The sequence below is a fragment of the Sphingobium sp. S6 genome, from assembly GCF_905120495.1.
Lineage (GTDB): Bacteria > Pseudomonadota > Alphaproteobacteria > Sphingomonadales > Sphingomonadaceae > Sphingobium > Sphingobium agri.
The window spans coordinates 255,240-311,665 of the sequence record NZ_CAJHOG010000001.1; the positions used below are offsets into that span (position 1 = coordinate 255,240).

The window sequence follows — 56,426 nt, forward strand, 5'->3', positions numbered from 1 at the left end:
TCGGCTATCAGGACCGCTGAACTGGCCACGCGTTCCATAACGATAGCTGCGGTCATCACGCCAGTCGCGCTGGCCTCGATAGCGGTCCGAGCCGCGATCCCAATCGCCGCGAGTCCTGTCATCGCCTCCATAGCGGCGTCCGCCTTGATAGCCCATGATACTTCTCCTTGGCTGCTGTTGCTACGGCCTCACAGCCGTTGCCTCACCAATGAGTGGAAAGGCGCATCGTTCCGGCCGTTACGTGGAGGTAACATCCGCCTTTGGAACCGAGCGGTCGGTCGGGCTGGCACGGGCAGATATGAGAAAAAGCCCGTTGCAAGGCAAAAGCGGCTCGCTTATAGGCAGCGCTCCTTGGGGCCGTAGCTCAGCTGGGAGAGCGCGTCGTTCGCAATGACGAGGTCAGGGGTTCGATCCCCCTCGGCTCCACCATCCTTTCTGAACGAAGGGGTGCTCCTGAAGGACTTTACCGCCAGCCTGATGCGCGCCTATGGCGGATTTCATGACATCATCCAGCATTGAAGGCCGCTCGGCTGCGACCGCGATCATCGTCCGTGACATGCCCGATGGTCCTCCGCACATCCTGATGATGGAGCGGGCAGGGACGATGGCTTTTGCGGCGGGAGCATTGGTATTTCCCGGCGGAGCTGTGGACGACGCAGACCGCGAACTCGCGTGCGCCATGGGGGGCTCGGCGGATGTGGAAGAGACCGCAGCGCGCCTTGCCGCGATCCGGGAGACGCTGGAGGAAAGCGGCTTGGGCATCGGCTTTGCGGCCACGGCGGACCCGGCGCAATTGGCCGAGATGCGTCGGGCTTTGGCAGGAGGCGCGACCCTTTCCGCCATCCTCCAGACGCATGGGCTTGAGCTCGCGCTGGATCATTTGACGCCGTTCAGCCGCTGGCACCCGGCGGACGCTGAAATGGCCGCGCGGATTTATGATACGCGCTTCTATCTGGCGCGCGCGCCGGAGGGCCAGGTTGCGACGGCTGACGCGACTGAAAATGTCCGCCTGTTCTGGATGAGCGCAGGCGACACGATCGCCCTGTGCGACGCTGGTGGTGGCCGCATCATCTTCCCCACGCGCCGCAATCTTGAGCGGCTGGCGCTGTTCGGCAGTTTTGCCGAGATGGCCGCCCATGCCGCGTCCTTTCCCGTGGAAAAGGTCAGCCCGTGGCTGGAGGAGAGGGACGGCGTGCGCCACCTCTGCATCCCCGATCATCTCGGTTATCCCGTGACTTCGGAACCGATGGAGCATGTGCAGCGTGGTTAGCGCATGCGCCAGCTTCATATCATCCTGCGCAGGCTCCTTCTGCTTGGCGCACTCTGCGCCCTGGCGCTGATCGGCTATGCCTATCTGCGTCATCGGCCGCAGGACCTGCCCTGGACCGATCTGGACCTCGCCCAGCCTGTCGGAATGTTCACGGGCCGCAAGCTCGCCGCTCTGACCGGCGACGCCAACGGATGCCGCGCGCTGCTCGACCGGGCTGGCGTCAGCTATGTCGCGATGAAGCCTAAGGGAACCGGGCAGTGCCGCCACAGCGATGCTGTCCGCTTGCGACAGGAAGATGGCGCGGCGAGCCTGTCCCCGGCCTCCGTCGCGCCATCCTGCCCGGTCGCCGCCGCGCTCAAGCTTTGGGAGTGGCAGGTGGTGCAACCCGCCGCAGAGCAGATTCTGGGGAAGCCCGTGGAGACGATCCAGCATCTCGGCTCATACAGCTGCCGCCGCATCTACGGCCGCGCGCAAGGCAGTTTCAGCGAGCACGCCACTGCCGACGCGATCGACATCAGCGGCTTTATCCTGGAAGGCGGCAAACGCATCAGCGTTGCGCGCGATTGGCGGGGTGAGGGGAAGGAAGCCATCTTCCTGCGCGCTGTCCGGGACGGTGCTTGTCGGCTTTTCTCGACCACTCTGTCGCCCGACTATAACGCCGCGCATCATGACCATCTGCACCTGGATCAGGCGGAGCGGGGCAAGCTCGGCGGACGCCTGTGCCGTTAGAGCATCGTGCGCAAAAGTGGGAACCGGTTCTGCGTTTAAAACGATGCGACAACAAAAAACTAGAGCGCGCGACCTGCGTCCGATTAAGCGCAGCGCGCTCTAGCCTTTCTGTGGACTCGCGCAACCTGGAGGCATAGATTCGTCCCTCTTCCCGCATGGAGGTGGTCATGCCGCAGTTCGTGATAGAAAGGGAAATGCCCGGCGCAGGAAGGCTTCGGGGCGATGAACTCAGAAGCGCATCGCAAGGGTCATGCACTGTGCTGCGCGAGCTTGGACCCGACATACAATGGGTCCACAGCTATGTGACGGACGACAAGATCTATTGTCTCTATCGCGCGCCCAGCGATGAGCTGATCCGGCAGCATGCCGAGCTTGCGGGGCTTCCGGCCAACAGCATCGCGAGGGTTCGATCGACGATCGATCCCACGACCGCGGAATAGCTACTGGCCGAAGCCCGCCTGCCGGGCGAGATCGACGGCCTCCCGCGCTGCCGCGAGGAGCGCTCCGCTCTTCGCTTCGCACTCGCGCTGCTCATATTCCGGCGTCGAGTCGGCCACGATGCCCGCCCCCGCCTGAACATGCATGACGCCATCCTTGAGCACGGCGGTGCGCAGGACGATGCAGCTGTCCATGTTTCCATCTGGCCCGAAATAGCCGACACCGCCCGCATAGGCGCCTCGCGTCTCGGGCTCCAGTTCCGCGATGATCTCGCAAGCGCGGACCTTGGGTGCGCCTGACACGGTGCCTGCCGGAAACCCGGCGAAGAGCGCGTCCAGAGCGTCCTTCTCCGGTGAAAGGCGGCCGACCACGTTCGATACGATATGCATGACGTGGCTGTAGAATTCGACCGTATAGCTGTCGGTCACCGTCACCGACCCGGCAGTGGCGACCCGGCCGACATCATTGCGCCCGAGGTCGAGCAGCATCAGATGTTCGGCCCGCTCCTTGGGATCGGCGAGGAGGCTTTCCCGGTTAGCGGCGTCCTCGACAGCATTTTTGCCGCGAGGCCGGGTTCCGGCGATTGGACGGATCGTGACTTCGCCATCGCGCGCGCGCACCAGGATTTCAGGGCTGGACCCGATCAGCGCAAATCCGGGCAGATCGAGATAATAGAGGAAGGGCGACGGGTTGATCCGCCGCAAAGCCCGATAAAGCGAGATCGGCGGCAAAGTGAACGGACTGGTGAATCGCTGGGCGAGCACCACCTGAAATATGTCCCCGGCGACGATATAGTCCTTCGCGCGCTCGACCATCGCCTTGTAGCGGCCCGGCTCCAGAGCGGGCGTCACCTCGACATCGGCAATGTCCTGCGGGGCGGGGGTCTGCGGCAGGGGCGCGGCAAGACGCGCCGCCGTCGCATCTATCCGCTCCAGGGCCTGTGCAATCGCCGCGTCGGCATCGCTGAAGCTGCCCTTCCACACAGGCGCGACGAAATACAGCGCATCGGCCAGCCGGTCGAAGACAAGGATGATGGTCGGCCGCACGAACAGCATGTCGGGCAGCTCAAGCGGATTGGGTGCAGGCCGGGGCAGCTTTTCGACAAGGCCAACCGTCTCATATCCGAAATAGCCCACCAGGCAGGCGAGGGCAGGGGGAAGCGCCGGGTCAAGCTCCGCACGGCATTCCGCCACCAGCGCCCGCAAGGCATCCAGCGCGCCCGCAGTCTCCGGAACGAAGGCTTGGCGGTCGGCCGCCCACTGGCGATTGATCTCCGCCGTCTGGCCCTCCGCGCGGAAGACAAGATCAGGGGCGAGGCCGATCAGGCTGTAGCGACCCCGTACTGCGCCGCCTTCGACGGATTCCAGCAGAAAGTCACCGCGATCGGGCTCGAACAGCTTGAGCGCGGCGGAAATCGGCGTGTCCGTGTCCGCGATCTGCCGACGCCACACCAGCGCCGAATTACCAGCCGCCAGCGCGGCGCGAGCAGCCGCTATCCCGTCATTGCCTGCGCTGCTTGGCATCATCTTATTGAGCGCCGCCATTGGTGCTGGCGAGCGCCCGCTGCACGGTGGCGACAGCGGACGGGTTCCGGGTCACGCCAAGCTGTTTCTCGACCGCCCGTTCGAACTGCTGGCCATATTCCTGGCCCGCCACGTCGCTCAACTGGCTGCGGACCTGGTTGAGCAGGGCGGTCTGGCCGCCCGCGTCACCGGGCTTGATGCCGTTCAGCTGCACCACGAAATATCCGCGATCCTGACCCACCGGCAGCGTCTTCACGCTGTTCGTCGCCATGGAAAAGAGGATCGCCACTTCGGCGGGCGGACGCTGGCCTTCCCGCATGATGTCGGCGCGGCGGCCCCCCACCGTCTGGGGCGCGGGAAGGCGTACGCCAGCTTGCGCCACGGCATCGGCGAGCTTCATGCCCTTGGCGACCTTCGCCCGGATTTGCTCGGCCACAGCCTTCGCCTTGGCGTTGCCCTGCGCCAGCTTATATTGCGCCAGAACCAGCGGCTTTACCTTTGCAAGCGGCGGCGGCGCGGCGGCGCGAATCTCGGCAGGCGCGGCAAGGGCATAGCGCTGGTCAGGCGTGATCGGCACGAGTTGCGCATCATCGTCCTGGCTCATCTGGAATACGGGCGCCAGCAGCGGGCTGACATCGGCCGAAACCTGATAGGCCTGATCCTCGACCTGCTTGCCATTGGCGATCAGGAAGGGCGTCGTTTCCAGCTTCAGGCCGTTATCCTTCACCACTTCCTCGAAGCTGCCGCCATCGGCGATCTGATCTTCGACCTTGCCGGTGAACTCGCTCAGCAGGCGCTTCTGCTTCTGCGAGCGAAGCGTCGCCGCTATCTCGTCGCGCACGGCTGACAAGGGGCGGGCGGGAACGGTCTTGACGTTCGACACGCGCAGCAGAACCCAGCCCAGCGATCCACGGATCGGGCCGGCCAGTTCGCCCTGCTTGGCCGCAAAGGCCGCGTTGGCGACGGCGGCGGAGGAAGAAGCGGTAAGGCTTTCGCGGCTCTGATCGGTAAGCGTCGATGCCTCCAGTCCAGCGGCCTGCGCGGCTGCGGCGAGCGACTTGCCCCCCTTCACCTGCGCTGCGATCGTCTTGGCGGCGGCTTCACCCGGCACGATCAGCTGTTCGAAGCTGCGGCTTTCCTTGGCGGCATAGCTCGCCTTGTTCTGGTTATAGGCTGCGGCGATTTCCGCGTCGGTCGGCTGCGCGGCCTGGGCGAAGCGCTCCCCATCGATCACGGCGTAGCGAATGCGGCGCTGTTCGGGAATCGTGAAGCGCGCGGCATTCTGCTGATAATAGGTCGCGAGTTGCGCATCGCTCGGGTCCTTGATGTCGGCGAAGGCGGCGGCGGGAACAGCGGCGATGGTGCCTTGGCGAGCCTCCAGCAGCAGCGACGCATAGGGCAGGATGACGCTGTCGGGCAGCTTCACGCCAAGGCCGAGAGGCGCGAGCATCTGCCGTTCCAATATCTCGCGGGTAATGTCTTCGCGCAGCGCCTGCTCCGTAATCCGCTCGCGCACCAGCAGTTGCCGGAAATTGTCCTGGCTGAAATTGCCTGCCGCGTCCTGAAACGCCGGAATCTGGGCGATCTGGGCATCGACAAGGCGCTTGGAGATGTGGACGCCCTGATCCTTCGCATATTCCTTCAACGTCATCGCGGCGACGAGCTGGTCATAGATTTGCGCGACCGCGCCCTGCGCCAGGAAATCGCCGATCTGGAGACCCGGAGTCGCCCGTCGCGCATTTTCGAAGACCCGCTGGACCCGCTCCTGCACTTCCGTAACGCTCAGCCGCGTCCCGCCAGCCTTCGCCGCCGTCTCGCCACGGCCGCCCAGGGACGAGCCGAACTGGCCGCTGGACAAATCGCCCAGGATGAAGGCCGCCGCGATGATGCCGAGGAAAAGAAGCGCGAACAGGGCGCCGAATTTCGAATGGATGAAGCGCCGAAAGACTGAAAGCATGGAGAGAAGTCCAACAAGGAAAGACTTTTACAGGCGGCCCGCTTTAGGGGCGGATCGTCGCGGCGGCAAGTGCGCCTTGGCTGGACAAATGCCGTCCCTTTGTCCATCGGCCTGCGGAAGGGCTGGTCTGTCAGGCTGGCGAATGGACGGATGAACTGAAAGGGGTACGGATCGATGGGCAGGCGCAAGCTGGTGGTCGGCAACTGGAAGATGAATGGCCTTCGCGCGCAGCTGCCGGAAGTGGAAGCGATCGGGGCGCTTGCGGCCGAACGTCCGGTAGTCGAGGTGGGGCTTTGCCTGCCCGCGACACTGATCATGGCGGCCAGCCAAGTGAAGGGCGGCGCCTTCGTCGGCGCGCAGGACTGCCACATGAAGGACAACGGTGCGCACACCGGCTGCCTGTCGGCGGCAATGCTGGCGGAAGCAGGCGCGAGCTGGACGATCGTCGGCCATAGCGAACGGCGTCAGGATCAGGGCGAAACGGACGCCGATGTCGCGGCCAAGGCGCTCGCGGCCAGGGCGGCGGGCCTCAAGGTGATCCTGTGCGTCGGCGAAAGCCTGGACGTGCGCGACGCTGGCGGTGCGGAAGGTGTCGTCTCCGCGCAGCTGCTTGCCTCCTTGCCCGAAGGCGCGGCGGCCGATTGGCTGGCGATCGCCTATGAACCCATCTGGGCGATCGGCACCGGCCGCATCCCGACCATGGAAGCGGTCGAAGCCATGCATAAGGCGCTGCGTGCGGCGCTCGCCAGCCGGATCGGAGAGCGTGAGGCGAACGCCATGCGCATCCTCTATGGCGGCTCGATGAATGGCGAGAATGCCGCCGAACTCATGGCAATCGAAGATGTCGACGGCGGCCTCGTTGGCGGCGCAAGCCTCACGGCAGCGAAATTCGCGCCGGTGATCGCTGCCGCTGGGTGAGGTGGAAGGGGGCGGCCTTTCCGCTCTGCCCGGGATCTGATCAGCACGAGGAAGCCTAGGCCGGTTGCCCCCGCCGCCCATCGCCGCTATGGGCTCTCCAACGCACCCCATTCGGACAGATATTCTCGCATGTTCACCTTCATCCTCGTCGTGCAGGCCATCGTTGCGGCTTTGCTGGTCACCGTCATCCTGATGCAGAAGTCGGAAGGCGGCGGCCTGGGTGTGGGTGGCAGCCCGGCAGGGTTGATGTCCGCGCGGGGTGCGGCGGATTTCCTGACGCGCTCGACGACCGTCCTTGCGTCGATCTTCGTGCTGCTGTCGATCGTCCTTGCGGTGATCGCGTCGGTTCAGCACGCGCCAAGCGATATCGATACGTCGCTGGTGAAGCAGGCTCCCTCTGCCCCTGCGGGTCAGGCTCCGGCGACCGGCAATGCCGATCCGCTGGCCGGTGCGGCGGGTGCTGCGAGCAATGGCCAGGCGGCTAATGGCGCGGTTCCGCTCGCCAACTGAACTTTTTCGTTCAAATTTTCGATCTTTTTTGCTCGCGCGTGGATTCGCGCGCTTGCCCAACTTGTTTGTAAAAGGCTAAGCCTCCACTCCCATGGCGCGGTATATTTTCATCACCGGCGGCGTGGTCTCCTCGCTTGGTAAAGGCCTTATGGCCGCATCGCTCGCAGCCCTGCTGCAGGCGCGAGGTTTCCGTGTGCGTATCCGGAAGTTCGATCCTTATCTCAATGTCGATCCGGGCACGATGAGCCCGTATCAGCATGGCGAAGTCTATGTGACCGACGACGGGGCGGAGACCGACCTCGACCTTGGCCATTATGAGCGTTTTACCGGCGTTTCGGCGCGCCAGTCGGATAATGTGACGCAGGGCCGCGTCTACCAGACGATCATTCAGCGCGAACGGCGCGGCGATTATCTCGGCGCGACGGTGCAGGTGATCCCGCACGTCACTGACGAGATCAAGGCGTTCGCCACTGCCGACACCGATGACCTCGACTTCGTGCTGTGCGAAATCGGCGGCACGGTAGGCGACATCGAATCGCTCCCCTTCATGGAAGCGATCCGCCAGCTGCATAATGACCTCGATCGCGGTCAGTCGATCTTCGTCCATGTGACGCTGGTGCCCTACATCGCGGCGGCCGGCGAGCTGAAGACCAAGCCGACCCAGCACAGCGTCCGCGAACTGACCTCGCTCGGCATTCAGCCGGACATCCTGCTTTGCCGCTGCGAACATCCGTTGCCGGAAAGCGAGCGCAAGAAGATCGCGCTTTTCTGCAACGTGCGTCCCGAAGCGGTGATACCGGCGCTCGATGCCAGCAGCATCTACGCCGTCCCCGCGCAATATCACGCCGAGGGCTTGGACGAGGAAGTGCTGCGCGCCTTCGGCATTCAAGGCGCGCCCAAGCCGTCGCTCGACCGCTGGCTCGACATCATGGATCGCCAGCAGAATCCCGAAGGCGAAGTGACGATCGGCGTCGTCGGCAAATATGTCGGCCTGCCCGACGCCTACAAGTCGCTCTACGAAGCGCTGACCCACGGTGGTTTTGCTAACCGGGTGAAGGTCAACATCAAGTGGATCGACGCGGAACTCTTCGAAAAGGGCGATGACGTCGCCGCCAGCCTTGAGCCGATGCACGGCATTCTCGTCCCCGGCGGCTTCGGCGTGCGCGGTTCCGAAGGCAAGATCGCCTCGGTCAAGTTCGCCCGTGAACGCAATGTGCCCTTTTTCGGCATCTGCCTCGGCATGCAGATGGCCTGCATCGAAGGGGCGCGGAACACGGCCGGAATCCCGGACGCTTCGACCACCGAATTTGGCGAGACTTCAGAGCCGGTCGTCGGCCTCATCACCGAATGGATGAGCAGCGAAGGCCTGCAAAAGCGCACCGCCGAAACCGATCTTGGCGGCACGATGCGCCTGGGCGCCTATCCCGCCAAGCTCACCGGCAACAGCGTCGTGGCGGGCATCTACGGCACCGGCGACATCAGCGAACGGCACCGCCACCGCTACGAAGTCAACGCCGGCTATCGCGACAGCCTCGAAAAGGGCGGCCTGATCTTTTCAGGCATGTCCCCCGACGGCACGCTCCCGGAAATCGTCGAGCGTCCCGATCACCCCTGGTTCGTGGGCGTGCAATTCCACCCGGAACTCAAGTCCAAGCCCTTCGACCCGCATCCGCTGTTCGCCAGCTTCATCGAAGCGGCGGTGAAGCAGAGCCGGCTGGTCTGATCGTCTGACTTTCCAAGGGAGGCGGCGGTATAAGCTGGCTCCGTCGCCTTCACCCCGGACTTCTATCCGGGGTCCCGCTTCGATCCGCCGAACTGGGGGAGGGGCGGCTGGCATCAGGCCGCTCCTCGCGCCGAGTTTCATGATGTCCGGGCTGAACCCAGATCGTCATGAACCGCTTTCGGCAAGTTCATCGCGAAATCGAAGACCGACATATTGTTGATCAAGCCGGTCACCCGAAGCCGCTGTGCGGGCACGATAAAGCCGATCGTCCCCGCAGCGCCCATCCAGCCGAACAGGCCTTTGAACCCGCCATGATCGGCAATGCAACCGCCCGCGCCAAAGCCCACGACGCCCGGAATGCCGAGATAATCGCGCATGCTCACGCCTTGCGGCAGGAGGTTCGCGGTTCCAGCGGCCACGGCGTCCGGCGGCATGACCTCCGTCCGGCCCAGGCGTCCGTTGTTCGCCAGCATGGCCAGGAAGCGATCATAATCATGGGCCGTTGAGATGAGCCCGCCGCCGCCCGAAGGAAATGCGGGCTTGTTGAGGAATATCGAAGCCGGGCCCGCATCGACCTCCGTCAGCTTGGCGCTCCTGCCTGTATAGCTCGTGACGAGACGCGCCTTCTTGCTCTCTGGCACATAGAAGAAGGTGTTGCTCATGCCCAAAGGCGCGAAGAACCGCCGCTCCAGAAACTGCTCGAACGGCATGCCTGCCACGATCTCGATAATATGGCCGAGCAAATCCAGCCCCACCGAATAGCTCCACGCCGTTCCCGGGTCTGAAAGCAGGGGAGCCGCCGCCAGCCGATCGGCGAAATCCTTCAGGCTCGAAGGCGGGGCTTGCTCCAGCCGTTCCGCATGGCTGATCAGGTTCTGCCTCAGCCCCAGCTTTTCATATATCCCCTTGAGCGGCCCTTTGACCGCAGGCCCGCCACCAAGACCGGCGGTGTGAGTCAACAGGTGGCGGATCGTCATTGCGGAAGTGGCAGGACGAGTTTCGACGCCTTGGCCAGGATTGGCCAGCACGCGCATTTTGGCAAAGCCGGGGATGAAATCGGCTACCGGCTGGTCGATCTTCATCCGGCCTTCTGCGATCAGCAGCATTGCCGCCATGCCGGTGATCGGTTTCGTCATCGAATAGACGCGAAACAGGGTGTGCTCATCCACTTGGAGCGCGCTATCAAGCGCGATCGTGCCGCTGCTGATATAATCTGGCCGGTTTGTTCTTTCGCCGATCGCGACGATAGCGCCCGGAAAAGCCCTTTCACCAATGACGCCATCCACCATCGCGCGTACGGCAGGAAAGCGTCTTGCGCCTGCGCGCGCATATCCGGGCGCAGCGCCCATGATCCCCAGGCAAATTGCGCCCTTCAGCAGATCGCGTCGCACGAATTCCGCATGTGGCATGGCCGTCCTCCCCCTCATTATCGATCACTATCGTGTCGATTGTCATGATGCGGGTCAACGGCTGATACGGTACGTTCCTGTCAGCAGGATCGTCCTAATTAGCAGGCGTCAGCTTCAATAACCGCCCCTGCGAGCCCTGGCCGCCATCCTCCAGCAACCACAGCGCCCCGTCCGGACCTTGCTCGACCTCGCGGATGCGAGCGCCCATGTCCCACTGATCCGCTTTCGCCGCATTCTCCCCATCCAGCTTCACGCGCACCAGCGCCTTGCTCGACAGCCCGCCGATAAAGAGGGAATTCTTCCACTGCGGGAACAGATCGCCCGAATAATAGAGCAGCCCGGCAGGAGAGATTACCGGGTTCCACCAGACCTTCGGCGCTTCATAGCCATCATGCGCGCTATGGTCGGGGATCGGCTTTCCGTCATAATGGTCGCCATTGGACACCTTGGGATAGCCATAATTGAGCGCTGGCTTGATGAGGTTCACCTCATCCCCGCCTTTGGGGCCCATCTCCTGCTCCCACAGCCGCCCATCCTTGTCGAACGCGATGCCGAGCAGGTTGCGGTGGCCATAGGACCAGACGGCAGGGTGGAAACCTTTCGCCGCCAGCGGATTGCCAGCAGCCGGCGTGCCGTCCAGGTTCAGCCGCAGTACCTTGCCCAGCGTTGCCTTCGGGTCCTGCGCCGGATCGAACTTCTGCCGCTCGCCATTGGTGAAGAACAGATATTTGCCATCGGGCGAGAAGGCGATCCGCCCGGAATAATGTCCATTGCCTTCGACATAGGGTGTCGCGCGGAAGATCGTCTTGACGCCATCGAGCTTCGTTGTCCCGTCGCTCGCCTGGTTGAAGATGCCCGTCGCCAGCGCCACGCCCTTGCCGCCGGGGCCGCTTTCCGAAAAGCTGAAATAAACCTTCCGATCCTGCCCGAACGTCGGCGAGAGGACGACATCCATCAACGCGCCCTGGCCCGCACTATCAACTTTGGGCATGCCGGCGACCGGTATCTTCGTCCCGTTCTTCGGATCGAACAGGATCATCTCGCCCGCCTTTTCCGTGATCAGCGCCCGCCCGTCCGGAAGGAACGTCATCGCCCAGGGCGAATCAAAGTCTGCAATCACCGACGTCTTGAACGGCTTTTCCGCAGCTGCGGCGCTGTTCTGACCCGTCGCATTCTCGGAAGAACAGGCGAGGAGGACAAGGGGTAGGGCAGTGATCAAAACCCGATTCATATCAACCTCCGTTCGCCCCGAGCCTGTCAAAGGGCTTCTCTTTTCATGAGAGAATGGAGGGGCTTCGACAAGCTCGGCCCGAACGGATCGGTCGCCCCCTGCCTGTAAAAGTCCCGTGCACGAATAATGTTGCAGCATTATCGCATCGCGCCTATATCGCCCTTGCTTCCTAACATCGTCAAACATGTCGGGGTCGCAAGCGGAAAGGCTTGCGGCGGCGGGAACGCACATATTCTGTTGGAGACTGCATGGCGGACATCGCCGAACTGACCGCGCTGATCGAACCGGAGGTGAAGGCCTTGGGCTTTGACCTCGTGCGCGTGAAGCTGTTCGGGTCGGGTGACGAATATACGCTGCAGATCATGGCGGAAAATCCCGCGACCAAGCAACTCGTGATCGAAGATTGCGCCACCATCTCGCGCCGCCTGTCCGATGTGCTGGATGAAGCTGATCCGATCGAGGAAGCATATCGGCTGGAAGTCAGCTCCCCCGGCATCGATCGCCCGCTTACCCGCCTCCACGATTTTCTGGAATGGGCAGGGCATGAGGCGAAGATCGCCACGGCCGAAACCGTCGCCGGGCGAAAGAGCTTTCGCGGCATCCTGAAGGGTGTGGAGGGCGAGGAAATCCAGTTCCAGGACAACAAGGCCGGGGATGTCTCCATCCCCTTCGCGCTAGTCGGCGATGCCAAGCTGATACTGACCGACGCGCTTATTTCTGCTAGCATGCCGCTTTCCTCCGATGGGGCGGACGAGTTCGAAACCGAAGAGTAAGGGTTCACGACCATGGCCAACGCCATTTCCGCCAACAAGGCCGAGTTGCTCGCCATCGCGAACAGCGTCGCCAGCGAGAAGATGATCGACAAGGCGATCGTCATCGAGGCGATGGAAGACGCGATCCAGCGCGCCGCCCGCGCGCGCTATGGTGCCGAAAACGACATCCGTGCCAAGCTTGATCCGGACAGCGGCGACCTGCGCCTGTGGCGCGTCGTCGAAGTGGTCGAGGCGGTTGACGACTATTTCAAGCAGGTTGACCTCAAGCAGGCGCAGAAGCTGAAGAAGGACGCGGTGATCGGCGACTTCATCGTCGATCCGCTGCCCCCGATCGACCTCGGCCGTATCGATGCCCAGTCCGCCAAGCAGGTGATCTTCCAGAAGGTCCGCGATGCCGAGCGTGAGCGCCAGCACGAAGAATTCAAGGATCGCGTGGGTGAGATCATCACCGGCGTCGTCAAGTCGGTCGAGTTCGGCCATGTCGTGGTGAACCTCGGCCGCGCCGAGGGCGTCATCCGCCGTGATCAGCAGATCCCCCGCGAAGTCGTCCGCGTCGGCGACCGCATCCGCTCGGTGATCTTGAACGTGCGCCGCGAAAATCGCGGGCCTCAGATCTTCCTCAGCCGCGCACATCCCGAATTTATGAAGAAGCTGTTCGCGCAGGAAGTGCCCGAAATCTATGACGGCGTGATCGAGATCAAGGCCGCTGCTCGCGATCCGGGCTCGCGCGCCAAGATCGGTGTCATCAGCCGCGATTCGAGCATCGACCCGGTCGGCGCCTGCGTCGGCATGAAGGGCAGCCGCGTGCAGGCCGTCGTGCAGGAAATGCAGGGCGAAAAGATCGACATCATTCCCTGGTCGGAAGATACCGCGACCTTCGTCGTCAACGCGCTCCAGCCCGCTCAGGTCGCCCGTGTCGTGATCGACGAAGAGGAAGAGCGCATCGAAGTCGTCGTGCCTGACGATCAGCTGTCGCTCGCCATCGGCCGCCGTGGCCAGAACGTCCGCCTCGCCAGCCAGCTGACCGGCAAGGCCATCGACATCATGACCGAGGCTGACGCGTCCGAGAAGCGTCAGAAGGAATTCGTCGCGCGTTCCGAACTGTTCCAGAACGAGCTCGACGTGGACGAAACCCTTTCCCAGCTGCTGGTGGCCGAAGGCTTTGGCGAGCTGGAAGAAGTCGCTTATGTCGGCGTCGAGGAGCTGGCCGCGATCGAAGGCTTCGACGAAGACCTCGCCGCCGAGCTTCAGAGCCGCGCGCAGGAAGCGTTGGAGCGCCGCGAAGCTGCCGCCCGTGAGGAACGTCAGGCGCTTGGCGTCGACGATGCGCTGGCTGACATTCCGCACCTTACCGAAGCGATGCTGGTGACGCTGGGCAAGGCGGGCGTGAAGACGCTCGATGACCTCGCCGACCTTGCGACCGACGAACTGATCGCGAAGAAGCGTGTCGATCAGCGCCGCCGTCGCAACGAGGGTGCCGAGGACAAGGGCGGCATCCTTGCCGAATATGGCCTCAGTGAAGAGCAGGGCAATGAGATCATCATGGCCGCCCGCGCGCACTGGTTCGAAGGTGAGGAAGCCTGAGCTCCAATGCCTTTTGTCGACATCCGTCTGGCAGGAAACGCCACCCGTGAGCAGAAAGCGGCTATCGTCGCCGACGTCACCCAGTCGCTTGTCGAGCGGCTGGGGAAGGCGCCCTCTGCCGTGCAGGTGGTGATTTCGGAAATCGCGACGGAAAATTACGGGTCGGGCGGCATGTTGATTGCTGACCGCGCCGTCGAGCCCAAGCCAGGGGAGGACGCAAATGCTGCGGTCACTTCCCGATGAGAGGCTAAGGCTCCACTATTGTGAAAATCCTCCCCGGGAAGGGGAGGGGGACCGGCGAAGCCGGTGGAGGGGTGGTGCGCTGACGATAGGGGAAAACCCCTCCGTCAGCCCTTCGGGCTGCCACCTCCCCTTGAAGGGGAGGGTTTCGTTATGACCGAACGCAAATGCATCCTCTCGGGCGATCGCGCCGATCCCGAGACGCTGATCCGCCTGGCCGTCAGCCCTGAAGGTCAGGTCCTGCCCGACATCCGCGCCAAGGCGCCGGGGCGAGGCGCATGGATCGGCGTCCCCCGCGCGGAACTGGAACAGGCCCTCGCCAAGGGCAAGCTCAAGGGCGCTCTGTCCCGCTCGTTCAAGACCGGCGATCTGCACATCCCGGACACTCTGACGGACCTGATCGAAGACGGGCTGCGCAAGGCGCTGCTCGACCGCCTCGGCCTGGAAGCACGCGCGTCGATGGTCCTCACCGGATCGGAAAAGATCGACGTCGCCTGCCGCCAGGGCAAGGTTCAGCTGCTGCTCCACGCCAGCGATGCGGCGGCTGATGGCAACCGCAAGCTCGATCAGGCGCTGCGCGTCGGGCAGGAGGCTGAAGGCACGGAATTGGCGGGCATCGTCTTGCCTGTGGACCGGAACGCCCTATCTATGGCAATGGGGCGTGATAACGTCGTCCATATCGCAGTGACCGACTCGCGCGCCGCGTCGCGTCTGCGTGCGGCTATTGGCCGCTTGGAAAGCTATCTGGGTTGCGCTACCGGGGCGCCCGTGCATGGGGAGCATGACTCCGCCGATGCGCAGGGCGTCTAGGCTGCATGGAATGAAGGCGCCGACGGGCCTTGCCGGTCGGATGGTAAGTGAAGGGTACAGTTCAGTCGTATGAGTGACAGCAAGGAAGACAAGCCGGTTCTGGGCCGCAAGCCGCTGGGCATCAAGCGGACCGTTGAATCCGGCCAGGTGCAGCAGCAGTTCAGCCATGGCCGCAAGAATACGGTCGTGGTGGAAGTGAAGCGGCGCCGCATCCTGGGCAAGCCGGGCGAAGCCGGTGCGCCTGCGGCTGCGCCCCAGGCTGATCCGACCCCGGCACCTGCCGCCGCCGCGCCTCCGCCGCAGCAGCCGCAGGCGCGCGCGCCGCAGCCTGCCCCCGCGCGCCCCGCGCCGCCGCAGAGCCTGATGTCGCGTCAGGAATTGCAGGCCAAGCTGCTGCGCGAGGCTGAGGAAGCCCGCATGAACGCGCTGGAAGAGGCGCGCCGCCGTGAGGATGCGCAACGCCTCGCCGCGACCGAGGACGAAAAGCGCCGCGTCGAGGAAAACCGCCAGGCGGCTGAAGCTGCCGAGGCCGAAGCCGCGCGCCGCGCCGAGGAAGAGGCGAAGGCCGCTGCTGCGCCGCCTGTTGCCGAGCCTGCGCCCGCTCCGGTCGAGGAGCAGCCTGCCCAGCAAGCGCCCGAACAGCGCTCTGCCGCAGCCCCTGCGGCCGCCGCGCCGCCGCCACGCCGCTTCACGCCCGTCACGCCGATCAAGCGTCCCGAACCGGCCAAGCCTGACCGCACCAAGCGTGCGGGCGAGGATAATCGCCGCCAATCGGGCAAGCTGACCGTCACACGCGCGCTTGCCGACGACGACAGCGCCCGCGCCCGTTCGCTCGCCGCCTTGAAGCGCGCGCGCGAAAAGGAACGCCGCGCCCATTATGCCGGTGGCGCGCAACAGCGTGAAAAGCAGGTCCGCGACGTCGTGGTGCCTGAAAGCATCACCGTGCAGGAACTCGCCAACCGCATGGCCGAAAAGGGCGCGGACCTGGTGAAGGCCCTGTTCAAGATGGGCACTGCCGTCACGCTCAACCAGCCGATCGATCAGGATACGGCGGAACTGCTGGTCGAGGAATTCGGCCACCGGATCCAGCGCGTTTCTGAGGCTGACGTCGAAATCGGGATGGAAGGCGAAGTGGATGCACCCGAAACCCTGAAGCCGCGCGCCCCGGTCGTGACCATCATGGGCCATGTCGATCACGGCAAGACCTCGCTGCTCGACGCCTTGCGGGGAACAGATGTGGTCGCTGGCGAAAGCGGCGGTATCACCCAGCATATCGGTGCATATCAGGTGACGACGAAGAAGGGCGATGTCATCACCTTCCTCGATACGCCGGGCCACGAGGCATTTTCAGAAATGCGCGCTCGCGGGGCCAACGTCACCGACATCGTCATCCTGGTGGTGGCGGCCGATGACGGCCTGATGCCGCAAACCATCGAAGCCATCAACCACACCAAGGCTGCTGGCGTCCCGATGATCGTCGCGATCAACAAGTGCGACAAGCCCGAAGCCAATCCGCAGAAGGTGCGCGAGCGCCTGCTGAGCGAGGAGATCGTGGTTGAGGATATGGGCGGTGACGTCCAGGACGTAGAGGTTTCAGCGCTCAAGAAGACGGGTCTGGACGAGCTGATCGACAAGATCCTGCTCCAGGCCGAAGTCATGGAACTGACCGCCAACCCCGACCGCCAGGCCGAAGGCAATGTCATCGAAGCGCAGCTCGACAAGGGCCGCGGCGCGGTTGCGACCGTGCTGGTGCGCAAGGGGACGCTGAAGGTCGGCGACACCTTCGTCATCGGTGCCGAAAGCGGCAAGGTGAGGGCGCTCGTCAATGACAAGGGCCAGAATGTGAAGGTCGCAGGGCCATCGACCCCGGTCGAAGTACTTGGGCTCTCCGGTGTGCCTCTGGCAGGTGATCAGCTGACCGTCGTCGAGAACGAAGCTCGCGCCCGCGAAGTCGCCGCCTATCGTCAGGAACAGGCGACGAAGAAGCGGACCACGACGGCACCGACCAGCTTCGAGCACATGTTCTCGGCGCTCAACACCAAGGTCATCGAATATCCGGTGGTGGTGAAGGGCGACGTGCAGGGTTCGGTGGAAGCGATCGTATCGTCCTTGAACCGCATCTCGACCGACGAGATCAAGGTCCGCATCCTGCATTCGGGCGTCGGCGCGATCACCGAAAGCGACGTCACGCTGGCCGCTGCCAGCCGCGCGCCGCTGATCGGCTTCAACGTCCGTCCCAATGCCAAGGCGCGTCAGCTGGCGGAACGCGAGAAGATCTCGCTGCGCTATTATGACGTGATCTACGATCTGCTCGAGGAAGTTCGCGGCGAAATGGCGGGCCAGCTGGCTCCCGAGCGCATCGAAACCATCGTCGGCCGCGCCGAGGTGCTTCAGGTATTCCCGGCGGGCAAGAAGGACAAGGCGGCCGGTCTGCTCGTCCTGGACGGCATCATCCGCAAGGGGCTCAACGCGCGCCTTACCCGCGACGATGTCATCGTGTCGCGCACCAATATCGCGTCGCTGCGCCGCTTCAAGGACGATGTCGCCGAAGTCCGCGCGGGCATGGAATGCGGTGCCGTGCTTCAGGACACGAACGATATCAAGCCTGGCGATACGCTGGAGCTGTTCGAGGTCGAAGAGCGCGCCCGGACGCTGTGATCCATGTTCCCCCTCCCGCAGGCGGGAGGGGGCTAGGGGGTGGGCTCGCCCTCTCCTGAATTGCAACGGCCGATGGGGAGAGCCCACCCCCGGCCCCTCCTGTTCATGGGAGGGGAGGATCTATGTCCAATCAACCCGAAGGCCCCTCCGTCCGCCTCCTGCGCGTGGGCGAGCAGGTGCGTCACGTCCTGTCCGAAATCCTCCAGCGCGGCGACGTGCATGACGATGTGCTCGCCAAGCATGTCGTCAGCGTTACCGAAGTGCGCATGTCCCCCGACCTGCGCCACGCCACTGTCTTCGTGAAGTCGCTGCTCGGCCAGGACGAGGAAGCGGTGCTCAAGGCGCTGCGCACCAACACCGCCTATCTCCAGCGTGAGGTCGCGCACCGCATCCGCCTCAAATATGCGGCAAAGCTCAAATTCCTTGCGGACGAGAGCTTTGACGAAGGTAGTCACATCGACAAGCTTCTGCGGGACCCAAAGGTCGCACGCGATCTTGATCAGGCGGACGATCAGGACTGACGTCCCTATTCACCTGATGCACGGCTGGCTCATCCTCGACAAACCCCACGGGCTCGGCTCCACCCAGGCGGTCAGCGCCGTCAAGCGCGCCCTTCGCCAAAGCGGGGCTGGCAAGTGGAAAGTCGGCCATGGCGGCACACTCGATCCGCTGGCGACTGGCGTGCTGCCGATCGCGATCGGGGAGGCGACGAAGCTCGCCGGGCGCATGCTCGACAGCGACAAGATTTATGACTTCACCGTCACGTTTGGCACCCAGACCGACACGCTGGACCTCGAAGGGAAGGTTATTGCGGAAAGCGATCACCGCCCGACGCTCGGCGAGGTAGAAGCGATATTGCCTCGCTTCACAGGCCCGATCGAACAAGCGCCGCCTGCTTATTCTGCCATCCTGATAGACGGCCAGCGGGCTTATGACCTTGCCCGGGCTGGGCAGGATGTCGAGATGAAGCTGCGCAGCGTGATGATTTACGAACTGCAGATTTCCTCTCTCCCGAAAGGGGGAGAGGATAGCGTAGCTTGTCCGCATGGCGGGCTAGCGGAGCTTGGAGAGGGGCAGGGCGCGTCATCCCCCTCTCCAACTCCGGCTAGGCAGCAAGCTGCCAAGCCTCCTTATCCTCTCCCCGCGAGCGGAGAGAGGATTCAGCAAATCACCCTCCGCGCCCATGTCTCCAAGGGCACCTATATCCGCTCCCTCGCCCGCGACATCGCGATCGCCCTTGGTACGGTTGGCCATGTCACCATGCTCCGCCGCTTGAAGGCAGGCCCGTTCACCCTGGAATCCGCTATTTCACTGGACAAATTGGACGAAGCTGCTAGGGGGCACGGCATCGCGCAGCTCATGCTGCCGTTGACCGCAGGGCTGGACGACATCCCGGCTCTTGCAGTCTCTCCCGACGACGCGCTGGCTCTCCGACAGGGGAAGGTGCTTGTGGGGAAACCGCATACCGGTCTCATGCTGGCGATGGAGGGCGATACGCCCGTCGCGCTGGTCGAGGCCAGTGGCCCTGAGATCAGGGTGGTGCGCGGCTTCAATCTCTAGATGTTATGAAAGGAAGCCGATGTCGATTACTGCTGAGCGCAAGGAAGCGCTGATCAAGGAACATGCCCGCGCCGAAGGCGACACCGGTTCGCCGGAAGTTCAGGTCGCGATCCTCTCGGAGCGCATTTCGAACCTGACCGAGCATTTCAAGGGTCACCACAAGGATAACCACAGCCGTCGCGGCCTGCTCATGCTGGTCAACAAGCGTCGTTCGCTGCTGGACTATCTGAAGAAAAAGGATGCGGGTCGCTATAACGACCTCATCGCAAAGCTGGGCCTGCGCAAGTAAGCCTGCTATATAAGGGACGGCCCCCCAGCGGGGCCGTTTCCGATTCCGGGACTCCTGCAATTCGGCAGGATGTTCCGACCAAGGGGCCAGACGATGCTCCGAAACCGCAGCGGGCCGGCTAGCCCGCAACACAGGCCCCGCCCGGCAATAGGGCCAGGCGGGCGAAGGAAAACATTATGTTCGATGTAAAGAAGGTATCAATCGAGCTGGGCGGAAAGACCCTCACGCTCGAAACCGGCCGTATTGCGCGTCAGGCTGACGCCGCCGTGCTGGCGACCTATGGCGAAACCGTGGTGCTGTGCGCCGTGACCGCCGCCAAGTCGGTGAAGGAAGGACAGGATTTCTTCCCGCTGACCGTCCATTATCAGGAAAAATACTCCGCAGCCGGTCGTATCCCCGGCGGCTTCTTCAAGCGTGAGCGCGGCGCGACCGAAAAGGAAACGCTGACCAGCCGCCTGATCGACCGCCCGATCCGCCCGCTGTTCCCCGAAGGCTTCTACAACGAAATCAACGTCATCGCTCAGGTGCTGTCGTTCGATGGCGAGAGCGAGCCCGATATCGTCGCGATGATCGCCGCTTCGGCTGCGCTGACCCTGTCGGGCGTACCCTTCATGGGCCCGATCGGCGCTGCCCGCGTCGGTTACAAGGATGGCGAATATCAGCTGAACCCGTCGATGGACGAGGTGAAGACCGGCGAACTCGACCTGGTCGTCGCCGCCACCCAGAACGCGGTGATGATGGTCGAATCCGAAGCCAAGGAGCTTTCGGAAGACGTCATGCTCGGCGCCGTCCTGTTCGCTCATGAAGCGAGCAAGAAGGTCGTGGACGCGATCATCCAGCTCGCTGAAAAGGCCGCGAAGGACCCGTGGGAAGTCGCCAAGGGCGACGACCTGGATGACCTAAAGAAAAAGCTCAAGAAGCTGATCGGCAAGGACATCACCGCCGCCTACAAGCTGACCAACAAGTCGGCTCGCTCGGACGCGATCAACGCCGCCCGCGACAAGGCGAAGGCTTTCTTCGCTGAGGAAGGCCTCGACGCCCAGACCGTCATGGCTGGCATCAAGCTGACCAAGAAGCTGGAATCGGAAATCGTGCGCGGCGCCATCATCAAGGATGGCAAGCGCATCGACGGCCGCACCACCACGCAGATCCGCCCGATCGAGGCGATGGTCGGCTTCCTGCCGCGCACCCATGGTTCGGCGCTGTTCACCCGCGGTGAAACCCAGGCGATCTGCACCACCACGCTCGGCACCAAGGATGCTGAGCAGATGATCGACGGCCTGACCGGCGTTCATTACGAAAACTTCATGCTGCACTATAACTTCCCGCCCTATTCGGTCGGTGAAGTCGGCCGCTTCGGCGCGCCGGGCCGTCGCGAAGTCGGCCATGGCAAGCTGGCATGGCGTGCGCTGCACCCCGTGCTGCCCAGCAAGGAAGACTTCCCCTACACCATCCGCGTTCTGTCCGACATCACCGAGTCCAACGGCTCGTCCTCGATGGCGACGGTCTGCGGCGGTTCGCTGTCCATGATGGACGCGGGCGTTCCGCTGAAGCGGCCGGTGTCGGGCATCGCCATGGGCCTGATCCTCGACGGCAAGGATTTCGCTGTTCTCAGCGACATTCTCGGCGACGAAGATCATCTTGGCGACATGGACTTCAAGGTGGCGGGCACGGAAGCGGGCATCACCACCATGCAGATGGACATCAAGGTTGCCGGAATCACGCAGGAAATCTTCGAAGTCGCTCTGCGCCAGGCGAAGGAAGGCCGCGCCCACATCCTGGGTGAAATGAACAAGGCCCTGTCCTCGACCCGCACAGAACTGTCGGCGCATGCCCCGCGCATCGAAACGATCCAGATCGACAAGTCGAAGATCCGCGACGTCATCGGCACCGGCGGCAAGGTCATCCGCGAAATCGTCGCGGAGACCGGCGCGAAGGTCGACATCGACGACGAAGGCATCATCAAGATCAGCTCGTCCGACATCGACCAGATCGAAGCCGCCAAGAAGTGGATCCTCGGCATCGTCGAGGAAGCGGAAGTCGGCAAGATCTACACCGGCAAAGTCGTCAACATCGTCGATTTCGGTGCGTTCGTGAACTTCATGGGTGGCAAGGACGGTCTCGTCCACGTGTCCGAAATGAAGAATGAGCGCGTCGAAAAGCCGACCGACGTCGTGTCGGAAGGCCAGGAAGTAAAGGTCAAGGTCCTCGAGATCGATCCGCGCGGCAAGGTTCGCCTGTCGATGCGCGTCGTTGACCAGGAAACCGGCGAAGAGCTGGAAGACACCCGTCCTGCCCGCGAACCGCGCGGCGACCGTGAAGGCGGCCGTGGTGGCGACCGTGGCCGTGGTCCCCGTCGTGACGGCGGCGACCGTGGCGGTCGTGGTGGTGACCGGGGCGGTGATCGCGGCCCGCGCCGTGATCGCGGGGATCGTGGCCCGCGCGGTGAAGGCCGTGGCGGCAACGGCGGCGGGGACGATGACGGCTCCAACGCCGGTCTGCCCGATTTCCTGACTCAGGACTGATGCTGGCCGGTCATCCGGCTATGCTGAGCATCGTGCGCAAAAGTGGGAACCGGTTTTGCGCTTAAAACGATGCGACAACAAAAAACGACATGAGAAGGGCGCTCCTGACCGGGCGCCCTTTTTCATTGGGCTAGGCATTCTTGATTTCGATCAATTGGAGATGCAAAAACTTCTGTTACTGTGCCCTGCGATTTCGGGGGGATAAGATGCAGCGTGCCAATGAGAGGTTCGTCGAGCGCCTTCCTCTCGTCCTCAAACGCCCTGTTTACGCCTACGCCATTTCGGCGGCGTTTTGCGGCATCGCTCTGATCCTCAGGCTAGCTGCGCAGAGCTTCCTCCCCATCGGCTACCCGTTCGTATCCTTTTTCCCGGCGGTCATCCTTTCGACTTTCCTGTTCGGGCTGCGTCCCGGGATATTCACCGGGATATTGTGCGGTTTCCTATCCTGGTATTTCTTCATTCCCTCAGGACCGGGCGGCAGCTTTGGCGGGGGTGTGATCCTCGCCCTCATTTTCTACACGGCCGTGATCGGGATCGACATAGCGCTCATCCACTGGATGCAGCGGGCCAATTTCAATCTTGCCGTCGAACGGGAACGCAGCCGGGCGCTGGCGGAAAATCGCGAACTGCTGTTCCACGAATTGCAGCACCGCGTTTCCAACAATCTGCAAGTTGTCGCCGCGATGCTGTCGCTGCAAAGGCGGCACATCGATGATCAGGTGGCGGCACGAGCGATGGACGATGCCGCCAGCCGTCTTGCCCTGATCGGCCGGATCAGCCGGGCGCTTTACGATCCAGCGGAAGAGGGACAAGACCTGCATGCCTTCCTCACGCGGCTGACCGCAGACGTCCTCGAAGCGAGCGGGCGGAGGGATATTCAAGTCACCGTCAGCGCCCCGCCGGGCTTGACCCTGGACTCCCACGTTGCCGTGCCGCTCGCGCTTATCGTGGCGGAGGCGGTGAGCAACGCCATCGAACATGGATTGCCCCATCGCGGCGGAACGATCGAGGTGTCGCTGGAGGATTCGAGCGGGGCCTTGTCCCTCAGGATCGCCGACGATGGCGACGGCCTTGCCCCCGATTTTCGGATCGAGAAGGGCAATTCCCTCGGCCTGCGCATCGCAAGCGCGCTGGCGAGCCAGCTTAGCGCCCAGTTCGGCCTGCATCCCCGGCCGGAAGGCGGCGCGATCGTGCGGCTGGACCTCCCTGCGCAGGCGCGTTGATGGGCGGCAAGCGTTCACCCGCTATTCTGCCGCTTGGCGAGTGCCATTCGCTCCGCTATGACCCGGCCATGCTGACGAAAACCATGACGCGCATCGGCGCGGCTACCGCTCCGCTTCTGCTTGCCGCTCTGCTCGCCGGCTGCGCCACGTCGAAGAACAAGGCCGACACCCAATATGTCGCCCGTGACGTGTCCACGCTCTACAATGCGGGCAAATACCGGCTCGATCGCGGCCAGTATAAGATGGCCGCCGCCCTGTTTGACGAGGTGGAGCGCCAGCATCCCTATTCCCCATGGGCGCGCCGGGCGCAGCTCATGTCCGCGTTCAGCTATTATATGAACAAGGACTATAGTGAATCGATTGCGGCGTCTCAGCGCTTCCTGGCGATCCACACCGGCAACAAGGACGCGCCCTACGCTTATTATCTGATCGCGCTCTGCTATTATGAGCAGATCGCGGACGTCACCCGTGACCAGAAGATCACGCAGCAGTCGCTGGATTCGCTGGGCGAACTCATCCGCCGCTATCCCGACACCCGCTACGCCGCCGATGCCCGGCTGAAGCTCGATCTGGTCAATGATCACCTTGCGGGCAAGGAGATGGAAGTAGGCCGTTTCTACCAGCGCCGTGGGCAGTGGCTGGCGGCTACATTGCGTTTCCGCACCGTCATCGACAAATATCAGACGACGACCCACACGCCTGAAGCGCTGGAGCGCCTGGTCGAAAGCTATCTGTCGCTCGGCATCCCCGCAGAAGCGCAAAAGGCTGCGGCGGTCCTTGGCCGCAACTATCCCGGCTCCAAATGGTATGAGCGCAGCTACAAGCTCATGCGGGAACATGGCGGCAAGGCGTAACTGCCGATTTACCGTCACCCCAGCGAAAGCTGGGGTCTCAGGCCATTGGGCACGGCCCGGCGGCACGAGATCCCAGCGTCCGCTGGGATGACGTTTGGAGATCGGCCGCATTGCTGACCAATCTTTCCATCCGCAACGTCGTCCTGATCGAGGCGCTGGACCTGGAGTTCGGCACGGGCCTTGGCGTGCTGACGGGCGAGACCGGCGCGGGCAAGTCCATCCTCCTCGATTCGCTAGGGCTTGCGCTCGGCGCGAGGGCGGACAGCGGCCTCGTCCGCAGCGGAGAGGCGCAGGCGAGCGTCACCGCCACCTTCGACATTCCGCGCGCTGACCACAGGGCTGCCGAGCTGCTCGCCAGCAACGGCATCGAACTGGACGCGGGCGAACCGCTCATCATCCGCCGCACGCTTAAGGCTGACGGAGGAAGCCGTGCCTTCGTCAATGATCAGGCCTGTTCCGCCGCCTTGCTTCGCGACCTCGGCGGCACGCTCGTCGAAATCCACGGGCAGCATGATGATCGCGGCCTGCTCAACCCGCGCGGGCATCGCCAACTGCTGGACGCCTATGGCCGCTGCGACAGCGCGTCGGTGGCCAGGGCATACGCCGCCTGGCGCGAGGCAGCCGACCGGCTCGCTGAAAGCCGCGCGGCGGTAGAGGTGGCGGCGCGCGACCGCGACTATCTGACGCACGCGGTTGAAGAATTGTCGCGTTTCGGCCCTGAACCCGGCGAAGAGGCGGCGCTGGCCGAAGAGCGCGCAACCATGCAGAAGGGCGCGCGTCTCGCCGATGATCTGTCGGCGGTGACCGAATGCCTCACCGGCTCCGACGGCGGGCTGGCGCAACTGCGGCAGGCGGCGCGGCGGCTCGATCGCATGGTCAGCGAATATGAGCCTCTCGCCGAAGTGCTCGCCGCCCTCGACCGCGCCGTGATCGAAGCGGGCGAGGCGGAGGATCGGCTGGCGAGCGCCGCCGATGCGCTCAGCTTCGATCCCGCGCGCCTCGATGCCATCGAAACGCGCCTGTTCGACCTGCGCGGGCTGGCGCGCAAGCATCAGGTCGCCGCCGATGACCTCGCGGCCCTGCGCGACGACATGGCGGCAAAGCTGGCCGCCATCGAGGGTGGGGAGGAGCATATAGCCGCGCTGGAAGCCGATGTCGCCGCCACCGCCGCCGCCTATCGCGACGCCGCCCAGACGCTCTCCGCGCAGCGCAAGCACGCCGCCTCCCGGCTGGACGCCGCTGTCGCGGCTGAACTCGCGCCCCTCAAGCTCGACGCCGCACGCTTCCGCACCACCGTCGCCACGCTCGATGAAGGGCAATGGAGCGCGCAGGGCATGGACCGGGTGGAGTTCGAGATTTCCACCAATCCCGGCGCGCCTTTCGCGCCCCTGGTGAAGATCGCTAGCGGAGGCGAATTGTCGCGCTTCATCCTTGCGCTGAAGGTCGCGTTGGCGGAGCGGGGCGGGGCGGACACGCTGATCTTCGACGAGATCGACCGGGGCGTCGGCGGCGCGGTGGCATCGGCCATCGGCGACCGTCTCGCGCGCTTGGCGCAGAGCAACCAGATCCTCGTCGTTACCCACAGTCCGCAAGTGGCGGCGCGCGGCGCTGGCCATATGCTGATCGCCAAGGCCAGCGACGGCACGGTCACCCGCACCGGCGTCCATGCGCTCAGCGATGGCGAGCGGCGCGAAGAAATTGCCCGCATGCTCTCCGGCGCGGAAATCACCGCAGAGGCACGGGCGCAGGCGGACCGGCTGCTCGAAGTCTGACGCTGCTGCTAGAGCAAGTCTCGACAAGCCCGCCCTGAACGGGGATGGAGCAGATATGAGTGACTCGATAGACCCGACCCAGATGACGGAAGCGGAAGCCGCCAATCGCCTGATGCGGCTCGCCAGGGAAATTGCCCGGCACAATCGGCTCTACCATGATCAGGACCAGCCCGAGATCACTGACGCCGCCTATGACGCGCTGATCCGCGAAAATAACGCTCTGGAGGCGGCCTTCCCGCAGCTTGTTCGCGCGGATTCCCCCAATGCTCAGGTCGGGGCAGCACCCACTTCGGGATTGAAGAAGGTCCAGCATGCGGTCCGCATGATGAGCCTCGACAACGGCTTTTCGGACGAGGACATTGCCGAGTTCATTGCCCGCGTCCGCCGTTTCCTCGCGCTGCCGGACGGGGAACCCGTCGCCCTGACCGCCGAACCGAAGATCGACGGCCTGTCCTGTTCGCTCCGCTACGAAAAGGGGGAACTGCGCCTCGCCGCGACCCGTGGCGACGGCACGACCGGGGAGGATGTCACCGCCAATGTCCGCACCATCAGCGACATTCCCGGTCGCCTGACCGGCGAGAACTTGCCCGACCTGTTCGAAATCCGGGGCGAGGTCTATATGGCGAAGGCCGACTTCGTCGCGCTCAACCAGCGGCTGCTCGCCGAGGCGGACGACCCCGAAAAGGCGCGGCAGTTCGCCAACCCGCGCAACGCCGCTGCCGGATCGTTGCGGCAGAAGGACGCCGCCGTCACCGCCAGCCGTCCGCTGCGCTTTCTCGCCCATGGCTGGGGCGAAGCGAGCAGCCTTCCGGCAGAGACGCAGCTTGGCGTCATGCAGGGGATCGCCAACTGGGGCCTGCCGGTCTCTGACATGCTCACCTGCGTGGACTCGCTCGACGCATTGATCGCTCATTATCGCGGGATAGAGGCAGCGCGCGCCGACCTTCCATTCGACATAGACGGCGTCGTTTACAAGGTCGACCGGCTCGACTGGCAGCAACGCCTTGGCTTCGTGGCTAAGGCGCCGCGCTGGGCGATCGCGCACAAATTCCCTGCCGAACGCGCGCAAACCACCCTCGAAGCGATCGATATCCAGGTCGGCCGCACTGGCAAGCTGACCCCCGTCGGACGGCTGACCCCCGTCACGGTGGGCGGTGTCGTCGTCTCCAACGTGACGCTGCACAATGCCGACGAGATCGAGCGCCTGGGCGTCCGTCCGGGCGACCGCATCGTGGTGCAGCGCGCGGGCGACGTCATCCCGCAGGTGGTCGACAACCTCACCCGCAACGAAGAGCGCGCGCCCTTCATCTTCCCCAATCATTGCCCCGTCTGCGGATCGGAAGCCGTGCGCGAAGAAGGCGAGGTCGATATCCGCTGCACCGGTGGCCTTATCTGCGGCGCACAGCGCTTCGAACGGCTCCGCCATTTCGTCAGCCGTGGCGCGCTCGATATCGAAGGACTGGGCGAGAAAACGATCCAGGAATTTCTCGACCTTGGCTGGATCACCGAACCGGCCGACATCTTCCGCCTCAAACAGCATCGCGCCGCGCTGCTGGAAAAAGAGGGATGGAAGGAAAAATCCGTCGACAACCTGCTCGCCGCGATCGAGGCGAAGCGCCGGCCGGACGCCGCGCGCCTTCTCTTTGGCTTAGGCATCCGCCATATCGGCGCCGTCACCGCCCGCGACCTGCTCAAACGCTATACCAGCCTGCCCGGCATCAGGGCGCTGGCGCAGGACATCATAGCCCTGCGCGATAGCAGCACCGCCGCTGAAGGCGAGGAGGAAACACGCTTCCGCAACCGGCTGGACAAGGCGATCGCGGAGATGATCGGCGTTGAAAATGTGGGCTCCGCCGTTGGTCATGCGCTAGCCGACTTCTTCCACGAACCCCATAATCGAGAGGCCTGGGACGACCTGCTGTCCGAAGTGTCGCCCCCCGACTATGTAGTCGAAACCACCGCTAGCGAAGTGACCGGCAAGACGGTCGTCTTCACCGGCAAGCTGGAAACGATGAGCCGCGATGAGGCCAAGGCGCAGGCGGAACGGCTGGGTGCAAAAGCGGCAGGATCGGTCAGCGCCAAGACGGATCTTGTGGTGGCCGGTCCTGGCGCGGGATCGAAGCTGAAACAGGCCGCGGCCTTGGGGATCCCGGTGATCGATGAAGCGGCCTGGGCGGAGATCGTGAAGGCGGCGGTGTAGGGGGGCGACGTTGACCAGATCCGTCATCCCAGCGAATGCTGGGATCTCAGGAGGGTAGGGCACAGGGCGAAGGGCCTCAGCTTTCGCTGGGGTGACAGAATGGATGCTGTTGGAGTCAACCCGCCGCCTGAACCTTGTCCTGCGTCTTGGTATCGAAATCGCTCGCATCATGCCGCTCATGCAGCTGCTCTTCCAGCGGCCCGTTCGCGCGATTGACGATCCTGCCCCGCTTCACCGCAGGCCGCGCATCCACCTGCTTCGCCCAGCGCTGAACATTGGTATAGCTCTGCACGTCCAGAAATTCGCCAGCGCCAACATAGGTGCGGTCCAGCGCCACCCCGCCATACCATGGCCAAATCGCGATATCGGCGATCGTGAACTCATCCCCGGCGACATATTCATTCTCGCCAAGCTGCCGGTCCAGCACGTCGAACTGCCGCTTCACCTCCATCGTGTAGCGGTTGATGGCATATTCGATCTTTTCAGGCGCATAGGCGAAGAAGTGGCCAAAGCCGCCGCCCAGCAACGGCGCGCTGCCCATCTGCCAGAACAGCCATGACAAGGTCGCGGTGCGTTTGGCCGGTTCGGTAGGCAGGAACGCGCCGAACTTCTCGGCCAGATAGACCAGGATCGCGCCCGACTCGAACACCCGCTGGGGCGGCGAAACGCTGTGGTCCATCAGGGCCGGGATCTTGCTGTTCGGATTGACGGAGACAAAGCCGCTGCCGAACTGGTCGCCTTCGCCGATGTTGATCAGCCAGGCGTCATATTCCGCGCCGTGATGACCCGCCGCCAGCAGCTCCTCCAGCATGATCGTCACTTTCTGCCCGTTGGGCGTGCCCAGCGAGTAGAGCTGCAATGGATGCTTGCCGACCGGCAACGCCTTGTCATGGGTAGCGCCTGCGACCGGCCGATTGATGTTGGCGAAGGCGCCACCATTATCCTTGTCCCATGTCCAGACCCGGGGCGGAGTATAGCTGTCGGTCATTAGGCGATTTCTCCCACGGTGCGATGTCGCCTCGCAGGTAGGAAGTTGAACGGCGTGCCGCAACCGCTCGTCCTGCCCGTTTTACCGATCCGGTCTATGCCCGCACGACCAGCACGCTGACAGGCGACTGGTGGACGATGGCCGACGCGTTCGATCCCAGCAGCTTTGAGGATAGCGATGGTTGATGCGATCCGATGACGATCAGGTCGGCGCCTTGCCGTTCGGCCTCTGCCAGCACTTCGTCGCGAACACGGCCCCGCCGCGTCGCTATTTCCACCTGATCATCGCCGATGCCAAGATCGTCGCACCATTGCCGCATGGCCGCCAAGGCGTCCTCCTGTTCCCGCGCGTCAAAATCGCCCGCCAAAAGGTCTGAATAGCGGGAGGGCAGGTGATAGCGGACATAGAGCAGCCGCAGCCGTCCCTGCGGTCCTGCAATCGCGCTGGCCCGCGCCAACGCCGCCCGGCCATTGTCGGGATCGCTGACGTCTATCGCAACGATGATCGTGGAAAACTGCATCCTTCGCTCCTGTTTTTGCGGTCTGCTAGCCAAGGCAACGCTGGCAGGAGGGTGGGGATGCGGCCGACATGAAAGAACGCGCACCGGCAACGGCAAGGCGATAGTCGCAACAATCCCGCAAGCTGGCGCTCCGCGCGTGACAAAGCCGTCGATCAGGCGCAACAACGCCGCCGGGCTCTGAAGGGGCCTTCAATCCTAAAAAAATATGCCTCCTTGTCTTGACGGTTATTTTCACCGCTCCATATTCCGCAGCGCTGGCACTCTCTAACCAGGAGTGCTAACAGCAACTGGTTCATACGGGAGAAGGAACGGCATCAGGCAGATTCGCTGGGGGGATTTTCCCGCGGTCGCCCGCCCGACCAATCCCAAAAAGAGGGAAAGGTACTCAACATGGCATTTCGTCCGTTGCATGACCGCGTTCTCGTCCGTCGCGTAGAGGCGGAAGAGAAGACGGCCGGTGGCATCATCATCCCCGACACCGCCAAGGAAAAGCCGCAGGAAGGCGAAATCGTCGCTGTCGGCACCGGCTCGAAGGCCGAAGATGGCAAGGTGACGCCACTGGACGTCAAGGCTGGTGACCGCATCCTGTTCGGCAAGTGGTCGGGCACGGAAGTGAAGGTCGACGGCGAAGACCTGCTGATCATGAAGGAATCGGACATCCTGGGCGTTGTCGCCTAAAGGCGACGGGCTCGGGTTCGTTGCGTAAAGCTGCGAACCGGACCGCTATTCCAATTTCCCGCGGATTTCAGCCACTCAGAACGGTGTGAACTTCGCAAGATTTGCAATTCTCAAAGAGAGGTAAAAGATCATGGCAGCGAAGGACGTAAAGTTTTCGCGTGACGCTCGTGAGCGCATCCTGCGCGGCGTCGACATCCTGGCCGACGCGGTCAAGGTGACCCTGGGCCCCAAGGGCCGCAACGTCGTCATCGACAAGAGCTTCGGCGCGCCCCGCATCACCAAGGACGGCGTCAGCGTCGCCAAGGAAATCGAACTGAAGGACAAGTTCGAGAATATGGGCGCCCAGATGGTCCGCGAAGTTGCTTCGAAGACCAACGACATCGCCGGTGACGGCACCACCACCGCGACCGTTCTGGCTCAGGCCATCGTTCGCGAAGGCATGAAGTCGGTTGCTGCCGGCATCAACCCGATGGACCTGAAGCGCGGCATCGACCTCGCCGTCTCCAAGGTGATCGAGGACGTCAAGGCCCGTTCGAAGCCGGTCGCCGGTTCGAACGAAGTCGCTCAGGTCGGCATCATCTCGGCCAATGGCGACGTCGAAGTCGGCCAGAAGATTGCCGAAGCCATGGACCGCGTCGGCAAGGAAGGCGTGATCACCGTGGAAGAGGCCAAGGGTCTCGACTTCGAACTGGACGTCGTGGAAGGCATGCAGTTCGACCGTGGTTACCTGTCGCCCTACTTCGTCACCAACCCGGAAAAGATGCAGGTCGAACTCGCTGACCCCTACATCCTGATCCACGAAAAGAAGCTGTCGAACCTGCAGTCGATCCTGCCGATCCTCGAAGCCGTGGTGCAGTCGGGCCGTCCGCTCCTCATCATCGCGGAAGATATCGAAGGCGAAGCGCTGGCGACCCTGGTCGTCAACAAGCTGCGTGGTGGCCTGAAGGTCGCTGCGGTCAAGGCTCCTGGCTTCGGTGACCGCCGCAAGGCCATGCTGGAAGATATCGCCGTCCTGACCAAGGGCGAGGTCATCTCCGAAGACCTCGGCATCAAGCTTGAGAACGTCACGCTCGGCATGCTCGGCACCGCGAAGCGCGTCACCATCGACAAGGACAACACCACCATCGTCGATGGCGCTGGTGATGCCGAATCGATCAAGGGCCGCACCGAGCAGATCCGCGCTCAGATCGAGACGACCACGTCCGACTACGACCGCGAAAAGCTGCAGGAGCGTCTGGCCAAGCTGGCTGGCGGCGTTGCCGTCATCAAGGTTGGTGGTGCTTCGGAAGTCGAAGTCAAGGAGCGCAAGGACCGCGTCGATGACGCGCTGCACGCAACCCGCGCAGCCGTTGAAGAAGGCATCGTCCCCGGTGGTGGTACGGCTCTCCTCTACGCGACCAAGGCTCTGGAAGGCCTGAAGGGCGCCAACGACGACCAGACCCGTGGTATCGACATCATCCGCAAGGCAATCGAAGCGCCGCTGCGCCAGATCGCCCAGAATGCGGGCGTTGATGGCGCCGTTGTCGCTGGCAACCTGCTGCGCGAAAATGACGAGACCAAGGGCTTCAACGCCGCGACCGACACCTATGAGAACCTTGTCGCCGCTGGCGTCATCGATCCCACCAAGGTCGTTCGCGCTGCTCTGCAGGACGCGGCTTCGGTCGCTGGCCTGCTGATCACCACCGAAGCGACGATCGCTGAACTGCCCGCCGACGACAAGGCGCCGATGGGCATGCCCGGCGGCGGCATGGGTGGCATGGGCGGCATGGACTTCTAAAGCGATCGCAGCAGTCGGGCTTCGGCCCGGCTGTGGTTCGATCGCGATGGCAAAGTCCCTCGCTCAAGCGAACAGGGAAGGGCCGGGGAGCAATCCACCGGCCCTTTCGTTGTCGGCTGGAGAAATTTTCAGCCTCCGATCACCCCCGGCCCTCCTCATGCCAGCGGAAGTCGGCATCTCAAGCGCAAAGCTCAGTCCAAACCTGAACTATCGACCCCCATCGGGCGGCCACCCGATAGCTCCATTTTGGGCATCTTCCCCTTCCAAATTTACCAAATGGAAATCATGTTTAGCCAAAGGTGGCGGAGACGTGTCGTGCCTCTTCCATCATTGGAGCGCAAAACTGCGCGCGCATCTTGCGCCCGATACTCAGCAAAGCGCTGAGGTGCAGGACAGCCTTGTCAAATCGCTCTACGCATCACCTGCATCGTTGATGATCGGCGCCTTGGCTGGCGGAGCGCTCAGCTTCGTCGTCGCCTACCATGCTGGCCGCGCCGAAATCACGACGATCGCGACCTTGATTTTCCTGGTCGCGGTTAGCCGATCCATCTCTGCCGTCTACTTTCTGCGGCAGCTGGCTCATCATGAGGGGCCAACGCAGCAAGCCTGGGGACTGGCCTATGAACTGGGCGCGTGGGGCTATGCCGCATTGCTCGGTCTGCTCGCTTTCTCGACGCTCATCTTAACCGGCGATGCGTCGCTGCATATTTTGAGCGTCTGCCTTGTCGCGGCCTATTCCGGCGGCATCGCCGGACGCAATGCCGGGCGTGTGCATATCGCGGTTGGCCAGACATGCTTTGCGCTGCTTCCGACCTCGCTCGGCCTCTGCATCGCTGGTGGGCTGGGCTATTGGGTGCTGGCGACGATGTTGTTCCTGATGATTTTCGCCATGGCGGAAATCACCCGCACGACCCACCGGATCGTCGTCGAAGCGTTGCAGGGCAATTACGAAAAATCGCAGCTGGCTACCAAGTTCGAGAGGCTGGCGCGGTTCGACAGCCTGACCGGCGTGGAAAACCGCATGGCGATGCAGATGCGGTTGCGCGAGCTGTTCGACAAACGCCGGTCTGATCAGGATCCCATGGCCGTCTTCTGGATGGATCTTGATCGCTTCAAGGAAATAAATGATTCGCTGGGGCACATCATCGGCGATCAATTGCTCTGCACCGTTGCGGCGCGTCTTTCGCACGCGCTGGACGGTCGCGGCCATGTCGCTCGCTTCGGCGGAGATGAGTTCATCCTGATATGCCCCGGGGCCGATCGCGCCGTGGCCGGGGAGATTGCGCACGATGTGATGGCTGAGTTCGGCCATGACTTCGATGTCAGCGGCTATCATCTGACGGTCACGGCATCGATGGGCATCGCTGTCGCGCCCGAGGATGGGTGCGACAGCGAAGAGTTGCTGCAACATGCCGATATGGCGCTGTATCAGGCAAAGCGTGCGGGACGGAACCGCCATGCCCATTTCGACTGGGCCATGAAAGAGCGGCAAAATCGTACCTATGAGTTGGAGATGGGCCTTCGCAGCGCCATGGCAAATGGCGAGCTGTTGCTGCATTATCAGCCGATATTCGACACGGTCACTGGCAAGATCGCCATCTGCGAAGCGCTGATGCGGTGGGATCATCCCACAATGGGCCGCATTTCACCGGCCGAGTTCATTCCGGTGGCGGAAAGCTGCTCCCTCATCGAGCCGATAACCGCCTGGGCGCTGGAACAAGCGTGCCGGGACGCGATGCAGTGGGAGGAACATGTCCGCGTCGCCGTCAATATCTCGCCCGCGCTCATCAAGAGCGACGGGCTTCCGCGCGCGGTCATCGCTGCGCTCATGGGATCGGGCTTGAAAGCCAAGCGGCTCGAACTTGAAGTGACCGAATCAATCTTCCTGGAAGATAGCGGCCGCACCAGCCTGATCCTGTCAGAGCTGCAGCGTATTGGACTACGCCTTGCCCTCGACGATTTCGGAACAGGCTATTCCTCGCTCGGCTATCTGCGTGATTATGCGTTCGATACGCTCAAGGTCGATCAAAGCTTCATGCGAAGCGTCGGCGAAGAAGGGCGCGACCGCGCCATCGCCCAATCCGTCGCATATCTGGCGCACTCACTTGACGTGGAGACGGTAGCGGAGGGCATCGAGACGGAAGAACAGCTACGCTATGCGCGCGAGCTGGGCTTTAGCAATGTGCAAGGCTTTGTTCTAAGCCGCCCCATGCCTGCCGCAGATCTGCTCACGATGATGGCCGACATGAAACGTGAGAAAAGCAACGTCGTCACGTTGATGCAGAACCGCCGCCGCGCCTGACCGCTTACTTGGTCAGCCGTGTCTGCGCCGAGGCAAGGCGCCGCATCATCCGCAAATCCTTCGGATCGAGCTTGAGCGCCGTCGCTGCCCAATTTTCAACGATGTCCTTCAGCTCGGCATAATCGAGCGGATCGACGCGGCGTCCGGCTTCGAAGACGCCGACATGGCCGGCATGGTGGGGACGGTTGCCGGTGATATAGTCACGCACGGCCTGCTCGCCTTCGCCATCCTCGGCAAGGATGGTGACGACGCCCATGTCGTACATTTCTTCGGCGGTGTAGACCTTACCGGACAGGATCATGCGCTCTGCCATCCGGCGTCCCAGCTTCCGCGCCAGGATGGAATAGGCCCCCATTCCAGGGAAGAGGCCGAAGAGCATTTCAGGAAGGCCGAAACGAGCGCTTCGCTCCGCTACTACGACATCGAAACAAAGAAGAGCCTCAAACCCGCCCCCCAAGGCATCGCCCTGCGCCAAGGCGATGGAGATGAGCGGCATGTCGGCATTGCGCCATGCGCGATGAACCACATCGATGCACGCATGACCATATTTAACCAGGCCGGGCAAGTCGCCGCGCTCGATGCACGCCGCGAACAGCTCAAGGTCTCCACCCAGGTTGAAGACGCCGGGAAAGCGGGAACCAAGCACCATATATTTGAGCGGCAATATACCCTCGTCGAACAGCCGCTTGGCCTCTGTCTGCCAAAGCCGGATGTCGCGCAGCATCGGCAGATTATAGTTCGGCCGATTCGCCGGGGTCATGAAGGCCCAAAGGGTGTCGATCGGTTCATCGAAAGTGACATCGACCTGACCCAGGTCGAACAGCATCGAATGTCCGCTTTCGCGTGCCTGGAGCGCTGCTTCCGTAGCGGCAACGGCGTGAATGTTTTCGACAGGCAGGTGCATTGGCGAAGCGTCCTCCACCTCATCGCGTGCCGGATTAAACCGTCCGGAATCAATCATCTGTGCCCCCGCATTTCGATCCATGCTGAGGAAAACAACATTGTTCCTTCGATGCAACCGTCAGTGGATCAATCGGTGCCTTGTTAACCCTTTTTATTGTGTACTGTTGCTGCTAAGTCGCCAAAAAGACGCGCCTATCATGGTTAACGTTGCATTAATGCAACAAAGGCCGTTAAGTAAGTTTCAGGCGATTTTGTTGTCAGGTCTTTGTTAACCTTTATTAATTATGACATGGTGCATGGACAGACATCGCACCGATCCCCAGATTGTGACGCTCCTGCTTCATGATGAAGAGGGGAAAAGCTGGCGCCTCAACATCGCTGCCGATTGCCTTTGCTTCATCGGCAATTATCGCCGGGTGAAGGGCTTTGACATCGACGCGGTGGTTGCCTTCGACGGTTTGCGCAAGGCGGGCTGATCAGGGCGGCCAATCGATAAAAAGCGGTTCACTCTTGTCCGCGCGATGTTCTAGAGCGCGCAACGTGACTCAATCCCGTTTTTCCTTCACGATCGCCGCAACCGACGGCAAGGCCCGCACGGGCGCGATTCAGATGCGCCGCGGCGAAATCCGGACGCCTGCCTTCATGCCGGTTGGCACCGCCGCCACGGTCAAGGCGATGCGCCCGGCGGAGGTCCGCGCCACCGGCGCTGATATCATCCTCGGCAACACCTATCATCTGATGCTTCGTCCGGGCGCGGAGCGGGTGGCTCGGCTGGGAGGCTTGCACGGATTCATGGGTTGGGACCGGCCGATCCTGACCGACAGCGGCGGCTATCAGGTCATGAGCCTGTCCGCGCTCACCAGAATGAGCGAGGATGGCGTCGCCTTCGCCAGCCATATCGACGGTTCCCGTCACATGCTGACGCCCGAACGTTCGATGGAGATCCAGCGTCTGCTCGACAGTGACATTGTCATGGCCTTCGACGAGTGCACGAAAAACGGCTGCACCCATGATGAGGCGGCGCACAGCATGGAGCGATCCATGCGCTGGGCAAAGCGGTCCCGTGATGGCTTCGACGCCGGTGGCGAGCATGCCGAACGAGCGGCGCTTTTCGGCATTCAGCAGGGATCGCTTGACGAAAATCTGAGGCGCATTTCTGCGCAGAAGCTGACCGAGATCGGTTTTGACGGATATGCCGTAGGCGGCCTGGCGGTAGGGGAGGGGCAGGAGGCCATGTTCGCATGCCTCGATTACGCACCCGGCATGCTGCCGAGCGACAAGCCGCGTTATCTGATGGGCGTGGGCAAGCCTGACGACATCGTCGGGGCTGTCGAACGCGGCATCGACATGTTCGATTGTGTCCTGCCGACCCGCAGCGGCCGCAATGGTCAGGCCTTCACCTGGGCAGGCCCGCTCAACATCCGCAACGCGCGTTTTGCCGAGGATCTTTCGCCGCTCGATCCCCGCTGCACCTGTCCGGTCTGCGGGACGTGGAGCCGCGCCTATCTGCATCATCTGGTGAAATCCGGCGAAATGCTCGGCGCCATGTTGATGACGCAGCACAATATCCACTTCTATCAGGCGCTGATGCAGACGATACGGGACAGCATCGCGCAAGCCCGGTTCGCAGCCTTCGCATCGGACTTCCGCCGCGATTATCAGCGGGTCTGAGGATCAGGGAATGACATTGATCGCGATCGCATAATCGCCAGCGACCGGATCATGGTTGAGCGGCGCGCGCAGCTGACGGGAAAGGCCTGTCAGTACGCGCCCATATCGTTCTTCGATCCGCGCGCTCATCAGCTCCGATCCGCGCAACGCGGGGGAACTCAGATGCAGCACGGCCCGGTCGTCACGTCCCGGTTCCAGCTGCACGGATATGCGCATGCCCGTCCGGGGATCGGACAGCATCGCCAACTCCACCAATTCCGTCAGCAGGAATGCGATCGGCACGGCCACATCCTGGCTGATATGAAGATTGTCGCTGTCGATCTGAATACCGAACCGCCGTGCTTCCGCGGGAGCCGTGCCCCGCAGGCTTGCGGAAAGCTCGCTCACCAGTGAGCGGACCCCGACACCGCGATGCTCCTCCAGCTCCGCATAATGATTGCGATGCACGACTGAGAGGGCATCGACGCGGCGCTGGATTGATGCATAGGCCTCGACCGCTTCGGGTTCATGTGCCGCACGGGCATGCAGGCTGATCAGGCTGGCGATGATCTGGAGGTTGTTCTTGACGCGGTGATGAACTTCGCGCGTCAGTTTGCGCTGAGTATCCAGCCCCTCCGCCATCTCGGCCTCATGGGTCGCCACATCCTCGCTGATTTCGCGGAAGGTTTCGCCGAGTGCCACGATCTCCTGCGCCGGGGTGCGAATGCGGCGCATGGGTTCCAGCACTTCGCCCGGATGATAGGCGGCCACGGTACGCCTCAGCACGACGAGCGGGCGGATCAGCAAACGGTTGACGACGAACCATCCGATCGCCGCCGCCGCGAACCACATGACGAGGGGCAGGAACAGCGAAAGCATGCGCGCGAGCGTCACCGGCGGGTCACGCAGCGTCATGGTGAGCAGGATATCCGGCGGATCGAGTCGAGCCGACAGACTGGTGCTTTTGCCGTGCAAGTCGTTGGACGGCTGGCTGACCACCAAGATGTGATCGCCCTGCTGAAGGCTCAGCTGCCGGTTTTGCAGGGCTGTCGTCGGGCTGGCTATCGTTTCCAGATACGTACGCGAATAATAGGCAAGCGCAACGACTTGCCTGTTGTCGCTGACTACGCGGCTGACAAGATAGCCGGACGTCGGGAGCAGCATCGCTGGCGCGCCATGGAATCGAGCGGTTTTCGTGAGTCCTTGCGGTTCATGCTGAGAAGACCCGCAAATACGCTCGCCTTGGCGATTGTAGATGTAGTAGCGGCCGCCTTCCCGATCGTGGGAGGTCAGGAAAATGGAAAGCCGCTGGCACATTTCCGGCCCTTCGCTGCCGGTCGATAGCGCGTTGGCGGTCAGCATCAATGCGGTTCGATCGGAAGCCAGATCTTCGGTTAGCTTGCGTGCGCTCTGTGTCACAGACACACGAAGCAGCGCTTCCTTCTCCAGATCGGAAGTGCGGATCGCCTGAAGCGAAGCTACAAGCGCAATAAGGCCCAGAGGTAAAAGGGCCAGCGTCAGGATGAGGAACATCTTGACGCCCGTGGACTGGATCAGGCTGTTTAAGTTGCGCATGAGCAATCAACTGGTTGGGACGCAGCCGCCCCGTTCATGCGATGATCAGATGTGCGTTGACCCGTTTGGGATCAGGAATTTCAGCGATCTCAGTCAAAGCCAAATCGCCTTGCTCCGCACCTGTGCCAATATCGAAAAGCACCAATCTGCCCTCCGCCCGGGACACGCCAATTCGGCGACCCTCAAGGCCGATGCTTAATCCAGCTTTCTAAGAAGGTCGAGCATCTCGGCAGGAATGTCTTCGTCCACGGCGCGCTGGTATACAGAGCGCAGCACATTGGCGACGTTCCCATCCCCCTTGGCAGGGGCAGAGCGCCGCTTGCGGGAGGCGTTGCCAGTCACGCCCGAATCCGGGGTGTTGGCGCCGACATCTTTCCTGTCCCCTCCCTTCACATCCCGTTCCGTCGTTGAAGCAACCAAAATACGCCCCTCTGCAACGCTACCATGTCAACCGGCTTTTCTTTTGCGGCTTTCCCGCGTGACGTCAATCGACCGCCAGCGGAGCTTTACATCAAAATCCAGATTTCAGTTAAAAAACCGAACGGCAGTGAAACAAATCTTTTTCTCGTTGGTTCCACTCCCCGAAGCATTTTTTGCCACCGTCCGCAGGGCGGCTGAAAAGGGGGCGGGGGCTTGCCACATCGGCATTGGCAATCCATCCTTCCGCGCAGCGAATGTTTAGTAGCAATGCGCCCTATGGGCTGGGAGAAGATTTACAGATGTCGCTTGGACAGCAACTGCACCCCCATCTTCCTTTCTTGCGCCGCTATGCCCGCGCCCTGACGGGCAGCCAGGGGCATGGCGACGCCTATGTGCGGGCGACGCTGGAAGCGATCGTGGCCGCGCCTGAAGAATTCCCGTCTGATGTCGATCCTCGCCTTGGTCTTTACAAGACGTTCCATGCGATATGGTCGTCTTCCCATCTGGAAGATGGTCCGGTTCTGACGGGCAGCGATGGGCAGGAAGCGGTAGCGCAGGCGCGGCTTGCGCGATTGACGCCGCTGCCTCGCCAAGCCTTGTTGCTCACGGCATTGGAAGGTTTCACGGTCGACGACGTCGCCTACCTGATCGGTCTTGACGCCGCCGATGTCGAGGCGCTTGTGGAAGAGGCGCTCAGCGAGATCGAGGCTCAGACGCGGGCGAAGGTCTTGATCATCGAGGATGAACCCATCATCGCGATGGACATCGAAACCATCGTCCGTGACCTTGGTCATGAAGTGACTGCAATCGCCGTGACGCGCGAGGATGCGGTTCGTGAAGCGATGGCGGAGCGTCCCGGCCTGGTACTCGCCGACATTCAACTCGCGGACGATTCCAGCGGCATCGATGCGGTGAAGGATATTCTCGCGGAATTTTCCGTGCCCGTGATCTTCATCACCGCATTCCCAGAACGTCTGCTGACCGGTGAGCGTCCTGAACCGACCTTCCTCATCACGAAGCCCTTCCAACGTTCGACCGTCAAGGCGGCTATTTCGCAGGCCTTGTTCTTTGACGAAGCTACGGCTCCGGCCTGACGATCTGCACGGGTTCCGCCGCAAAACACTTAAGGAGCGGCGGAACCCGAGTCATGCCTCCGCGTTATTGATGCGTAACGATCGGGAGGTATTAAATGGCGGAACAGGAAAAGCATGTTGCTACCGAGGACGCCCGGTCAGGATCGACACCACATATAGTCCGGTATGTTCTGGGCATATCGCTGCCTCTGGTCATCATTGGCATGCTGATCGTGCTGTGGAGCTATTACGGGTAAACATCATTGGTTCCGTTGAACAATGAGTATAGGATGCGGACGCAAATATGGCTTTGACGGCTTCGGTTCATGAGGCGAGGGCGACAGCCAGTAAGAGGGTTGTTCCCATGAGCGAAGGGCTTGGCCAAGAGGCGGAGCACCAGGAAGTAGAGCGGCAGTCGCTCTCCGATTCGGATTTCAAGCGTGAGCTGGCTGCGGTTATCCCGCATCTGCGCGCTTTCGGCCGATCGCTTTCCGGTAATCGCGATGTCGCGGACGATCTCGTTCAGGAAACGCTGTTGAAGGCATGGGCGGCGCGCGGCCGTTTCCAGGCCGGGACCAACATGCGTGCGTGGACTTTCATCATTCTGCGCAACCATTATCTGTCGCAGATGCGGCGCTCCCGCTTCCGTGGCGATTGGGATGATCTGACCGCGGATCGCCTGCTCGCGGCTCCGGCAGGGCAGGACAAGCATGTCGAACTTTCCGACATGCAGCGCGCCCTGCTGCAACTGCCTCAGCCTCAGCGTGAAGCCCTGATTCTCGTCGGTGCTGGCGGTTTCGCTTATGAAGAGGCGGCGGAGATTTGCGGCGTAGCGGTCGGCACCATCAAGAGCCGCGTCGCACGCGGCCGCGCGGCGCTGGAGCAGATACTTGACAGCGGCGACCTTCCGTCACGGCGGACGCAGGAAACGACTGACACGGCTGTGCTGGACGAGATCATGGATGATGTCGACCGCCTCAGCCGGGGCCGCGAGACCAGGCAGGAATCCGATCTGGATGCCAATGATGTTTAAGACCGGTTCCTGCGAACCTTCCCAGATGGGGAGGGCGATGGGAGAGGGAGGATGGTTGAGGTTGGAGGGAGAGGCGACCCTCCTCAGGACGAGGAGCGGCCGGACGATATGATCCAGGCGGAAAAATCACGCGGCAGCGGCGTGATTTTCGCACTGGTTGCTATCGCCCTTATCCTGGCCATCGGTTTCTTCTACCTCACCAAGGAACGCGAGGACAGGGAAAGCCGCGTTATCACGGACGCAGCTGAATCGGCGGACAGCGCCGCGCGGGTCATCGAAAACGCCGCGCAGGATGCGGCGAGCAGCTTGCGGCGGCAAAATTGAAACTTGTAGTCCTGCTCTCCTGAGCGCGCTTTTGCTTTTGCGCTGAGCCATCTTCAGAGAATCTTTGGGAATTTCCTTCACAGTCCGTGCACGATCGGATTCTTCGCAGCCGCGGTGACTGATCCGACTCCACCAAGGTTACCAATTCAAGGGTAGCAGCGAGAAATACGCGCGACTGATGATCAGGCTCTTCAAACATTATGTGCCGCACGCCGTGCTGCTGCTGGGCTTGCTTGATCTCGTCCTGCTTTTAGGTGCGGCCGAAGCAGGATGGATATTGAGAGCGCGCCAGATCGGCATGGACGTGGATGAGATCACGACCCGCGCTGCCCCGCTGCTGAGCTTCGCGCTGGCGATTCAAACGGCGATGATCGCGGTGGGCGTCTATGGCACGGAGGCCCTCCAGTCGATCCGCTTTGCCTTGGCACGCCTGCTCGTTGCCATTTCGCTGGGCGTCATATTCCTTTCCGTCATGCATTTTTTGCTGCCGGACCTCACGCTTTGGCGCTCCAATTCCCTTTATGCGATGGGCCTGGCGGTGACGTTGCTGCTTGCGGTCAGGCTGCTGCTGGGTTCGATGCTGGGCGGCGAAGCGTTCAAGCGGCGCCTCGTCGTCCTGGGCGCAGGCAATCGCGCCAACCGGATCAGAGAAATCGAGCAGCGCAAGGGGTCCGGCTTTCTAGTGGTCGGCTACATCGCGATGAATGATGGCGCGCAGGTGATCCCTGAGGCGATCAACCGCAGCGCCATCTATAATCTCGCCGATTTCGTGGTCCGGCTGGGTGCGAGCGAGGTCGTTCTGGCGCTTGAGGAAAGGCGCAACGCATTGCCCTTGTCCGACCTGCTGCGCATCAAGACGACCGGCGTGCATGTGAACGAAATTTCGACGTTCCTTGAACGCGAAACGGGGCGCGTCGACCTTGATAGCGTGAACCCGAGCTGGCTGATCTTCTCCGATGGCTTTTCCGCTGGCCGCCGTCTGTCCAGCATTGCCAAGCGCTTGTTCGACATCATCGCCAGTTCGATCCTGCTGCTGCTGACCGGCCCCATCATCCTGATCGCTGCGATCCTGGTAAAGCTCGACAGCAAAGGTCCGGCCTTCTACCGCCAACAACGCGTGGGCCTTTTCGGCGAGGAATTCTGGATCGTGAAGCTGCGCACGATGCGGCAGGATGCTGAAATCAGCGGGCAGGCGGTTTGGGCGGAAAAAGACGACCCGCGCATCACGCGCCTGGGCTACTGGCTCCGCAAGCTGCGCATCGACGAACTGCCGCAGACATGGACTGTGCTGAAGGGCGAGATGAGCTTCGTCGGCCCTCGACCCGAACGGCGCCAGTTCGTCGAGGATCTTGAGCAGCACCTGCGCTACTATGCCGAACGCCATATGGTGAAGCCCGGCATCACGGGTTGGGCTCAGATCAACTATCCCTATGGCGCGTCTATCGAGGATAGCCGCAACAAATTGGAATATGATCTTTATTATGCGAAGAACTATACGCCCTTCCTGGACCTGCTGATCCTGATCCAGACCTTGCGCGTCATTCTTTGGCCGGAAGGCGCGCGCTAGGATGATGCGACCGGCCAGTCGCGCGGCGGAGTTAGGCTAGCCGAAGGCCCAGTTCATCGGCCGAAATTCCAAGCCGCCTGATCTGGTCGGCGACAAGAGGCCAGCATTCTTCCAGGAAGCGACGCCGTTCCGCTTCGCGCAGGCGGCGGGTGGCTCCTTCGGCCAAGAACATCCCGACGCCCCGCTTGACCAGCACCAGGCCATCGTCCTGGAAACATTGGTAAGCTTTTGCGACGGTCAGCGGATTTGCGCCTTCCTGAGCAGCGAGAGCACGGACGGAAGGGAGCATGTCGCCGTCGCGATAATCGCCATCGAGTATGGAGGCCGCGATGGTATCGCGAAGCCGGAGATAGACGGGCTTTGACTCATCGGCCATAAGTGCATCAGTGCCATAACACAGCGATGCGGACAAGGTGACCGACCGATGGACGCAGTCGTTCCGACCTATCTACTTGTCCCAAATAGAAACTATCTGCTCATAAGCTGGGCGCGGCCGTTCTTCCTGCGGACGCCCAGGCGTCCCAATGAAAATGAAGCCAGCCAGCCGTTCTGCGCCCACCGCGAAAGCCTGCCGGACATCTTCGTTATAAGCCGGCCATCCGGTCAGCCACCCTGCCGCAAAGCCTAGGGCATGGCTGGCATGCAGTAGATTCATGATCGCCGCGCCAGCCGACAATTGCTGCTCCCACGCCGGGATCTTGCTCCCCTCTACCGGCGCGGAGAGAGCAACGACCAAGGCGGGAGCCTGAAGCGCGAATTGCCGCACGGATTCCAATTCGAGCCGTCCCGCGTCCGGCTTCTCACGCCGGTAGGCGCTTTCGAGCAGGGCGGCGAAGGCTTCGCGCTTCTCATCCGGAACGACCACGAACCGCCAGGGCGCCAGCTTCCCATGGTCAGGCGTACGAAGGGCGATCTCCAGAATCTCGCGCAACTGTCCAGCATCGGGGCCAGGAGCGATCAGGTCGCGGGGCTTGCCGGAACGGCGCGTGCGCAGGAGCGAGAGAGGCGTGGTGGCGTCATTGAACATGGCGCATCAAATGGCGCGGCTGGGCGCGGGGCGCAAGTGCGCCCTGCTTTGACACAGGCAGGATTTCCGATCTAGGCTCGGCAGCATCCAAGCCCGATGGGAAACAGATGGCGACCGCATCTACTACGACACTCGCATCGGGGAAGACATGGCTGGGCCACCCGCGCGGTCTTTTCCTTCTGTTCTTCGTCGAGATGTGGGAACGCTTCTCCTTCTACGGGATGCGCGCGCTGCTGATCTTCTATCTCACGCAGCATTTCCTGTTTTCGGATCGCGACGCCGCTCATTCCTATGGCGCCTACATGTCGCTGATCTACATCTCGCCGTTGATGGGGGGCTATCTGGCCGACCGCTATCTGGGGCAGCGCAAGGCGGTATTGTTCGGCGGGATAGTGATCGCCGCCGGGCACATCATTCTTGGGCTGGAAGCTGACGGTTCAGCTGATGCGATGGGCCTTGGCCTGTTCTGGTTGGGATTGGCGACGGTCATCGTCGGCACGGGATTTTTGAAAGCCAGCGTGTCGGCCATGGTGGGACAGCTTTATCCCCGCGACGATATGCGCCGCGACCCGGCTTATACGATCTTCTACATGGGCATCAACGTTGGCGCGACGATCGGGCCGCTAATCTGCGGCTATCTGGGCCAGCGCTGGGGTTGGCATTGGGGCTTCGGTGCTGCGTCTGTTGGGATGATCGCAGGCGTTATCGGCTTCCTGCTGTGCAAGCCGTTGTTGCAGGGCAAGGGAGAACCGCCCCATCCAGCTCGGCTTGCCGAGCGGGTCGGCGGTGTGATCAGCCGCGAATGGCTCGTCTACCTGTCGAGCCTCCTGGCCATCCTGCTTTGCTGGCTGTTGATCCAGCAGCATGCGGTAGTGGGATGGATGCTGGCGGGCGCGAGCGTCCTTATGGTGCTTTATATATTGTGGGAAGCGTTCGGGCGCATGGATCGGATCGGGCGGGACCGTATGCTGGCTGCCCTGTTCCTGCTCTTCATAAACCCGCTTTTCTGGGGCCTGTATGAGCAGACCGGATCCTCGCTCAGCCTCTTCACGGCACGCTATACCGACAGGAACATCCTTGGCTTCGATGTGCCTGCATCGATGTTCCAGTCGGTGAATGCGGCTTACATCCTGATCTTCGGTCCTGTCTTCGCGGCGCTGTGGATTGCTCTGGCGAAGCGGGGGCGGGAGCCTTCTACCCCGGCCAAGTTCGGGCTGGCGCTCATACTGGTCGGCGCGGGCTTCCTGATACTCGTCGCAGGCACAGGCGCACCGGGGACACTGACGCCCATCCTGTTCATCTTCCTTCTTTATCTCTGTCACACTTTGGGGGAGCTGTGCCTGTCTCCTGTCGGGCTGTCGGCGATGTCGAAACTGGCGCCCTCCCGGATGATCGGCCTGATCATGGGGATATGGTTCCTCGCCATGGCGCTCGGCGAATATGTTGCCGGGATGATCGCTGGGGCAACCGGCGGCTCTGATGGCGCGGCGTCGCGCGACGCGGTGCTGGCGGTCTATGGCAATATCGGTTGGTGGTCGATCGGCATCGGCATTTTCGTCATCGCCGTTGCACCGTTCGTGAAGAGGCTGATGCACGCCGGGGAACTGAGCGGAGAAGAAGGCGCGGAAGCGGAAGCGCAGCGTGACAGCTTCGCCATTGCCGATCGGGTGGAAGACAAGCCCGCCTGAGCGCTCAGTTGGTCGCTCCCCAGACGTCAGCGGCGCGAACGAACCCGCGCTGGCCGCCCACATCGAAACCGCACCAGCCATCGCTGCACGATGACAGGCGGCCAACCACGCCTTTTTCCGCGCGGAACACCGTGCGCGCGCCTTCGCTCGCAGCCTGCCGCATCGGGGCCACCGATGCCGTCACGATCGCGGTCGGGGTATCGCTGAGCAGCCGAACGTGCATCCATCCTTGCGTGCCGCTCGGATCCTCGACCTTGCGCCAGAGGCCCAGCACCTGCACCACCTTCACGGGCAGGTCGCGGCGCCGATAGACCCAGTTCGACGGATAATCCAGGCTGGGGCCGACCCGCATGCGGGCTTCGTCCTGGTTGATCGAAGCCCAATAAGGAACAGGCTTTGACGGAGCCGCCGATGTGCCGCCTGCGAAACATAGCGCGGCTGCGACAATCGCGCCATGAGGCAGATACCCCTTCATCCCTGTTCTTTTCCCCTTTGCGTGACGCACCGTTATAGCGTCCCGCCAACTCTGCCGACAACCATTGTCTTGGCCTGAAAGCATAAGCGCTTGACCACCGTCACGGCCCGGCATAGCGGCTGTGCATGGCCAAGAAACCGCGTCCTGCCAAGCCGCGCGTCGTCGTCACGCGCCGCCTGCCTCCCAATGTGGAGGCCCGCATGGCCGAATTGTTCGACGCGGTATTCAATGTCGGCGATGTGCCCATGGACCGCGCGGCGCTGACCCGCGCGATGGCGCAATGCGATGTGCTGGTTCCTTCGGTGACGGATCAGATCGACGCGGCGCTGATCGACCTTGCCCCTGAACGCCTGCAACTCATCGCGAGCTTTGGCAGCGGGGTCGATCATATCGATCTTGGCGCAGCGCGGCGAAAGGGCATCATCGTCACCAATACGCCCGGCGTCCTGACAGAGGATACGGCCGACATGACGATGGCGCTCATTCTGTCGGTTCCCCGCAGGCTGGCAGAGGGTGAAAAGCTGGTCCGGTCCGGCACCTGGTCCGGCTGGAGCCCCTCGGGCATGCTCGGCCACCGCATCGGCGGCAAGAAGCTTGGCATCATCGGCATGGGCCGGATCGGGCGGGCGGTTGCCAAGCGAGCAGCGGCGTTCGGCCTGTCGATCGCTTATCACAACCGTCATCGCTTGCCTTTCGAGGTCGAGCATGAACTGGAAGCAGCATGGCACCCCGATGTCGACACGCTGCTGAGCGAATGCGACATCGTGTCCATAAACTGCCCGCTCAATGCCGACAGCCGGAGCATGATCGATGCGCGTCGTATCGCGATGATGCGGCCGGACGCATATCTCATCAACACGTCGCGCGCTGAGATCACAGACGAATCGGCGCTGATCGCGGCATTGGCGGAAGGGCGGATCGCAGGCGCAGGGCTGGACGTCTATGCGCATGAGCCCGCCGTGGATTCGCGTCTGCTCGCGCTGTCGAACGTGGTTCTGCTGCCGCACATGGGTTCGGCGACGTTCGAGGGACGCGACGCCACCGGCGCGCGAGTCATCGCCAACATCCGCAGTTGGGTTGATGGCCACCGTCCACCCAACCAAGTGCTCGAAGGTTGGATCTAGTCTGAAGTGAGCGTGTCATGAGTGGTCTTCACCGGCGGGAGCTGCTGCATGGCCTCAGCATGGCGGGCGGCGCGTTCGCGCTGAGCCGCTTCGTTCCTGCCTGGGCGCAAAGCGGCACGTCCGGGCTGGCTTCATCGCCAGAAGCACTGACTGGCGAAAATATCGCGCTCACCGTCAGTGAGGGGCATTTCTCCACAGGCGGGCGATCCGCCCATGCCGTGATGATCAATGGCACTCTGCCAGCCCCGCTGATCCGGCTGAAGGAAGGGCAGAATGTCCGCCTGCACGTCACGAACCGGCTGAAGGAAGATACCTCCATCCACTGGCACGGTCTGATCGTGCCTTTCCAGATGGATGGTGTTCCCGGCGTCAGCTTTCCCGGCATCCGGCCAGGCGAGACCTTCGTCTACGATTTTCCGGTGCGGCAGTCGGGCACCTATTGGTATCATAGCCATTCGGGCATGCAGGAGGCGGTTGGCCACTATGGTCCGATCGTCATAGATCCTGCCGGTCTGGACCCGGTTCAGGCTGACCGCGAACATGTGATCGTCCTGTCCGACTGGAGCCCGCTCCATCCCCACGTCCTGCTCAAGCGGCTCAAGCAGATGAGCGGCTATTTCAATATGCAGAAGCAGACGCTGGCCGGTTTGCTGGCGGGCAAGGACCAGAGTGCAAGGGATCGCCTGCGATGGGGCGCAATGCGCATGGACCCCACCGACATATCGGACGTGACGGGATCGACCTACAGCTTCCTCGTCAACGGGCATGGGACGGCGGAAAACTGGACGGGCCTTTTCACGCCAGGTGAGAGGGTTCGCCTGCGGATCATAAATGCATCGGCGATGACGAACTTCAATGTCCGGCTGCCCGGCCTGCCGATGACCGTAGTGCAATGCGATGGACAGCATGTGCAGCCCGTCGAAACGGACGAGTTCCAGATCGGCGTTGCAGAGACCTATGATGTCGTCATTCGCCCCAATGAGGCGCGGGCCTACGGCCTGATCGCGGAAGCGGTCGACCGGTCAGGCCTCGTGCGCGCGACATTGGCGCCGCGGACCGGCATGGTTGCGGAAGTGCCTGAACTGAGACAGCGCCCACTGCTGGGCATGAAGGATATGGGCATGGACATGTCCGGTATGGATATGGGCCATGGCGGCGCGAGCGGCCACAGCGACCCTGCCACTGAAGGCAGGGCTGGGCATTCCATGAAGATGCGGGACAAGTCCGTCGCGCCGCAGGTCCGCATGGGTCCTGGCGTCGCAACGCTTTCGCCAATGCCCATGGACCGGACTGCCGATCGCCCTACGGGTCTGGAAGATGTGCCCCATCGGGTGCTGACCTATGCTGACCTGAAATCGCTGCTGCCGCACAAGGACCGGCGGGCACCGACACGCACGCTAGACATCCATCTTACCGCAAACATGGAACGCTATATGTGGTCCTTTGATGGGGTGAAGCTGTCCGACGGTGCGGAACCCATCGCGTTCCGTCACATGGAGCGGGTGAGGGTGAACCTCATCAATGACACGATGATGCCGCATCCCATCCATCTTCATGGCCATTTTTTCGAGCTGGTCACGGGCGCGGATGAGCATAATCCGCTCAAGCATACGGTGAATGTACTGCCCGGTGGCAAGGTCAGCTTCGATCTGACGGCCGACGCCTTGGGCGACTGGGCATTTCACTGCCATATGCTGATGCACATGCATTCGGGCATGATGCGGGTGGTGACGGTGCGTCATGACGGGGGGGCGGCATGAAATACGCCCTCGCGGCCCTGCTGCTGCCCGTCGCACTTCCAGCCCATGCGCAGCAGATGGATCACAGCCATATGCATCATGGCGGCATGGAGCAGGCTTCCGAGGCGAAGGACAATCCGTCTCCAGACGCTGCCGATCCTCATGCGGGCCATCTCGCTGTTCCAGCCACGCCGAAAGGGACAGCTCCGCCGCCGCCAAGCGATCATGCCGCTGACGCATATTTCAACCCTGCCGAAATGGCTCGCGCCCGCGCCGCCATGCGCAGGGAAAATGGCGGCATGACCTTCTCGCAATTGATGCTCGACCGCCTTGAATATCGCCTGGGCCAGGGCGCCGACGCCTACCACTGGCAGGGTGAAGGCTGGATCGGCGGGGACATTAACCGCCTCGCGTTCAAGACGGAAGGCGAGGGGGAGGTCCGGGGCAGGCTGGAAGAGGCGGAGGTCCAGGCGCTTTACAGCCGCGCGATCGATCCATGGTTCAATCTCGAAGCTGGATTGCGGCATGACTTCCGTCGCGGGCAAGACCGAAGCTATGCTGTGATTGGCATAGATGGCCTGGCTCCATATTGGTTTGAGGTCGGCGCGCAGGCATTCCTGTCCGCCAAAGGGGATGCGCATCTCCGGCTGGAGGCAAATTATGATCAGCGCATCACCCAGCGTTTGATCCTGCAACCGGCCGCCGAAATGAACTTCGCCGCCCAGGATGTGCCTGAACTTGGGCTTGGATCAGGATTGTCGGACGTCGAACTGGGTCTACGGCTGCGTTATGAATTTGCCCGCGAATTCGCGCCCTATATCGGGGTCAATTGGGAGCGGAAGCTTGGCAAGACCGCCCGGATCGCGCGCGCCGGGGGCGATGATGCTTCCGCGACGAGCTTGGTGATGGGCATCCGTTTCTGGTTCTAGCCTAAAGCTTCAACCCGCCGACGTGGAACGTCTTGGTCTCAAGATATTCCTCGATCCCCATATGCGCGCCCTCGCGGCCAAAGCCTGACATCTTGACCCCGCCAAAGGGCGCCATCTCCATCGATATGCCGCCCGTGTTCAGCGCGACCATGCCAGCCTCCAGGCGCTCGGCCACGCGAAAGGCGCGATGCAGGTTCTCGGTGTAGAAATAGCTGGCAAGGCCATAGCTTGTGCCATTGGCGATTTCGATGCCTTCCTCTTCATGGGTGAAGCGGAAGAGGGGTGCTACAGGTCCGAAAGTCTCTTCGTCCGCCAGCCGCATGTCGCGCGTGGCTCCGGTCAGCACCATCGGCGTTGCAAAGCGCTCGCCCTTCGCACCGTCCGGCGCCTTGGCGAAAATCTTCGCGCCATGGTGAAGAGCGTCGTCTACATGCTCCTTCACCTTGTCGACGGCAGCGCTGTTGATGAGGGGCCCGATCGTGGCGCCTTCCTGATCGCCGGGTGCGACCTTGAGGGCGGAGACCGCCTTGGCCAGCCGCTCGGCAAATGCGTCGTGAATGCCGTCCTGCACCAATATGCGGTTGGCACAGACGCAGGTTTGCCCTGCGTTGCGGAACTTGCTCGCCATGCCGCTCGCGACGGCGAGGTCGAGGTCAGCGTCGTCGAACACGATCAACGGCGCATTGCCGCCAAGCTCCAGGCTCAGCCGTTTCAAGGTGCCGGCGGATTGCTGCATCAGTTGCACGCCCACGCGCGTGGAGCCGGTAAAGGACAGCTTCCGCACGATCGGACTCGACGTCATGACCCCGCCGATAGCTTTTGCATCCCCGGTGACGATGCCGAAGACGCCTGCGGGAAAGCCTGCCATTTCCGCCAGCTTCGCCAGGGCCAGCGCGGAGTAGGGCGTCAGTTCGGACGGCTTGATGACAACCGGACAACCCGCTGCGAGGGCGGGGGCGCATTTCCGCGTGATCATCGCGGCGGGGAAGTTCCACGGCGTTATCGCGGCCGAAACACCCACCGGCTCTTTCATGACCAATATGCGGCGATTGGTTTCGGGTGCTGGTATGATGGCTCCATCGACCCGGCGTGCTTCCTCCGCGAACCATTTTATGAAGGTCGCGGCGTAGCGGATTTCCCCCTCCGCTTCGGCCAGGGGCTTCCCTTGTTCAGCCGTCATGATCCGTGCGAGGTCCGCGATATTTTCCAACACAAGCGCATGCCAGCGTTCCAGCAGCGCGGCGCGGTCATTGGCCGTGCGCGCGCGCCAGGCAGGATAAGCCCGCTCAGCCGCCGAAATGGCCGCGCGCGTATCCTCTTCACCGCAATCTGGGACCGTGCCGATGACCGCCCCGGTCGCAGGATTGTCGACGGGCACGGTCGCGCCGGATTTCGCACTGACCCATTCGCCGCCTATGAAGGCGCGGTCGGTCAGCAATGCGGGATTGTCTAGCGAAAGGGTCATGGATGCCTGCACCGCTGAGAGGAGTTTCTGGCGTCAGTAACGGCTCAGGCCCGGAAAATCTCCGGCCATAACGGATGCGGAACCTGCAAGCGGCGTCATCCGTTCAGCCCGCATCTGTTTATAGTGAAGGATTTCATCATGATCCGCCTGGCAATCATATCGCTGGTCATCGCCGCGGTGCTCGCGATCCTGGGTTTTGGCGGCGCTGCCGGCACCTTTGTCGGGATCGCCAAGATATTGTTCTTCCTTGCGGTCGCGCTGTTCGTGATCTTCCTCGTTCTGGGCCTGCTGGCTGGAAAAGGGATCAAGAACGCAATAGATTGATCGCATGATAGAGATTGGCGCTGGAATCGATGAAACGGGCAGGCTGATAAGGGACGAAGCCGGTTTTCTGCTCCAGCGTGATCTCGGCGGCACCTTTCGCCTCGTCCTCCTGCGCGTACCCGTCGATCATGTCGAAAAGCGGGTACGCGTGCAGGGCTATTATGCGGGCGAGGGAATAGTCGAGGTCGAAGGCGTCGCCGCCGCCTGAATTGCTTCAGCGGCAGCGATGATATGTCAGGCGGTCACGGGATCGCCGGGCGCGATCGGATTGTTGGTGTGCACGAAGCGTGCGCACGCACCTACGCCACGGTTATTTTCCAGCGGCAGGGCGGTTTCGCAATAGGCGCATTCGGCCATAAGGCGGCCGACGATCCACTGGCTCCGGCCGCAACTGGGACAATGGTTGGCCTCGCCAAGATGATAATGAATTATGTATCCCCTTAGGGCCGGGTCAAATGACTTGCCGGTCGCGAGGCTCGAAACTGGGCGCATCGTCTCTTCCTCCTCAGACATATATTATCGAGCACCCAGTGAAAAATATCGATATTTCAAAACACTGCGATGCGACGACTTAAGTCAGAGCGCGCGACCCGCTTTATTTCATGGTAACCCGCTCCGACTGCCAGAACGCGGCTACAGCTCAATGTATCCCGTGCCGTCGGACCCCGTCTATAATAAAGATTGGTGACATGTCTCATTTCGCGCCTTCTCATTGACTTGACGGGTGCAGGCGCTATGGCGGCGGCCATCAAGGGACATACCCGCTTCGGCCATCGGTTGGGGCGCATCCCGTCACTGTGAGGCCGCCATGATGTGGGGGCATGCGCCGACGGAATGTCGTTATCCTCCTAGCCCCTTGGCCGGGCATTGCGAGGAGACGCACGACTCATGACCGCCATCGGACAGGATACTCTCGGCACGCGCGACACGTTGAAGGTCGGCGGCAAGGACATTGCCTACTACTCGCTGAAGAAGGCTGCGGCCAAGCTGGGCGATGTTTCGCGTCTCCCCTTCTCGATGAAGGTGCTGCTGGAAAACCTGCTCCGCTTCGAAGATGGCGTGACCGTCACCACCGACGATATCAAGGCGATCGTCGAGTGGCAGAATGACAAGGGCAAGGCCGAGCGCGAGATTCAGTACCGCCCGGCCCGCGTCCTGTTGCAGGACTTCACTGGCGTTCCCTGCGTCGTAGATCTCGCCGCCATGCGCGACGCGATGAACGCGCTCGGCGCCGATGCCAGCAAGATCAATCCGCAGGTGCCCGTCCACCTCGTCATCGATCACTCGGTCATGGTCGACGAATTCGGCACGCCCAAGGCGTTCGAACAGAATATGGAAATTGAATATCAGCGCAACATGGAGCGCTACGACTTCCTGAAGTGGGGCAGCAAGAGCCTCGCCAATTTCTACGCCGTTCCCCCGGGCACCGGCATCTGTCATCAGGTGAACCTGGAAAATATCGCGCAGGCCGTCTGGTCGAGCGAAGGCCCCGACGGCGTCACTGTCGCTTATCCCGACACCTGCGTCGGCACCGACAGCCACACCACCATGGTGAACGGCCTGGGCGTGCTCGGCTGGGGCGTGGGCGGCATTGAGGCTGAGGCCGCCATGCTGGGTCAGCCCGTTTCCATGCTCATCCCCGAAGTCGTGGGCTTCAAGTTCACGGGCGAACTGAAGGAAGGCGTGACCGCCACCGACCTCGTCCTCACCTGCACCCAGATGCTGCGCGCGCGCGGCGTGGTGGGCCGTTTCGTCGAATATTTCGGCCCAGGCCTTGCTTCGCTGACTCTGGCCGACCGTGCGACGCTCGCGAACATGGCGCCGGAATATGGCGCGACCTGCGGCTTCTTCGGCATTGACGACAAGACGCTCGACTATATGCGCCTCACCGGCCGCACCGAGGAGAATATCGCGCTGGTGGAGGCTTATGCCAAGGAGCAGGGCTTCTGGATCGATCCTTCGGTGGAGCCGATCTTCACCGACACGCTCGAACTCGACCTGTCGACTGTCGTCCCCAGCCTCGCTGGTCCCAAGCGTCCGCAGGACCGCGTCTCGCTGCCGGAAGTCGATGACGTGTTCAATGCCGACATGGAGAAGGTCTACAAGAAGGCGCAGACCCGCGTTCCTGTCGAGGGCAAGGATTTCGACATTGGCGACGGTGACGTCACGATCGCCGCGATCACCAGCTGCACCAACACGTCGAACCCCGGTGTTCTGGTCGCTGCCGGCCTCGTCGCCAAGAAGGCGAACGAACTCGGCCTGAAGCCCAAGCCTTGGGTCAAGACGTCGCTCGCCCCCGGCAGCCAGGTCGTCACCGACTATCTGGAAAAGGCCGGGCTCCAGTCGCACCTCGACGCCATCGGCTTCAATCTGGTGGGCTATGGCTGCACCACCTGCATCGGCAACTCCGGCCCGCTGGCCGAGCCGATCAGCAAGGCGATCAATGACAACGGCCTGGTCGCTGCTGCCGTCATCTCGGGCAACCGCAACTTCGAAGGCCGCGTGTCGCCCGACGTGCGCGCCAACTTCCTCGCCTCGCCGCCGCTGGTTGTCGCCTATGCGCTCAAGGGCACTGTGGTCGAGGATTTCATCACGACCCCGATCGGCACGGGCAAGGATGGCCAGGCAGTCTATCTGAAGGACATCTGGCCCACGAACGACGAAGTCGCCTCGACCATGGCGGGCTGCATGGATCGCCAGATGTTCCAGGCGCGCTACGCCGACGTCTACAAGGGCGATGCCCACTGGCAGGCGATCGACGTGACCGGTTCGGCCACCTATAGCTGGCGCGCCGGATCGACCTATGTCGCCAACCCGCCCTATTTCGAGGGGCTGACCATGACCCCGGCCGCGGTCACCGACATTGTCGAAGCCAAGCCGCTGGCCATCTTCGGCGACTCCATCACCACCGACCATATTTCGCCCGCCGGTTCGATCAAGGCGACCTCGCCCGCAGGCAAGTGGCTGTCGGACCATCAGGTCGCCCAGGCCGACTTCAACAGCTATGGTGCGCGCCGTGGCCATCATGAAGTGATGATGCGCGGCACCTTCGCCAACATCCGCATCAAGAACCTGATGCTGGACGGCGTCGAAGGCGGCATGACCCGCTATGAAGGCGAAGTCATGCCGATCTATGACGCAGCGATGAAGCACAAGGCGGACGGCGCCTCGCTGGTCGTCATCGGCGGCAAGGAATATGGCACCGGATCGTCGCGCGACTGGGCGGCGAAGGGCACCAACCTGCTCGGCGTCCGCGCCGTCATCGTCGAAAGCTTCGAGCGTATTCACCGTTCGAACCTGGTCGGCATGGGCGTGTTGCCGCTGCAGTTCAAGAATGGCGAGAGCAAGGACACGTTCGGCTTCACGGGTGATGAGACCTTCACCATCCAGAATGTCGCTGGCCTGAAGCCGCGCCAGGACGTGGAGGTGATCGTGAAGCGCGCCGATGGCTCGACCTTCACCTTCACGGCCCTCTGCCGCATCGACACCGTGAACGAGCTCGAATATTTCATGAACGGCGGCATCCTTCAGTACGTCCTGCGCAAGCTGGCCGCCTGATCCGCTGCAATGCCGAGCTAAGACGAAAGGCTCCCTCCGGCAGGAGGGAGCCTTTTGTATGTCGAGATGGGCTGCAATTTCCTGCGCCGAAAACTCTTAGCTGCTCACCCGCACACCAGTAAGACGCACGCCGAAAGGACCGCATGGCTATCATCGTGGAAATCGTCGGCTGGGTGGGCGCTGTCCTGGTCCTGGGCGCTTACATCCTCGTCTCGATAGGTCGCCTTTCTGGCGGATCGGCGCTTTTCCAGTGGATGAACGCGTTGGGCGCCGGTTTCTTCGTGCTGAACACCTGGTGGCACGGCGCCATACCTTCGATGGTGCTGAATATCGTTTGGAGCGCGATCGGTTTCGCGGCGCTCTGGCGCATCTGGCGCGCCAAGGCGACAGATAGCCGATAGGAGGGTTATCGGCTCCTCAAGAAAGCCTGGGGTGGCGAGCGTCCGTCCAATCCGTTAGGCATCCCATCAGCAATGAAAAAAGCACTCATCGTCCGTCATGTGCCGCGAGAGGGAGCGGCCGGGTTTCTCCAGCCGATCGAAGCTGCGGGCTTTCAGATCGAGAGGATCGACGTAGCGAGCCCCGAATTTGCCGATGTCGATCTTTGCACGCCTGACCTGCTGATCATGATGGGCGGCCCCATGGGCGTCTATGAGCATGACATCCATCCGTGGATTCCGGTGCAGGTCGGCAAACTGGCCGCGCGGCTGGAGCAGGATCTCCCAACCTTGGGCGTCTGCCTTGGCAGTCAGATGATCGCCGCTGCATTGGGCGCACAGGTCTATCCCGGCGAGGTGATGGAACTAGGCTTCGCGCCTGTCACTCTAAATGGGGCAGGGGCCGATTCGCCCTTGCGGCACATCCGGGATGTGCCCGTTCTCCACTGGCATAGCGATACCTTCGAATTGCCGCGTGGCGTCGAACTGCTGGCATCGACGGATGCCTATGCGCATCAGGCCTTTCGCCGCGGACGCAACCTTCTGGCGCTGCAATTCCATGCCGAAATGGGTGAAGACCCGCGCTTCGATGACTGGCTGACCCATTTCTGGGCGGACCTCGACGTGGCTCGGCAGTGCGGCGTGGCGCTGCGC

54 protein-coding genes and 1 tRNA gene (2 of these 55 cut by a window edge) are annotated in these 56,426 nt (G+C 62.5%); 40 read left to right on the plus strand and 15 right to left on the minus strand.

All coding sequences use genetic code 11. The annotated features are described in order from the left end of the window. Positions 1–156, minus strand: partial view of a DUF2171 domain-containing protein gene (locus SPHS8_RS01295; RefSeq protein ID WP_201513547.1) — the 5' portion only. The gene continues 768 nt to the left of window position 1, outside the view; only the first 156 of its 924 coding nucleotides appear in the window; its start codon is at positions 154–156; its stop codon lies off the left edge, out of view. Positions 157–353: 197 nt separating this feature from the next. On the opposite strand from SPHS8_RS01295, the gene SPHS8_RS01300 reads away from it, so the two are divergent. The 4 genes from SPHS8_RS01300 to SPHS8_RS01315 all read left to right on the plus strand — a co-directional run bounded on the left by SPHS8_RS01300 (position 354) and on the right by SPHS8_RS01315 (position 2,439). After that, positions 354–429, plus strand: a tRNA-Ala gene (locus SPHS8_RS01300). Positions 430–499: 70 nt separating this feature from the next. Then, positions 500–1,270 carry an NUDIX hydrolase gene (locus SPHS8_RS01305; protein ID WP_201513548.1) on the plus strand — a complete coding sequence of 257 codons (771 nt, stop codon included), beginning with the start codon at positions 500–502 and terminating at the stop codon, positions 1,268–1,270. 3 nt (positions 1,271–1,273) lie between these two features. Continuing rightward, complete coding sequence (locus SPHS8_RS01310; RefSeq protein ID WP_201513549.1) at positions 1,274–1,999, plus strand: extensin-like domain-containing protein; 726 nt, start codon at positions 1,274–1,276, stop codon at positions 1,997–1,999. A gap of 167 nt (positions 2,000–2,166) precedes the next feature. Beyond that, positions 2,167–2,439 carry a DUF4242 domain-containing protein gene (locus tag SPHS8_RS01315; RefSeq protein WP_201513550.1) on the plus strand — a complete coding sequence of 91 codons (273 nt, stop codon included), beginning with the start codon at positions 2,167–2,169 and terminating at the stop codon, positions 2,437–2,439. Here SPHS8_RS01315 and trpE read toward each other — a convergent pair whose 3' ends face one another. Continuing rightward, entirely contained in the window at positions 2,440–3,981 is a 1,542-nt protein-coding gene (gene trpE, locus SPHS8_RS01320; RefSeq protein ID WP_236574910.1) for an anthranilate synthase component I, read from the minus strand. It lies immediately after the preceding gene. Then, positions 3,965–5,917, minus strand: a complete 1,953-nt coding sequence (locus SPHS8_RS01325; protein ID WP_201513551.1) for a peptidylprolyl isomerase — start codon at positions 5,915–5,917, stop codon at positions 3,965–3,967. Before SPHS8_RS01325 ends, trpE begins: the two co-directional genes overlap by 17 nt. A gap of 174 nt (positions 5,918–6,091) precedes the next feature. On the opposite strand from SPHS8_RS01325, the gene tpiA reads away from it, so the two are divergent. The 3 genes from tpiA (at position 6,092) to SPHS8_RS01340 (ending at position 9,068) form a co-directional block, all read left to right on the plus strand. Further along, positions 6,092–6,835, plus strand: a complete 744-nt coding sequence (gene tpiA, locus SPHS8_RS01330) for a triose-phosphate isomerase (protein WP_201513552.1) — start codon at positions 6,092–6,094, stop codon at positions 6,833–6,835. Between the two features lie 129 nt (positions 6,836–6,964). After that, on the plus strand, positions 6,965–7,345 hold the full coding sequence (secG, locus tag SPHS8_RS01335; RefSeq protein WP_097091317.1) for a preprotein translocase subunit SecG: 381 nt from the start codon (positions 6,965–6,967) through the stop codon (positions 7,343–7,345). Positions 7,346–7,436: 91 nt separating this feature from the next. Beyond that, positions 7,437–9,068 carry a CTP synthase gene (locus SPHS8_RS01340; protein WP_097091318.1) on the plus strand — a complete coding sequence of 544 codons (1,632 nt, stop codon included), beginning with the start codon at positions 7,437–7,439 and terminating at the stop codon, positions 9,066–9,068. Positions 9,069–9,205: 137 nt separating this feature from the next. Here SPHS8_RS01340 and SPHS8_RS01345 read toward each other — a convergent pair whose 3' ends face one another. Together SPHS8_RS01345 and SPHS8_RS01350 are read right to left on the minus strand one after the other, a co-directional pair. After that, positions 9,206–10,477, minus strand: coding sequence for a serine hydrolase domain-containing protein (locus SPHS8_RS01345; RefSeq protein WP_201513553.1), 1,272 nt, complete (start codon positions 10,475–10,477; stop codon positions 9,206–9,208). Between the two features lie 94 nt (positions 10,478–10,571). After that, positions 10,572–11,708, minus strand: coding sequence for a PQQ-dependent sugar dehydrogenase (locus SPHS8_RS01350; RefSeq protein WP_201513554.1), 1,137 nt, complete (start codon positions 11,706–11,708; stop codon positions 10,572–10,574). Positions 11,709–11,956: 248 nt separating this feature from the next. Here SPHS8_RS01350 and rimP point away from each other — a divergent pair, with 248 nt between their 5' ends. The 13 genes from rimP (at position 11,957) to ligA (ending at position 28,196) form a co-directional block, all read left to right on the plus strand. Then, positions 11,957–12,481 carry a ribosome maturation protein RimP gene (gene rimP / locus SPHS8_RS01355; RefSeq protein WP_201513555.1) on the plus strand — a complete coding sequence of 175 codons (525 nt, stop codon included), beginning with the start codon at positions 11,957–11,959 and terminating at the stop codon, positions 12,479–12,481. Positions 12,482–12,493: 12 nt separating this feature from the next. Beyond that, positions 12,494–14,065, plus strand: coding sequence for a transcription termination factor NusA (gene nusA / locus SPHS8_RS01360; protein ID WP_201513556.1), 1,572 nt, complete (start codon positions 12,494–12,496; stop codon positions 14,063–14,065). A 6-nt stretch (positions 14,066–14,071) separates the two neighbouring features. Next, positions 14,072–14,308: a tautomerase family protein gene (locus SPHS8_RS01365; protein WP_201513557.1), complete on the plus strand. Its 237-nt coding sequence runs from the start codon at positions 14,072–14,074 to the stop codon at positions 14,306–14,308. A 150-nt stretch (positions 14,309–14,458) separates the two neighbouring features. Further along, positions 14,459–15,115: a DUF448 domain-containing protein gene (locus SPHS8_RS01370; RefSeq protein WP_201513558.1), complete on the plus strand. Its 657-nt coding sequence runs from the start codon at positions 14,459–14,461 to the stop codon at positions 15,113–15,115. A 69-nt stretch (positions 15,116–15,184) separates the two neighbouring features. Further along, complete coding sequence (infB, locus tag SPHS8_RS01375) at positions 15,185–17,773, plus strand: translation initiation factor IF-2 (RefSeq protein ID WP_201513559.1); 2,589 nt, start codon at positions 15,185–15,187, stop codon at positions 17,771–17,773. Positions 17,774–17,895: 122 nt separating this feature from the next. Further along, entirely contained in the window at positions 17,896–18,294 is a 399-nt protein-coding gene (rbfA, locus tag SPHS8_RS01380; RefSeq protein WP_201513560.1) for a 30S ribosome-binding factor RbfA, read from the plus strand. Between the two features lie 16 nt (positions 18,295–18,310). Next, positions 18,311–19,333: a tRNA pseudouridine(55) synthase TruB gene (gene truB, locus SPHS8_RS01385; protein WP_201514833.1), complete on the plus strand. Its 1,023-nt coding sequence runs from the start codon at positions 18,311–18,313 to the stop codon at positions 19,331–19,333. A 19-nt stretch (positions 19,334–19,352) separates the two neighbouring features. Beyond that, positions 19,353–19,622, plus strand: a complete 270-nt coding sequence (rpsO, locus tag SPHS8_RS01390; protein WP_021237747.1) for a 30S ribosomal protein S15 — start codon at positions 19,353–19,355, stop codon at positions 19,620–19,622. Positions 19,623–19,798: 176 nt separating this feature from the next. Continuing rightward, complete coding sequence (pnp, locus tag SPHS8_RS01395; RefSeq protein WP_201513561.1) at positions 19,799–22,147, plus strand: polyribonucleotide nucleotidyltransferase; 2,349 nt, start codon at positions 19,799–19,801, stop codon at positions 22,145–22,147. Positions 22,148–22,353: 206 nt separating this feature from the next. Next, complete coding sequence (locus SPHS8_RS01400) at positions 22,354–23,370, plus strand: sensor histidine kinase (protein ID WP_201513562.1); 1,017 nt, start codon at positions 22,354–22,356, stop codon at positions 23,368–23,370. A gap of 68 nt (positions 23,371–23,438) precedes the next feature. Further along, complete coding sequence (locus SPHS8_RS01405; RefSeq protein ID WP_097092738.1) at positions 23,439–24,224, plus strand: outer membrane protein assembly factor BamD; 786 nt, start codon at positions 23,439–23,441, stop codon at positions 24,222–24,224. Positions 24,225–24,334: 110 nt separating this feature from the next. Further along, positions 24,335–25,996, plus strand: coding sequence for a DNA repair protein RecN (recN, locus tag SPHS8_RS01410; RefSeq protein WP_201513563.1), 1,662 nt, complete (start codon positions 24,335–24,337; stop codon positions 25,994–25,996). A gap of 55 nt (positions 25,997–26,051) precedes the next feature. Next, the gene (ligA, locus tag SPHS8_RS01415) at positions 26,052–28,196 is read left to right on the plus strand and encodes an NAD-dependent DNA ligase LigA (RefSeq protein WP_236574911.1); all 2,145 of its coding nucleotides are present in this window, start codon (positions 26,052–26,054) and stop codon (positions 28,194–28,196) included. A gap of 115 nt (positions 28,197–28,311) precedes the next feature. On the opposite strand, the gene yghU is transcribed toward ligA, so the two are convergent. Together yghU and SPHS8_RS01425 are read right to left on the minus strand one after the other, a co-directional pair. Beyond that, the gene (gene yghU / locus SPHS8_RS01420; RefSeq protein ID WP_201513564.1) at positions 28,312–29,184 is read right to left on the minus strand and encodes a glutathione-dependent disulfide-bond oxidoreductase; all 873 of its coding nucleotides are present in this window, start codon (positions 29,182–29,184) and stop codon (positions 28,312–28,314) included. 94 nt (positions 29,185–29,278) lie between these two features. Further along, entirely contained in the window at positions 29,279–29,704 is a 426-nt protein-coding gene (locus tag SPHS8_RS01425; RefSeq protein WP_201513565.1) for a universal stress protein, read from the minus strand. 390 nt (positions 29,705–30,094) lie between these two features. On the opposite strand from SPHS8_RS01425, the gene groES reads away from it, so the two are divergent. From groES to SPHS8_RS01440, 3 genes are all read left to right on the plus strand, one after another. Beyond that, positions 30,095–30,382 carry a co-chaperone GroES gene (gene groES / locus SPHS8_RS01430; protein WP_022681207.1) on the plus strand — a complete coding sequence of 96 codons (288 nt, stop codon included), beginning with the start codon at positions 30,095–30,097 and terminating at the stop codon, positions 30,380–30,382. Between the two features lie 130 nt (positions 30,383–30,512). Then, positions 30,513–32,159, plus strand: coding sequence for a chaperonin GroEL (gene groL, locus SPHS8_RS01435; protein WP_097091333.1), 1,647 nt, complete (start codon positions 30,513–30,515; stop codon positions 32,157–32,159). A 310-nt stretch (positions 32,160–32,469) separates the two neighbouring features. Next, positions 32,470–34,461 (plus strand): putative bifunctional diguanylate cyclase/phosphodiesterase, encoded by a 1,992-nt coding sequence (locus SPHS8_RS01440; protein ID WP_236574912.1) that lies wholly within the window; start codon positions 32,470–32,472, stop codon positions 34,459–34,461. 4 nt (positions 34,462–34,465) lie between these two features. On the opposite strand, the gene SPHS8_RS01445 is transcribed toward SPHS8_RS01440, so the two are convergent. Next, complete coding sequence (locus SPHS8_RS01445) at positions 34,466–35,422, minus strand: crotonase/enoyl-CoA hydratase family protein (protein ID WP_201513567.1); 957 nt, start codon at positions 35,420–35,422, stop codon at positions 34,466–34,468. Positions 35,423–35,660: 238 nt separating this feature from the next. Here SPHS8_RS01445 and SPHS8_RS01450 point away from each other — a divergent pair, with 238 nt between their 5' ends. Then, positions 35,661–35,840 (plus strand): hypothetical protein, encoded by a 180-nt coding sequence (locus SPHS8_RS01450; RefSeq protein WP_097091336.1) that lies wholly within the window; start codon positions 35,661–35,663, stop codon positions 35,838–35,840. Between the two features lie 64 nt (positions 35,841–35,904). Beyond that, positions 35,905–37,035: a tRNA guanosine(34) transglycosylase Tgt gene (gene tgt / locus SPHS8_RS01455; RefSeq protein ID WP_201513568.1), complete on the plus strand. Its 1,131-nt coding sequence runs from the start codon at positions 35,905–35,907 to the stop codon at positions 37,033–37,035. Positions 37,036–37,038: 3 nt separating this feature from the next. Here the strand turns inward: tgt and SPHS8_RS01460 are convergent, their stop codons facing one another. After that, complete coding sequence (locus SPHS8_RS01460) at positions 37,039–38,589, minus strand: sensor histidine kinase (protein WP_236574913.1); 1,551 nt, start codon at positions 38,587–38,589, stop codon at positions 37,039–37,041. Between the two features lie 195 nt (positions 38,590–38,784). Continuing rightward, on the minus strand, positions 38,785–39,009 hold the full coding sequence (locus SPHS8_RS01465) for a NepR family anti-sigma factor (protein WP_141397809.1): 225 nt from the start codon (positions 39,007–39,009) through the stop codon (positions 38,785–38,787). Between the two features lie 24 nt (positions 39,010–39,033). Here SPHS8_RS01465 and SPHS8_RS20275 point away from each other — a divergent pair, with 24 nt between their 5' ends. From SPHS8_RS20275 to SPHS8_RS01490, 6 genes are all read left to right on the plus strand, one after another. Beyond that, on the plus strand, positions 39,034–39,207 hold the full coding sequence (locus SPHS8_RS20275) for a hypothetical protein (protein WP_236574914.1): 174 nt from the start codon (positions 39,034–39,036) through the stop codon (positions 39,205–39,207). A 101-nt stretch (positions 39,208–39,308) separates the two neighbouring features. After that, positions 39,309–40,103 carry a response regulator gene (locus tag SPHS8_RS01470; protein WP_097091340.1) on the plus strand — a complete coding sequence of 265 codons (795 nt, stop codon included), beginning with the start codon at positions 39,309–39,311 and terminating at the stop codon, positions 40,101–40,103. Positions 40,104–40,198: 95 nt separating this feature from the next. Further along, positions 40,199–40,339, plus strand: coding sequence for a hypothetical protein (locus tag SPHS8_RS01475; protein ID WP_201513569.1), 141 nt, complete (start codon positions 40,199–40,201; stop codon positions 40,337–40,339). Between the two features lie 107 nt (positions 40,340–40,446). Then, on the plus strand, positions 40,447–41,115 hold the full coding sequence (locus tag SPHS8_RS01480) for a sigma-70 family RNA polymerase sigma factor (protein ID WP_097091341.1): 669 nt from the start codon (positions 40,447–40,449) through the stop codon (positions 41,113–41,115). Between the two features lie 51 nt (positions 41,116–41,166). Then, positions 41,167–41,439 (plus strand): hypothetical protein, encoded by a 273-nt coding sequence (locus SPHS8_RS01485; protein WP_443018539.1) that lies wholly within the window; start codon positions 41,167–41,169, stop codon positions 41,437–41,439. Positions 41,440–41,617: 178 nt separating this feature from the next. Further along, complete coding sequence (locus SPHS8_RS01490; protein ID WP_201513570.1) at positions 41,618–43,006, plus strand: TIGR03013 family XrtA/PEP-CTERM system glycosyltransferase; 1,389 nt, start codon at positions 41,618–41,620, stop codon at positions 43,004–43,006. A gap of 31 nt (positions 43,007–43,037) precedes the next feature. Here the strand turns inward: SPHS8_RS01490 and SPHS8_RS01495 are convergent, their stop codons facing one another. Beyond that, entirely contained in the window at positions 43,038–43,382 is a 345-nt protein-coding gene (locus SPHS8_RS01495; protein ID WP_201513571.1) for a GntR family transcriptional regulator, read from the minus strand. 72 nt (positions 43,383–43,454) lie between these two features. Further along, positions 43,455–44,033 (minus strand): nitroreductase family protein, encoded by a 579-nt coding sequence (locus tag SPHS8_RS01500; RefSeq protein WP_201513572.1) that lies wholly within the window; start codon positions 44,031–44,033, stop codon positions 43,455–43,457. 107 nt (positions 44,034–44,140) lie between these two features. On the opposite strand from SPHS8_RS01500, the gene SPHS8_RS01505 reads away from it, so the two are divergent. Continuing rightward, on the plus strand, positions 44,141–45,721 hold the full coding sequence (locus SPHS8_RS01505; RefSeq protein WP_201513573.1) for a peptide MFS transporter: 1,581 nt from the start codon (positions 44,141–44,143) through the stop codon (positions 45,719–45,721). A gap of 4 nt (positions 45,722–45,725) precedes the next feature. Here the strand turns inward: SPHS8_RS01505 and SPHS8_RS01510 are convergent, their stop codons facing one another. Next, complete coding sequence (locus SPHS8_RS01510) at positions 45,726–46,196, minus strand: SH3 domain-containing protein (protein ID WP_201513574.1); 471 nt, start codon at positions 46,194–46,196, stop codon at positions 45,726–45,728. Positions 46,197–46,321: 125 nt separating this feature from the next. Between SPHS8_RS01510 and SPHS8_RS01515 the strand changes: the two genes are divergently transcribed. The 3 genes from SPHS8_RS01515 to SPHS8_RS01525 are packed head-to-tail and all read left to right on the plus strand — an operon-like array spanning position 46,322 to position 49,988. Beyond that, positions 46,322–47,320 (plus strand): 2-hydroxyacid dehydrogenase, encoded by a 999-nt coding sequence (locus SPHS8_RS01515; RefSeq protein WP_201513575.1) that lies wholly within the window; start codon positions 46,322–46,324, stop codon positions 47,318–47,320. A 17-nt stretch (positions 47,321–47,337) separates the two neighbouring features. Beyond that, positions 47,338–49,080, plus strand: coding sequence for a copper resistance system multicopper oxidase (locus SPHS8_RS01520; RefSeq protein WP_201513576.1), 1,743 nt, complete (start codon positions 47,338–47,340; stop codon positions 49,078–49,080). Next, complete coding sequence (locus tag SPHS8_RS01525) at positions 49,077–49,988, plus strand: copper resistance protein B (protein WP_201513577.1); 912 nt, start codon at positions 49,077–49,079, stop codon at positions 49,986–49,988. The genes SPHS8_RS01520 and SPHS8_RS01525 overlap by 4 nt, the downstream gene beginning before the upstream one ends. Position 49,989: 1 nt before the next feature. On the opposite strand, the gene SPHS8_RS01530 is transcribed toward SPHS8_RS01525, so the two are convergent. Next, positions 49,990–51,453 (minus strand): NAD-dependent succinate-semialdehyde dehydrogenase, encoded by a 1,464-nt coding sequence (locus SPHS8_RS01530; protein WP_201513578.1) that lies wholly within the window; start codon positions 51,451–51,453, stop codon positions 49,990–49,992. Positions 51,454–51,591: 138 nt separating this feature from the next. On the opposite strand from SPHS8_RS01530, the gene SPHS8_RS01535 reads away from it, so the two are divergent. Together SPHS8_RS01535 and SPHS8_RS01540 are read left to right on the plus strand one after the other, a co-directional pair. Continuing rightward, a complete protein-coding gene (locus tag SPHS8_RS01535) occupies positions 51,592–51,777 on the plus strand; it encodes a DUF1328 domain-containing protein (protein ID WP_201513579.1) in 186 nt (61 codons plus the stop codon). A gap of 4 nt (positions 51,778–51,781) precedes the next feature. Then, positions 51,782–51,985: a DUF5818 domain-containing protein gene (locus SPHS8_RS01540; RefSeq protein WP_097091352.1), complete on the plus strand. Its 204-nt coding sequence runs from the start codon at positions 51,782–51,784 to the stop codon at positions 51,983–51,985. 26 nt (positions 51,986–52,011) lie between these two features. On the opposite strand, the gene SPHS8_RS01545 is transcribed toward SPHS8_RS01540, so the two are convergent. Next, positions 52,012–52,290 (minus strand): hypothetical protein, encoded by a 279-nt coding sequence (locus SPHS8_RS01545; RefSeq protein WP_236574915.1) that lies wholly within the window; start codon positions 52,288–52,290, stop codon positions 52,012–52,014. A gap of 375 nt (positions 52,291–52,665) precedes the next feature. On the opposite strand from SPHS8_RS01545, the gene acnA reads away from it, so the two are divergent. The 3 genes from acnA to SPHS8_RS01560 all read left to right on the plus strand — a co-directional run. After that, a complete protein-coding gene (gene acnA / locus SPHS8_RS01550) occupies positions 52,666–55,335 on the plus strand; it encodes an aconitate hydratase AcnA (RefSeq protein WP_201513581.1) in 2,670 nt (889 codons plus the stop codon). A 143-nt stretch (positions 55,336–55,478) separates the two neighbouring features. After that, entirely contained in the window at positions 55,479–55,736 is a 258-nt protein-coding gene (locus SPHS8_RS01555) for a CBU_0592 family membrane protein (RefSeq protein ID WP_097091354.1), read from the plus strand. Between the two features lie 72 nt (positions 55,737–55,808). Further along, positions 55,809–56,426, plus strand: the 5' portion of a protein-coding gene (locus SPHS8_RS01560) for a glutamine amidotransferase (protein WP_201513582.1). 84 nt of this gene lie beyond the right edge of the window; 618 of the gene's 702 nt are visible here — the first part of the coding sequence; it begins with the start codon at positions 55,809–55,811; the stop codon falls past the right edge of the window.

Bases quoted from the DNA above. Each gene is read 5' to 3' on its own strand.
- SPHS8_RS01490 (WP_201513570.1), top strand. From the start codon at position 41,618: ATGATCAGGCTCTTCAAACATTATGTGCCGCACGCCGTGCTGCTGCTG.
- SPHS8_RS01345 (WP_201513553.1), bottom strand. From the start codon at position 10,477: ATGCCACATGCGGAATTCGTGCGACGCGATCTGCTGAAGGGCGCAATT.
- rimP (WP_201513555.1), top strand. From the start codon at position 11,957: ATGGCGGACATCGCCGAACTGACCGCGCTGATCGAACCGGAGGTGAAG.
- pnp (WP_201513561.1), top strand. From the start codon at position 19,799: ATGTTCGATGTAAAGAAGGTATCAATCGAGCTGGGCGGAAAGACCCTC.
- acnA (WP_201513581.1), top strand. From the start codon at position 52,666: ATGACCGCCATCGGACAGGATACTCTCGGCACGCGCGACACGTTGAAG.
- SPHS8_RS01310 (WP_201513549.1), top strand. From the start codon at position 1,274: ATGCGCCAGCTTCATATCATCCTGCGCAGGCTCCTTCTGCTTGGCGCA.
- SPHS8_RS01370 (WP_201513558.1), top strand. From the start codon at position 14,459: ATGACCGAACGCAAATGCATCCTCTCGGGCGATCGCGCCGATCCCGAG.
- SPHS8_RS01305 (WP_201513548.1), top strand. From the start codon at position 500: ATGACATCATCCAGCATTGAAGGCCGCTCGGCTGCGACCGCGATCATC.
- SPHS8_RS01545 (WP_236574915.1), bottom strand. From the start codon at position 52,290: ATGTCTGAGGAGGAAGAGACGATGCGCCCAGTTTCGAGCCTCGCGACC.
- nusA (WP_201513556.1), top strand. From the start codon at position 12,494: ATGGCCAACGCCATTTCCGCCAACAAGGCCGAGTTGCTCGCCATCGCG.
- SPHS8_RS01425 (WP_201513565.1), bottom strand. From the start codon at position 29,704: ATGCAGTTTTCCACGATCATCGTTGCGATAGACGTCAGCGATCCCGAC.
- rpsO (WP_021237747.1), top strand. From the start codon at position 19,353: ATGTCGATTACTGCTGAGCGCAAGGAAGCGCTGATCAAGGAACATGCC.
- SPHS8_RS01405 (WP_097092738.1), top strand. From the start codon at position 23,439: ATGCTGACGAAAACCATGACGCGCATCGGCGCGGCTACCGCTCCGCTT.
- SPHS8_RS01555 (WP_097091354.1), top strand. From the start codon at position 55,479: ATGGCTATCATCGTGGAAATCGTCGGCTGGGTGGGCGCTGTCCTGGTC.
- SPHS8_RS01480 (WP_097091341.1), top strand. From the start codon at position 40,447: ATGAGCGAAGGGCTTGGCCAAGAGGCGGAGCACCAGGAAGTAGAGCGG.
- SPHS8_RS01525 (WP_201513577.1), top strand. From the start codon at position 49,077: ATGAAATACGCCCTCGCGGCCCTGCTGCTGCCCGTCGCACTTCCAGCC.
- SPHS8_RS01510 (WP_201513574.1), bottom strand. From the start codon at position 46,196: ATGAAGGGGTATCTGCCTCATGGCGCGATTGTCGCAGCCGCGCTATGT.
- SPHS8_RS01400 (WP_201513562.1), top strand. From the start codon at position 22,354: ATGCAGCGTGCCAATGAGAGGTTCGTCGAGCGCCTTCCTCTCGTCCTC.
- SPHS8_RS01350 (WP_201513554.1), bottom strand. From the start codon at position 11,708: ATGAATCGGGTTTTGATCACTGCCCTACCCCTTGTCCTCCTCGCCTGT.
- yghU (WP_201513564.1), bottom strand. From the start codon at position 29,184: ATGACCGACAGCTATACTCCGCCCCGGGTCTGGACATGGGACAAGGAT.
- SPHS8_RS01535 (WP_201513579.1), top strand. From the start codon at position 51,592: ATGATCCGCCTGGCAATCATATCGCTGGTCATCGCCGCGGTGCTCGCG.
- SPHS8_RS01460 (WP_236574913.1), bottom strand. From the start codon at position 38,589: ATGCGCAACTTAAACAGCCTGATCCAGTCCACGGGCGTCAAGATGTTC.
- SPHS8_RS01495 (WP_201513571.1), bottom strand. From the start codon at position 43,382: ATGGCCGATGAGTCAAAGCCCGTCTATCTCCGGCTTCGCGATACCATC.
- SPHS8_RS01520 (WP_201513576.1), top strand. From the start codon at position 47,338: ATGAGTGGTCTTCACCGGCGGGAGCTGCTGCATGGCCTCAGCATGGCG.
- SPHS8_RS01445 (WP_201513567.1), bottom strand. From the start codon at position 35,422: ATGATTGATTCCGGACGGTTTAATCCGGCACGCGATGAGGTGGAGGAC.
- groL (WP_097091333.1), top strand. From the start codon at position 30,513: ATGGCAGCGAAGGACGTAAAGTTTTCGCGTGACGCTCGTGAGCGCATC.
- SPHS8_RS20275 (WP_236574914.1), top strand. From the start codon at position 39,034: ATGTCAACCGGCTTTTCTTTTGCGGCTTTCCCGCGTGACGTCAATCGA.
- tpiA (WP_201513552.1), top strand. From the start codon at position 6,092: ATGGGCAGGCGCAAGCTGGTGGTCGGCAACTGGAAGATGAATGGCCTT.
- trpE (WP_236574910.1), bottom strand. From the start codon at position 3,981: ATGGCGGCGCTCAATAAGATGATGCCAAGCAGCGCAGGCAATGACGGG.
- SPHS8_RS01325 (WP_201513551.1), bottom strand. From the start codon at position 5,917: ATGCTTTCAGTCTTTCGGCGCTTCATCCATTCGAAATTCGGCGCCCTG.
- SPHS8_RS01450 (WP_097091336.1), top strand. From the start codon at position 35,661: ATGGACAGACATCGCACCGATCCCCAGATTGTGACGCTCCTGCTTCAT.
- truB (WP_201514833.1), top strand. From the start codon at position 18,311: ATGCACGGCTGGCTCATCCTCGACAAACCCCACGGGCTCGGCTCCACC.
- secG (WP_097091317.1), top strand. From the start codon at position 6,965: ATGTTCACCTTCATCCTCGTCGTGCAGGCCATCGTTGCGGCTTTGCTG.
- SPHS8_RS01530 (WP_201513578.1), bottom strand. From the start codon at position 51,453: ATGACCCTTTCGCTAGACAATCCCGCATTGCTGACCGACCGCGCCTTC.
- SPHS8_RS01500 (WP_201513572.1), bottom strand. From the start codon at position 44,033: ATGTTCAATGACGCCACCACGCCTCTCTCGCTCCTGCGCACGCGCCGT.
- SPHS8_RS01315 (WP_201513550.1), top strand. From the start codon at position 2,167: ATGCCGCAGTTCGTGATAGAAAGGGAAATGCCCGGCGCAGGAAGGCTT.
- groES (WP_022681207.1), top strand. From the start codon at position 30,095: ATGGCATTTCGTCCGTTGCATGACCGCGTTCTCGTCCGTCGCGTAGAG.
- SPHS8_RS01470 (WP_097091340.1), top strand. From the start codon at position 39,309: ATGTCGCTTGGACAGCAACTGCACCCCCATCTTCCTTTCTTGCGCCGC.
- SPHS8_RS01340 (WP_097091318.1), top strand. From the start codon at position 7,437: ATGGCGCGGTATATTTTCATCACCGGCGGCGTGGTCTCCTCGCTTGGT.
- SPHS8_RS01475 (WP_201513569.1), top strand. From the start codon at position 40,199: ATGGCGGAACAGGAAAAGCATGTTGCTACCGAGGACGCCCGGTCAGGA.
- infB (WP_201513559.1), top strand. From the start codon at position 15,185: ATGAGTGACAGCAAGGAAGACAAGCCGGTTCTGGGCCGCAAGCCGCTG.
- SPHS8_RS01485 (WP_443018539.1), top strand. From the start codon at position 41,167: ATGGTTGAGGTTGGAGGGAGAGGCGACCCTCCTCAGGACGAGGAGCGG.
- ligA (WP_236574911.1), top strand. From the start codon at position 26,052: ATGAGTGACTCGATAGACCCGACCCAGATGACGGAAGCGGAAGCCGCC.
- SPHS8_RS01365 (WP_201513557.1), top strand. From the start codon at position 14,072: ATGCCTTTTGTCGACATCCGTCTGGCAGGAAACGCCACCCGTGAGCAG.
- SPHS8_RS01505 (WP_201513573.1), top strand. From the start codon at position 44,141: ATGGCGACCGCATCTACTACGACACTCGCATCGGGGAAGACATGGCTG.
- rbfA (WP_201513560.1), top strand. From the start codon at position 17,896: ATGTCCAATCAACCCGAAGGCCCCTCCGTCCGCCTCCTGCGCGTGGGC.
- SPHS8_RS01540 (WP_097091352.1), top strand. From the start codon at position 51,782: ATGATAGAGATTGGCGCTGGAATCGATGAAACGGGCAGGCTGATAAGG.
- SPHS8_RS01515 (WP_201513575.1), top strand. From the start codon at position 46,322: ATGGCCAAGAAACCGCGTCCTGCCAAGCCGCGCGTCGTCGTCACGCGC.